Source organism: Stenotrophomonas sp. HMSC10F06 (assembly GCF_001807865.1).
Lineage (GTDB): Bacteria > Pseudomonadota > Gammaproteobacteria > Xanthomonadales > Xanthomonadaceae > Stenotrophomonas > Stenotrophomonas bentonitica_A.
Genome location: NZ_KV791257.1, coordinates 1 through 47,272, shown reverse-complemented (window position 1 = coordinate 47,272; position 47,272 = coordinate 1). Strand labels below are relative to the sequence as shown.

Below are 47,272 nucleotides of genomic sequence, written 5' to 3'. Positions count from 1 at the left end.
ACCGCGCCGCGAGGCGCGCGCGACCCGCGGCCGCAGCGCGCGGCCCCCGGCCATGCCGCGCAGCGGCGCCCACAGATCCGTGGTCAGGTACCCCGACCATGCCAGGCCCCACAAGGCGTCGTGCAGCTGCGCGGCGGTGATCTCCATGGGCGGGCTGCCGGCCCGCCCCCCGTGCGTGCCCACCGCGGTGACCAGCTGACGCGCGAAGTACGCGCCACCGTCGGCCAGCACCTGCAGCAGCGCATCCTGCAGCGGCGACAGCGCGGTTGCCACTGCAGGCGCGGGCAGCGTTTCTGCCGCGAATTCCTGCAGGTGCAGCGAGACCAGGCCGTCCTCCTCGCCGAGCCGCCCGTGCCCGGCCCACACCACGGTACCCGTGGCGAGCAGCGAATCGAGCATCGCCGGCGCGTAATCGACCACGCGCGCGGGCAGGATCTGCTGTTCCCACACCGACGCCGGCAGCGCCACGCCCGCCAGCAGTTCCACCACGCGCAGCACGCCGTCGATGCCTTCCAGCGCACCCGGCCCGCGGTGAGCGATGCCACGTGCAGCCTGTTCGGCATCGCTCAGCAGCCCATGCCTCTCCAGCAACAACAGGGCATAGGCGTCGCGCGCGACCGGCCGGGTCGCCTCGCGCGCCGCCTGCAGCGAGCGCACCCGCAACCGACGGAACACCGCCTCACCCACCCATTCGTGACGGGCCAGCGGCGCCGGCTCGGCGGCCGCGCCGACGGCCTCGGCATCGCGACGCGCCACACCGAAACGACCCTTGAGCAGCTTGCCCTGCGCTTCCAGCTGCGTGAGTGCCGCATCGGCCACGGCCACGCCCAATCCAAACGCGGCCGCCACCTCGGCCGTGGTGAACGGCGCATGGGTGCGCGCATATCGGCCCAGCAGCTCGCCCAGCGGGTCCGATGAGGCCTGCAGGAAGGGCTCGGGGATGCCGCGCGGGAGGGTGACCCCCAGCGCATCGCGCAGCCGCGCGGCATCTTCGATGGCCGCCCAGTGCAGGCGGCCGGCGATCTGGACCTGGATCGCACGCCGCTCAGCGGCGAGATCGTGCAGATGCCCGGCAGGTTCGTCATCGACCCGCCGCAGCGCCATCGCTTCATCGGTGAGCGGGCCCAGTTCCCGCAGCAGATCGGCCGCCCCTTCCTTGCCGCGCGCACGGCGGTCGGGCGCCAGGCGCTGCAACTCGTTGCCCACCTGCTCCACCACGGCCGCATCCAGCAGTTCGCCCAGATCGACCTGGCCGAGCAGATCGCCCAACAGGCCGCTGTCCAGTGACAGCACCGACGCACGGCGCTCGGCCAGCGGCACATCGGTGCCGTACATGAACTCGGCGACATAGCCGAACAGCAGGTTCGCCGCGAATGGCGACGGTACCTCGGTGGTGACATCGGCGATCGCCACGCGGCCGTCGGTGAGCCGCTGCATCAGCACGCCCAGCGCATCGAGATCGTAGACGTCCTGCAGGCACTCACGCGCGGTCTCGATCAGGATCGGGAACTCGGGATGGCCCTGCGCGATGGCCAGCAGTTCACCGGCGCGCAGGCGCTGCTGCCACAGCGGCGAGCGACGACCCGGCGTGCGCCGCGGCAGCAACAGCGCGCGTGCGGCACATTCGCGGAAGCGCGCAGCGAACAGGGCCGAGCCGACCACGGCGCGCGTGACGTCGCTGCGCAGACGCTCGGGCTCGAACAGGAACAGCTCCGCGCCCGGCAGGCGCCCCTGTGCGTCGGGCAGCCGCGCGATGATGCCGTCGTCGCTGGCGACCACTGCTGGATCCACGCCCCAGCGTTCGCGGATGCGCGCGGCCACCGCCAGCGCCCACGGATCGTGTACGCGCCGCCCATACGGCGAATGCAGCATCAGCCGCCAGTCACCGGCCTCATCGCGGCAGCGCTCCAGTACGAGCGTGCGATCGGTGGGCAGCACGCCGGTGGCCTCACGCTGTTCGGCCAGCAGGCCGGCGATGTTGGTGATCGCGTTGTCGGCCAATCCGCAGGCCTGCAGCCGCTCGCGCAGCCCGGCCGGCAGGCCCGCTTCCGCGGCACCGGCATCCAGCGCACCGATGAAGGCACCCACCGCCTCGCCCAGTTCGGCCGGGCGGCCCACGCCCTCACCGCGCCAGAACGGCAAGCGCGCCGAACGCCCCGGCGCGGGGGTCACCACGACCTGGTCATGGGTGATCTGCTCGATCCGCCACGAGGTGGCGCCCAAGGTGATCACATCGTTGACCCGTGATTCGTGGACCATCTCCTCATCGAGCTCACCGACCCGGCGCGACCCGGCACGCTCTTCGCCTTCCGGAAGCACGACACCGAACATGCCGCGGTCGGGGATGGTGCCCCCGCTGGTGACCGCCAGCTGTTTCGCGCCCGGCCGCGCGCTCAGTGCACCGGTGTCGCGGTTCCAGACCAGCCGCGGGCGGAAGCCGGCAAAATCATCGGAGGGATAACGTCCGGCCAGCATGTCCAGGGTGGCATCGAACGCGCTGCGCGGCAGCGAACGGTACGGCGCAGCGCGGCGTACGCGCGCATACCAGGCCTCCACGTCCAGTGTTTCCATCGCCGCGGCGGCCACTGTCTGCTGGGCCAGTACGTCCAGCGGGTTGCGCGGCGGATCGATCGCTTCGATCTCACCGGCCAGCATCCGCTCCACTGCCACGGACGCATCGATCAGGTCGCGCCGCGTGCGCGGGTAGACCAGGCCGGTGGAGATGCCCCCGACCTGATGGCTGGCCCGCCCCACCCGCTGCAGCGCGCTGGCGACCGAAGGCGGCGCGGCGACCTGGATCACCAGGTCGACCAGCCCCATGTCGATGCCCAGCTCCAGGCTGGAGGTCGCCACGACACAGCGCAGCTCGCCGGACTTGAGCGCCTGTTCGATCTCGCGGCGCTGTTCCTTGGAGACCGAACCATGGTGCGACCGGGCGATCAGCGCCTCCGCTCCGGCGGCCCGCCCGGCGGTGCCGCCGTTGAACGACCCGTAGTGCTCGGGGGCAGCCGCCGCCATCGAGGCACGCGCCGGGAGCTGGCCACGGGCGACACGGTCGGCATGCAGTTCATTCAACCGGGCAGTCAGCTTTTCGGCCACGCCCCGTGAGTTGGCGAACACAATCGTCGAACGTCGCGCCAGCACCTGGTCCAGGATGCTGGCCTCCACATGCGGCCAGATCGAGCCGGCCCGGCCGGCGGACGCGGGTGCATCGGCGACAGCGGGATGCGGCGGAATGTCGCCCATATCCTCGACCGGCACCACGATCCGGACCTCCAGCGCCCGCTGCGACGGCGGATGGACCACGGTGACCGGACGGTCGCCGCCGAGGAACCGCGCGACCTCCTCCACCGGGCGCACCGTGGCCGAGAGCCCGATGCGCTGCGCGGGCACCTGCAGCAGGGCATCCAGCCGCCCCAGGCTCAACGCCAGGTGGGTGCCGCGCTTGCTGCCGGCCACCGCGTGGATCTCATCGATGATCACGGTATGCACGTCGCGCAACGTCTCGCGCGCCTGTGAGGTGAGCATCAGGAACAGCGATTCGGGCGTGGTGATCAGGATGTCGGGCGGACGCCGCAGCAGTCGCGCCCGCTCTGCCGGGGTGGTGTCGCCGGTCCGGATCGCGACGGACAGGGTGACCGCCGGATCGCCACGCCGCGCACGTTCGGCGCTGACGCCCTGCAGGGGTATCTGCAGGTTGCGCTGGACATCGGCGCCGAGGGCCTTGATCGGCGAGAGATACAGCACACGGGTGCCGCGCTTCTTCGGCACCGACGCCTCCGGCTGCGCATCGCCCGGCTGCTCATCGCTGGGAGGCTCACCGCTGCGGAACAGCTGGTCGATCGCCTGCAGGAACGCGGCGAGGGTCTTGCCCGAGCCGGTCGGCGCGATGACCAGCGTGTGCTGGCCGGCGCTGATAGCCGCCCAGGCATGGTCCTGCACGGGCGTGGGCGCAGCGAAGGCTGCCGTGAACCAATCGCGCGTGGCCGGAGTGAAGGTGGCCAGTGCGCCGGGGGCGGGGTCGTTCGAGGTGGGCATGGATCCGGATGTCGTGGGACGCTCGCCCAGCGACGGCCGCGAGCGCAATGGAACCAGACTAGGGTATGCCGCGTCGGGCATCCGTCAATCGGCGCGGGACCGACGCGTCTCCGCCTGGCTCCACCCGCCCCTGAGCCCCCGCCACTCGTCCCTTCATCACCCACATCCGGCCCCAGGCCAAGGCCCGCGGGCCTCTGCGGGAACACACTCGCTGGCATCGACCACGCTGCCGCCGCAGGAACGACCCTCATGAAACGACGCGATTGCCTCAAAGCCGGGCTGACCCTCCCGCTGCTGCCGATGCTGCTCAAGGCCGGCCCTGCCTTCGCAGCGATGCGTTCGAGGGTCCGGCCGGGCGCTGCGGGGTGGCCCGCTGCCGCCGAGTGGGACCGATTGTCGCGTGCGGTCGGCGGTCGGCTGTCGGTGCCGCAGTCCCCCTTCCTCGCTGACGCCGCCACCCGGGCCGCCGCGCTGGAACAGCTGCAGAATCCATTCTTCCTCGGCGATGCGCCCGCGCTCACCCAGACCAGTGGTTACTTCGGCGCGTGGCGGTCAGTGCCCAGCGCGAAGATGGTGGCCGCCGCCAACAGCGCCGAGGTGGCCGCGGCGGTGAACTTCGCCCGCACCCACCGCCTGCGCCTGGTTGTCAAAGGAGGTGGGCACAGCTATCACGGCACCTCCTGCGCGCCGGATTCGCTGCTGGTCTGGACCCGCGCGATGAACCAGGTCGAGCTGCACGATGCCTTCCTCGCCCACAACGCCCGCCCGGGCACGGCGCCGCAGCCGGCAGTCAGCGTCGGCGCCGGGGCGATGTGGATCGATGCCTACGATGCGGTCACCACCCGCGGCGGGCGCTATGTCCAGGGCGGCGGCTGCACCTCGGTGGGCGTGACAGGCCTGGTCACCGGCGGCGGCTTCGGCAGTTTCTCCAAGGCGCATGGCACGGCCGCGGCCAGCCTGCTCGAAGCCGAGATCGTCACCGCCGACGGGCAGATCCGCACCGTCAACGCCGACAACGAGCCGGACCTGTTCTGGGCCTTGAAGGGGGGCTGCGCGGCGAGTTTCGGGATCGTCACCCGGATGACGCTGCGCACCCATGACCTGCCCGATACCTTCGGCGGCGTCTCCTGCCAGATCCAGGCCAGCGACGACGCCAGCTGGCGGGCACTGGCGGCAGAGATGCTCCGCTTCTACCGCGACACGCTCTGCAACCCGCACTGGGGTGAGCAGTTCACCTTCAAGGACACGCGGCGGCTGTCGATCTCGATGGTGTTCCAGGGCCTGTCGCGCGACGCCGCCGAAGCGACCTGGACGCCGTTCCTGGACTGGATCCGCGCCCGGCCGGCCTACACCATCACCGAACCCTTGCAGGCACTGGCGATGCCGGCCAGAGACTTCTGGGACGCGGACTTCTTCCGCCAGCACGCCCCTGCCCTCATCGCCGAGGACACCCGCGAAGGCGCCTCCTCCCGGCACATGCTGTGGAAGGGCGACCAGGGCCAGGTCGGCTGGTTCCTGCATGGCTACGCATCGGCCTGGCTGCCGTCGGGATTGTTGGACGATGCGCAGCGCGAGCAGGCGGCCGCCGCGATCTGTGCGGCCGCCGATCACATGGATGTCGGCCTGCATTGCAACAAGGGCCTGTTCGGTGCGCCGGCGGCGGCGCTGGCCGCCAGCCGCGACACGGCCACCCATCCGGCCGTGCTGGACGCCTTCGCGCTGGCGATCATCGGTAATGCCAGCGGGCCGGTGTATCCGGGCCTGGGGCGCACGGTGGATGAGCCCCGGGCACGCCGGGGCGCCTTGAACGTGGCGCGCGCCTACCGGGCCCTGAGCGTGGTGGCGCCCTCGGCCCCGGCCTATGTCTCGGAGAGCGACTACTTCCAGCAGGACTGGCAGCAGGCGTTCTGGGGGCCGAACTACCCACGGCTGCAGGCCGCCAAGCGCCGCTACGATCCGCAGGGCCTGTTCGTGATCCATCACGGCGTGGGCAGCGAGGACTGGAGCGCGGACGGCTTCGAGCGCATCGGCGGCTGACGGCGCGTCGGGCAACGTCTACGCCGCCGCTCCACCCTGGGCCTTGCCCAGCTGGGCGAGCACGCTGCGCAACGCCTGCTGCGCACGCCGGTTCTCCGCCGGCGTGCCGAGGGTGATCCGTACCCAGGTGTCATACGGGGCGAACACCCGGGCGATGCGCACGCCCTGTTGCAGCAGCCCGGCGGCGACGACTGCATGGGGGTGCCCGGTATCGACGAACACGAAATTGCCGGCCGCTTCAGTCGAGCGCAGGCGCAGCCCGCTCAGGACCTGCTGCCAGTGCTGCCGCTCCGCCGCCACGCTGCGCCGGACCTGGGCCACGTGGGCGGGATCGGCGAGTGCCGCCGATGCAGCGGCCAGCGACAACTGGTTCTGCGCGTGCGCGCCGCCGACGCCGCGCTGGCGCAGTGCCTCGGCGAGCGCCACAGGCACCAGCGCATACCCGACCTGCAGCCCGGCCAGCGCATGGATCTTGCCCAGCGTGCGGAACACCACCACGTTCTGGCCCTGCCGCAGCAGCCGCACCGCGCTCAACGTGGCGGCATCCTCGCGGTAGTCGAGGTACGCCTCGTCGACGATCACCAGCGTGCGCGCCTGCGCGGCGCTCACGAAACGATCGAACTCGGCCCCGGGGCTCAGCGTGCCGGACGGGTTGTGCGGATTGACCACGAACAGCGCGCGGGTATCCGGCGCGACCGCCGCCAGCAATGCGGGCAGATCATTTTCCAGCTGCGCGTTCAACGGCACTTCCACGGCCCGGCCGCCAAAGGGCCTGGCCGCATCCACCAGAGCGCCATATCCGGGCACGCTGTAGATGAAACCGCCCGCGCCCTGGCTCAGCGCAAGATGCTGGCCCAATGCTTCGAGCACTTCACCGACGATGACCTGTTCGGGCGCGACCCCTTCCAGCGTGGCGATCTGGCCCTGCAACGCCTGCAGCTGCGCGGCGCTGACATACCGCGGCGCCTCCGCCAGCGCACGCTGTAGCGCGGGCCCGACCCGAGGTGACGGGCCGTAGCTGCTCTCATTGAGATCCAGCCGCAGCAGGTCCGTGGTGCGGCCGGCGGCCGTCACGGCGGCCGGCGCGGGCGGCGCAGCGGATCCAGCGGCCGGCGCCAGCGCGACCGCTGCGGCACTGGTGAGCCCGGCACGCAGCCAGTGGCGGCGCTGCGGGTCGGCAGGCAGGTGGCCTGCAGTCGTAGAACGGGTCATTGGAAACGGGCCTCCAGGCGTGCGTAGTAGTAGGTGCCACTCCAACCGAACGGCGACAGCTCGCTGTACGGGAACACGCCAAAGGTATCCGCGCCGGAGACCTGCGGGGTGGTCGCGATGTTGCGCGTCGGATAGGTGTTGAACAGATTGTTCGCGCCCAGCACGACAGTGACCGTGTCGGTGGCGCGGAAGGCGATGTCCAGATCGGTGACCCAGCGCGCCTCCAGTTTCTGGATCACGTCGACATTGCCAGCACTACCCGCTTCGGTCGGCAGCGTACGGAACCGGGTCGAACCCTGCGCAAAGGCGGCGACATTGGCCGCGCTCTGGTTGGTTGCCGCCACCCCTTCGATCTCACCGTAGCGGTGCGTGCCCAGGTGGATGCCCCAGCGGCCGACATCCCAGCCCAGCGCGACGGTCAGATTGTCGCGCGGCTGGCCTTTCTCCACGCGGGTGCGCTCGGTGACATCGAACAACGGCGTGCGCACGCCGAGCGCGGTGAGCTGCGCCGGGGTCGAGGCGACATGGGTCAGCTTGGTCTTGTTGCGGTTGTAGGCGACGGTCGCGGTGAGCCTGCCATAGTCCGCCAGCTCCCAGCGGTAGCGCGCCGAGGCGTCCACGCCGGTGGTACGGGTATCGGCGGCGTTGCTGAAGTAGCGCACGCTGGTCACGCCCGGCGAGCCCAGCGCGGCCAGGTAGTCACGGATCGCGCTCGACCCGGCCGCATCAACGAAGTTGCTGGAGAGGAAGATCCGGTCGTCGATGTCGATCCGGTACACATCCACCGATGCGCTCAGCCCACCGATGCCCCAGGTGAGGCCCGCCGTGACATTGGTCGCCTGCTCCGGCTCCAGCGAGCGCGCCCCCAGGGCACGCGCTTCCACCGTATCCACCGGTGCGGTGCGCACCAGCACATACTCGGGCACCCCGGTCACCGCGTTGTTGAGCGTGCGGCTGCTGGTCGAACTGAAGTACTGCTGGGCCAAGGCCGGCGCATGGAAGCCGGTGCTGACCGAGGCCCGCACCGCCACCCCGCCGTCGAGCTGGTAGCGCAGGGCCAGCTTGCCATTGGTGGTGCTGCCGAAATCGCTGTAGTCCTCCCAGCGCCCGGCCAGCGAGACCAGGAAGCGATCGGTCACATCGGTTTCCGCTTCGGCGTAGGCCGAGACGTTGTGACGGTGATGGTTGCCGGCGTCCGCCGGCTGGATGCCCGCGAAGCCCTGCGAGCCGATCGTCGGCACCGCGCCGGCCGAGGGGCCATCAAGCACCCGCGCCGGCCCCCAAACGTATGAGTTCAGCTCACCGGGTGAAATGCCGTAGGTATCGCGGCGGAACTCTGCCCCGAGCGCCAGCCGCAGCGGTGCATGCCAGCCCAGCTCGATGCTGTTGTTGGCATCCAGATTGGTGGTCCACTGCGAGGCCTCCAGCGCACCGTTGTAGAACGCGGTGGGGCTGGCCGCACCCAGCGTGGCGTTGAGCGTGTTGCGGGTGCGGTAGACCAGCTTGTTGCGGCCGTAGACGCTGCTCAGGTCCCAGTGCCAGTCGCCGAGCAGACCTTTGATGCCTGCGCCGAGCGAGGCGTTGGTGCTCTGGGTATCGACCCACGGCAGGAACCCGTCCGGGTAGATCGCGCGCACGTTCTCGACCTGGCCGGCGCGGCGCAGGGAGGCGTTGGAACTGCCCTCGCTTACTCCGTAGCCGCCAAAGGCATACGCCTCCAATCCTTCAGCCCAGGCGAGCGGCTTGCGCAGGTTGCCGAACACGGTCTTTTCCACGGTGTCGGCCGAGTCGGCGAAGCGCCACAGGGCATCGCGGTCGATGGTGGCTTCGCGTGGGTCGGCCACGGCACCCGCCGCCGCGCCCCCGATCGGTGCCAGGCCGGTGCCGGAGCCGAAGGTGCCCGACGGCGCCACCGGCGCACCGTTGCGACCGATCCCGAAGTACTGCTGACGTGTATCGGGCAGGGCGCGGTTGGCGGCCTTGCGATCACGATAGTCCCAGGTGAGGTGCAGACCGCCGCCGTCGGCAAAGGCCACGCCGGTGTCCAGGGCGACGGCGGTGGTGCCACCGCCGCCATCGCGGGTGGTGCCGCGGCTGACCCGCCCTTCGAAGCCGGCATCCTCGCGCAGCACGATGTTGATCACCCCGGCAATGGCATCGGAACCGTACTGGGCTGACGCGCCATCACGCAGCACTTCGATCCGCTCGATCGCACTCACCGGGATCGCATTGAGATCGGTCGAGACCGCGCCTTTGCCCACCGTCCCGCCGGTATTCACCCATGCACTGGCATGCCGCCGCTTGCCGTTGACCAGCACCAGGGTCTGATCCGGCGACAGCCCGCGCAGCGTTGCCGACCGGATATGCGTGTTGCCGTCCGGTGTGGTCGGGTGCGGGAAGTTGAACGAGGGCAACAGCGACTGCAGGATCTGGCTGATATCGGTATAGCCGCTGCTGCGGATGTCCTGCGCGCCCAGCACATCGATCGGCACCGGCGATTCGAGCACGGTGCGGGCCTGGGTGCGGTTACCCAGGACGGTGAGCTGGTCGAGCTGGGTGACCGCGGGCGCACTTGCCGCGGTTTGAGCATGCACCGGAACGGCGGTGAACAGGCTGGCAAGCACGGCGACGGACAAGCGGCGACGTCGCAGTGCGGTGGTGCGAGGATTCATGACAACTCCGAAGAGATCGGGCATCACGCCCGAGGAAGACGATGGAACAGCGCAGGCGATACGTCAGCGGCGACATCGCCGTGGCAAATTCGAAGCAGGCAAGACACGTCCCCAGGTGACCCTGCCGGACATGTTGCAAACTTGTTGCAGAGCGTCAATCGGTGCGGACACGTGCATTCGCGCCGGGCTGCTCAGGTGGGTAACGAGCGCGGGGCAAGTCACTGATTTCATTCGGCGCGGCCAACGGCGTCGCACCGAGGTCCTTACTTCCGGGCATATCCAGATAGCCAACCGTGCGCGACCGGCAGTGCCTGTACCCTGCCCGCATCTGCCCGCCTGCGCAGACATGACAATCCGCAGGTGCAGCCGCACCCGTGCAGGCGTAGCCTGCCCGCAGCCTGCCGCCAACGGAGATCGCCCCGTGATTACGACCTCGCCTGCCCGCCGTGTTCCTGTCCTGCTCGCACTGGCCATCGCCGGCGCACTGCTGCTGCCGCGAGCCGACGCACATGCGCAGGCCCCGTCCACGGCGAGCACACCGGCCACCCCCTCGTTCAATGCCCTGCTCGATGCGCAGACGATGGCCGCGATCAACGCCGATCCGGAACTGCGCACGATGCTCGGCATCAGCGACGATGCAGGCGGTGATCTGTCCGGCCAGCTGACCGACGTCTCGCTGGCCCGGCGCGCAATCAACCGCCGCTTTCTTGTCGACAACCTGGCGCAGATCCGTGCCTGGAAAGGTGCACCGCTGGATCCGCAGCAACGCCTCAGCGACGGCCTGGCGCGCTGGTTCTACCAGGCCCAGATCGATCTGATGGCCGTGCCATGGGCCGCGGCCTGGTTGCCGGTCGGCGGCAGCACCTACGCGATCGACCAGTTGTTCAGCCTGCCGGTCAACCTGCCGCAGTTCATGGACAACCAGCATGCGGTGACCGACGACACCAGCGCCCGCCGCTACATTGAACGGCTCCAGGCGATGGGCACCAAGCTGGACCAGGTCCGCGCCAACGTCGACATGCAGGCCCAACAGGGCGTGGTGCCGCCGGCGGTTGCGCTGGAAGGGGCGGCCAACCAGTACCGTGCCCTGCTGAAACCGGCGCCGCAGGACAGCCTGTGGGTGCAGTCGTTGCAGCGCAAGCTGGACAAGGTCCCGTCCATCCCGGCGGCCCGGCGCGCTGAACTGATCGCGCAGGCCACCGCTGCGGTGCGAGACGCGGTGAACCCGGGGTATCAACGCCTGCTCGACAACGTGCAGGCCACGCTGGCGACCCATCCCGGCAACAACGGTGTGTGGGCACTGCCCGAGGGCAAGGCCTACTACGATGCCGCGCTGCGCTGGTATACCAGCACCGACCTGGATGCCGATGCGATCCACCAGATCGGCCTGCGCGAAGTGGCGCGGCTGGACACGGCGATGGATGACCGCCTGAAGCAGCTGGGCCTGCGCGAGGGCAGCGTGGCCGCCCGCATCGAACAGCTACGCAAGGACCCGCGCTACCTGTATGAGGACAGCGACGCCGGCCGCAGGCAGCTGATCGGCGACATCGAACAGCGCCTGCGTGATCTTGATCCGATCCTGCCGACCTACTTCGGCCATCTGCCGACGCAGGAGCTGCTGGTTCAACCGGTACCCGCGCACATGCAGGCCACTTCGCCCGGCGGCTACTATTACCCACCGGCGATGGACGGCTCGCGGCCGGGCACCTTCTTCATCAACCTGGGCGATATCACCTCCAATACGCGCTGGAGCATTCCCACCCTCACCTATCACGAGGGCTCGCCGGGGCATCATTTCCAGATCTCGATCGGCCAGACCCTGACCGCGCTGCCGATGCTCCGCCGCAGTCTCAATCCCAGCGCCTTCAGCGAAGGCTGGGCACTGTATGCCGAACAGCTGATGGCCGAGACCGGCGTGTACCGCGACGACCCCGCCGGTGATCTGGGCCGCCTGCAGGCCGAGATGTTCCGGTCGGTGCGGCTGGTGGTCGACACCGGCCTGCATCGCAAACGATGGACCCCCGAGCAGGCCATCGCCTACATGCAGGACAAGACCGGCATGACCCCGGCGGATGTGCGCATCGAGGTCTACCGCTACCTGGTGCAGCCCGGTCAGGCCGCCTCCTACAAGATGGGCCAACTGCGGCTGCTGGAACTGCGCGAGCAGGCACGCCGGGAGCTGGGCGACCGCTTCGACATCCGTGCGTTCCACGACCTGATCCTGGGCAACGGCGCCATGCCGATGACGGTGGTCAGCCAGGCCGTGGACGCCTGGATCGCCGCCGGCGGACCGGCCTCCACCCGGACACCATGACGCCCCTGCACAGGTGCCGGCCGCTGGCCGGTGCCTGCGTATAAATACCTAGCGTCTTACCGTGTAACTCCGGTTGTCCGCCGCGTGGGCGGTGCGCAGAGTGTCAGCAGGGTCGGCCCGCCGCGCGCCCCACTGACGACACTCTGGAGACTGTCATGCCGCGCACCTCATCGAGCCTGCTGTTGGCGCTGGTCCTGGCCGGCCCCCTGCTGCTGCTTCCTCCTCCGCTGGCGGCGCAGCCCGCGGCGGCCAGCGTTGATGCCCAGGCCGTACAGGCACTCACCCGCATGGGCGCAGCCCTGCGCGCGCTGCCGCACTTCACCCTCAATGCCACTACCAGCACCGAGTACGTGCTCGATGATGGCCAGAAGATCGCCCTGCCGGGCACCGTCGCGTATCGCGTGCTGGGACCGGACCACTTCTTCGTGGATATACAGAGCGAGGACCAGCACCGCCAGCTGTTCTACGACGGCAAAGCGCTGACGATCTACTCGCCGCGACTCAAGTACTACGCCACGCTGGATGGCCTGAACAAGAGCAGCCAGGCGCTGTTGACCGAATCGGCGACGACGTATGGCATCGAGTTGCCGCTGGCGGATCTGTTCCTGTGGGGCACGCCGGCGTTTCCGACCGATCAGCTGCAGTCCGCGCTGCGCATCGGCAGCGCCCGCATCGGTGGCGAGGCAACCCAGCACTACGCCTTCCGGCAACCCGGGGTGGATTGGCAGGTCTGGATTTCCGACGCGACCCACCTGCCCCGCCAGCTGGCGATCACCAGCCATAGCGACCCCGCGTTGCCGACCTACCAGGCGACGTTGAACTGGGATACGCGGCGCGCGGTGACCGCCAGGGAGTTGGCGTTCGATCCCAAGGGCGCGACGAAGATCGTGTTCGTACCGGTCGCGCTGGCCGTACAGACCACTGACGGGGAGAACTGAGCATGGACCGTTCCGCTTGCCTGCGCGCCACGCTGGCCCCGGCCCTGATGACCCTGATGCTCGGCGCCGCGCTGCTGCCTGCCGACGCCGACGCGCGCCCCGGGCTGCGCGGCTTTGCCCATCCCTCGATCGCCCATGCCGGCGGCTTCGGCGGCGGCGGTCTGCCTCATGGAGGCGGCGGGTTCGCGCCGCGCCCGCCGGGGCCTGGCCCCGCCCCGCATCCCGGTCCGGGCCCGCGCCCGGAGCCCGGCCCGCATCCTGGCCCAGGTCCCGGTCCCCACCCTGCTCCGGGGCCGGGTCCCGGCCCGGGACCTCATCCTCCAGGTCCTGGACCAGGCCCAGGCCCTGGACCTGGACCCGGTCCTGGCCCCGGGCCGCATCCGCCCGGGCCACCCCCTCCGCCGCCCCCGCCGCCGTACTGGGACCATCCGTTCTGGGACGCCGCCGCGTTCACCGCAGGCGTGGCCGTCACGTCGGCCGTGATCGGCTCGGTGGTGTACTCCTTGCCGGTGGACTGCAGCACGGTCGTCGTCAATGGCATCGGCTACCAGCAGTGCGACAACGCCTGGTATCAGCCGCGCTATGCGGGCACGACGGTGCAGTACATCGTCGTGGATGCGCCGCGATGAGGTGTCGGCGGCATCGGGCCTGGCTGGCGCTGCTCGCCCTGCTGGGTGCCGCGCCCCTCGCCGCGCAGCAGGCGCCGGCCGGATCGGCGTCCTCCGACGACATCGCACGCAAGCTGGCCGATCCCGGTGCGGCGCTGATCTCCGTGCCGTTCCAGTACAACTACCAAGGCTCGGTCGGGCCTGGCGGCGACGCGCACAACCAGCAGTTGAAGATCCAGCCGGTGATTCCGTTCGTCGGCGACAGCGGCAAGTTCATCCTGCGCCCTATCCTGCCGCTGAGCTGGAACCAGTTTCCGCAGGACAAACACGGCACCGGCGATCTGTTCGTGCAGGGGTATTACATCCCCAAGACCGCGGCGGAAGCGCATGGCACCGAATTCGGCTACGGCTTCGCCGCGCTGCTGGACACCGCTTCGCACGACAGTCTGGGCACGGGCAAGTACTCGCTCGGCCCGGCCTTCATCCTGGTCCACAAGACCAAGGCGTGGACCGTCGGCGCACTGGCCAACCATGTCTGGTCCGTTGCCGGCGATGACGACCGCGAGGATGTCAGCAGCACCAGCGTGCAGCCGTTCGTGACCCGCAACCTGCCCGATGGCTGGTCACTCAGTGTCACCTCGGAAACCAATTACAACTGGAAGGCGGCCAGCGGCGATGCCTGGACGGTACCGCTGGGTGCCACCGTCTCCAAAGTGCTCAGGCTCGGGCATACCCCGATCAGCATCGGTGTCGGCGGCTTCTACAACGTGGACCGGCCGCAGTACGCCAGTCGCTGGACCGGCCGGTTGATCGTGACGCTGGTCTTTCCCGAATGAGGCTGCTTCCCATGAACCGTTCTCTTCTTGTCGGCACCGCCCTGATCCTGCTGGGCGTGGCCCCCCTCGGCTGCAGCACCTCCACGCCCGCACGCAGTGACGCACCGCCCTCCACCGAAAAGATCGAGGCGCAGAACCAGGCGCGTACCGCCACCGCCGCGGTGCTCTCGCGGTTGTATGCCGCGCAGCCCGGTGCACGCCAGGCCGTGGAGCAATCGGCGGGTTACGCGGTCTTCCGCAGCTTCGGGGTCAAGGTATTGATTGCCGGCGGCGGCGGCGGGCATGGTGTGGCCATCGACAACCGCAGCGGCCGCGAGACCTTCATGCGCATGGTCGAGGTCCAGGCGGGCCTGGGCTTTGGCGCCAAGACCTTCGACCTGGTCTGGGTCTTCAAGACGCCCGAGGCGTACCAGGACTTCATCACCCGCGGCATCGAGATCGGCGGCCAGGCAACGTTGGCAGCGAAGGTGGACAAGGCCGGCGGTGGACTCACCGGCGCGGTGCAGATTTCCGAGAACGTCTGGGTGTACCAGATGACCGAAAGCGGCCTGGCGGCGGAGCTGACCGTCAAGGGCACCCGCTACTACCCCGACAAGACATTGAACTGAGCCGGCAGGCCAAGGAGTTCCCATGCATGGCCATCCGCTGGTCTGGATCGTCAGCCTGTTCGTGCTGCCCCTGGTGGCGGCGCTGGTGCTGAGCCTGTTCGTCCGCCACCGCGGCATCAGTGCCAATGCGGTGCTGGCCTGGTTCGTGATCGTGTGCTGGTGCGGGGCGCTCGGGGTAATTCTCTCGCAGGTGTGGTGACCCGCGCTGCCGGCCAGCGGCCGGCACTACCCAGACAGGCGAGCACCCCACGGTAGTGCCGGCCGCTGGCCGGCATCACAGCGATTGCCCCAGCTCGATGAAGAGCACGTTCTCGCCGCCTTCGCGGAATCCCATGCCGAAGATCAGCGGGCCGACCCACGAATCGAAGCCGAGGAATACGCTGCCGTTCCAGATGCCGTCGCTCAGTGACATGTCGCTGCGCCGCTGCCAGGCATTGCCGTACTCCACCGTGCCCCCGACCTGCGCCGAGCGGCCCAACAGCTTGCCCAGCTCATAGGTATAGCCGGCGAACCCGAGCGCATAGTCCTGGCCAGTCAACTGGTTGTGCTGGAACCCGGCCAGCCGCCAGCGCCCACCGAGGCGGTAGAGGTTCTGCACCGGCGCCGTGCCCGACGCGGTCACGTGATAGCGCAGCCCCAGCTGCAGCGCATGCTTGCCAAACGATCTGGCGGCCACGGCATCCAGATCGATCTGGCCGAAGCGGGCATCTGCGCCGAGGCTCGGGCTGGACTGGTACGTCCCCGCCGTGACGAGATAGCCATCGCGCGGGAAGTACACGCTGTCGATATCGTCCAGGGTCGCCTGCGCGATCCACGCGCCCTCGTCGAAGTTCACCCGCGGAATGGTGGGGTCGCCCACTTCCACCTCCGCATTGCCGGTATACCGCTGCACGCCGACCGACAGCGCCAGCACATTGGACACATTGCGGAACACGGCCAGCGTCGCACCGGTACGACGCACGCGATAGCGCGCGATCTTGTCGCCGGCATCGTCGTAGAGATTGAAGCTGCGGGTCTGGAACCCGCCGCCCGCCTGGAAGGCGTAACGATCGTGCAGATCGAACGGATGATAGTACTGGCCGGTCAGACCCGGCTCGCTGCCGATCTGCAGGGCGATACGCGCTTCGGCACCGTAGGGCGACAGCGGCGAGAACAGCAGGCCGGCGCGCAGGTTGCTTTCGTGGTTGCCTTCCAGATCGTTGCTCAGGCTGAGCCCGGCTTCCAGGTACACCGGTCCGTTGGGCTTGGCATACGCGGACACCACCACGCCGGTGCGTCCGTCACGCTCCTTGACCTCATAGTTGATGCTGGCCAGCGTTCCCATGCCGTAGGCGCGCAGTACACCGGCCTGCATCGCCTCGATATCCAGCGGCGCGCCGACGTGGACCGGGAGATAGGACAGCAGCAGCGCATCGGCATAGCCGGTGTGGTTGTCGACCTCGACAAAGTCGATGGTGGCCGGTGCCACCGGATGCGTGCGACCGGCACGCTGGGCGGCCAGTCGGGTGTACTCCTGCGGCGCCTGCGCGAACGCTTGCAGCGCCGGCGCGGCCTGGTCGGCGGCGAGCTGGCCGATCCGCAACGCCTCGCGCGCCTTGTCGAAATCGCCGGTGGCCACCTTGCCGGTCAGATCGGGCGAGATCAGCAGATCCTGCGCGCCCAGACTGTCCAGTTGTGCCTGCGCGCTGCGGGTGGTCAGGAAGCCGCTCAGCTGGCTGATCACATCCACCAGGCTGGCGTCGCGATCCAGCGCGCTCAAGGGCGTGCCGACGTCCACCGCGATGACCCGGTCGGCCCCCATCGCGCGCACCACGTCGATCGGCACCTGGTTGGACAGGCCGCCATCAAGCAGCACGTGCCCGTCGATCACCACCGGCCGGAAGATGCCCGGCAAGGACATGCTCGCGCGCATCGCCATCGGCAGGCTGCCTTCGGCCAGCACCACCGGCATGCCGGTATTGATATCGGTGGCGACCGCCCGGAACGGGATCGGCAGGTCATCGAAGCGGCCATTGACCCGGCCGCCGCCGGTGGCGCGCTCGAACAGGGCGATCAGCTTTTCGCCCTCGGAGACCCCCCCGGCCAGTGCCACCGCCTTGCCCTCGCCGCCGAGCCCGATGCCGATCGGTGCCAGCTGTGCGTAATCGTCGGCCTTGCGCCGCAGCGAGCGCTCACGGCGTGGCAGGGTGTCGGTGAACAGGCTCAGCCATTCGGTGCTCAGCACCAGCTGCTCGATCTGCTCGGGCGTGGAGCCGGACGCGTACAAGGCACCGACCAGCGCGCCAGCACTGGTACCGGCGATGCAGTCCACCGGAATATGCAGCGCCTCCAGCTGCTTGAGGATGCGCACGTGTGCGATACCGCGTGCGCCGCCGCCGCCCAGCGCCAGCCCGATCCGTGGCCGGGTGTCACCCGGGCCGCGCACGCCGCAGTGGTCTGCCTGGCCTGCGGGCGCGGCAGCGACCACCGGTTCGGCAGCCTGCAGCGGCGACAGGGCGCCACTGGCGCACAGCCACGCCACTGCGAGCGCCGAGGCGCGCGACGCCGGGTGCCCGGGGCGTTTCAGCGCCACGCGCTGCCGACCTGGATGTAGAACGTGTCGTCTTCCGGGCCCCACGCATAGTCCACGCCGACATGCATGCCCAGCTGGCGGGCGATCAGATAGCGCACGCCGGCGCCTTTCGACACCTGGCTGGCGCCGTCGCTGAAACTGTTGTGCCGGCCCCAGGTGCGCCCCGCACCAACGAAGCCGATCAGCGCCCAGCGCTGGGTCATGTTCCAGCGCAGCTCACTCTCCAGCACCGCAGCCCGCGTGTCCTGGTAACGCGCCGAGCCGATGCCGCGCAGGTCGATGTAGGGCAGTCGATAGAACGGAATGTCACCGTTGGCCCAGCGGGCATCCGCGCGCGCGCCGAGCACGAAATGCCTGCCCATCGGCCAGTAACTGTAGGCATGCCCGCGATAGCTCTGGAAACTGGCATCGCTGCCGATCCCCGGCAGATACGCGTTGCCTTCGATCATGCCAAGCCAGCCGCTGGAAGGGGTGAACGGGTTGTCGCGCGAATCGTACTCCAGCGACAGGCCCAGCCCGGAGCTGCGCTTGGACAGTTCGTGTGGCTGGAAACGATCGCGGTCGGAGGCGACATCGAAGCCGATATCCAGATCCATGTAGATCCAGGCCAGGCCGACATAGAGATTGCGGTCACCCAGGCGCCGGAAGCCCTGCTGGAAGGACATCAGGCCGTCCATGTTGTAGTCGATCTTCTGCGCGGGCAGCACCGTGCCGGGCGTATAGAAGCCCAGGTTGAACGACGCTTTGGCCACGCCGCCGCGGTAGCGCCAACGGTCATCGTCGAAGTGCAGCGAGGCGCCCACGCCATACGCTTCGCTGCCGTTGGAGGTGCGCATGGCCCCACCGCCGTAGATGTCCGGCGTAACCATCTTCGGGGCACCGTCCTCGCCCGTCGCCCCCGAGGACGGTGGGCGGTGGAAGAACGCCAGCGCCACGCCACCGCCGTTGCCGACGGCCGGATCGGTGACGATGATCGGAACCGGCAGAAAGCCGCGGTGCTCCAGCAACCAGCGCGACATGTCGAACCGGCCGTCTTCGGCGTCACGGAACAGGGACGCCCGTGGCGCCGGAGCGGCCGCGGGCGCCGGCGCAGGCGATGGAGCGGCGGGCTGCTGGGCAATCGCGGCGCAGGGCGTGAGCACGCCCAACAGCGAGAGCAGGCGTACGGCATGGCCGATCGACACGGGGGCACCTCGGGGATGGGAAGCCAAGTGCGCGGGCCCGTGCCGGTGGGAGGGAACAGCCCGGCGCGGGCCCACGCGGTTGAACGCATCTCAGGCCGTGCCGCAGTGATCAGCGTGCGGCGGTCGTGCCCGGCGGGAACGCAGCAAACAGCTTGTCCAGGCCGGCTTCCACCGCCGCGTTGACCTTGTCCGGCGAGGTCGGCACGGTGCCGCTGGCGGTGCCGCGCCAGACCGCCTGCTTGGTCTTGGCGTCGAACATATCCACGACCAGCGTGCCGACGTCATAGGTGTGCACCGTGGTGGTGGCATTACCCATGGCCATCCCGCCACCCCAGCCGCCGCCACGCCAGCCCCAGCCGCCCATGCCCGTCCCGGAGTAGAACGTATCCAGGGTCTGCTTCTGGCCGGTGGCGATATGCGCCGCCAGGGCGATGTCGCCGTTGGGCGCTTCGCGCAGGCCCTTGGCCTGCAGGCGCGCGTTGATGCCGTCGATGATGCGTTGCTGCACCAACGGCGAGCTCGCCTGGGGTTTCATCGCCCAGGTGTAGGTCTTGTAGGAGGCGAAACTGGCTGACGGATCGAAGTCGGTCTTGACGGTCGGAGTGGATGCACAGGCGACCAGAGAAGTCGCCAGGACGGCGATGGCAAAGGCTTTCATGACGCGAGTCTCCAAAGGCGGGATGGAAAGACGCGCTGCGGTCGCAGCCGTCCTGGGGCGGGCCGTGGTGGCCAGTGGTTCCAGCCCCACGGTAGTGCACTGCCGGCCACGCGTAATGCGCATAACTACGGTAGAGAGGCGGGAAAAACTACCGAGTCAACGCGGCGGATTGATCACCACGTATTGCACGGTGGTCCCGGCATAGCGCGGCTCATACCAGACATTGCCGCACTGCTGGTAGGCCATGCCGTTGATCACCGTGGTCACGCAGCTGGGCGGAACCGAATTGACGATCGAACCGATCACCGCCGAGGTCACGGCCACGCCCGCCGTCACCGCTGCAGCGGTGGCGAAGGGATGATCGTCCCAGTGGTTCCAGTGGTCGTCGTGGTAGTTCACATCCACATTGACGTTGCGGTTCACGTTGCGATTGACGGTGCGGTTGCTGTCGATGTTGCGGTTGATGTTGGCCCCGCGGTTCACGTTGCCGCCCTGCGGGCGCTGCACCGGGCGGTTGATGCTGGTATGCGCACTGGCGCGCGCGCCACCGCCATGGAAGCCGCTGCGCTGCGCGCTCGCCGATGCGGACACGGCCAGCAACACCACCAGCAGCATGCCCGCCGCCAGGGAGGAGGCCACGAAAAAGCGGTTGATCACGATACGCATGTCAGTTCTCCTGCCCAGCATCGGTGACGACCACCGCGACCGGCACCAGCTTGATGCGGGCCGCATCGGCCGGCGGCGTGAACTGGAAGGCGGTCGCGGGCACGGCGCTGCGCGTGTCCCAGCGCAGGTGGGCGCGATACTGCGGCAGCGCCGGATCATCCAGTGAGGTGATCACCAGCTTCTTCGGCAATGCGGTGGCCTTGCTGACCCACAGCTGCCAGTCCACGCCATCCTGCTTGAACGCGTACTGCTCGATCGCCTCGCCGTCCACCGTGCCACCGCCGATGTGCAGCGCGCCACGGATGGCGGTTTTGGGCGCCTTGTCGGTGCCCCACAGGAACATGTCGGCCAGCGGCATGTCGATGCCATAGCGGGCGGCGGCATCGTCCACCAGTTCGCCCAGCGTACTGGTCAGTCCGTCCACCTGGGCGTAGTACTTCAGGCGCGGCGAATACAGCGACAACGCCTTGCCGTCGTAGAACAGCTGGCGCAGCTGGCGATCGCTGCGCAGCTCCAGGAACAGCTGGTTCGGGGCGCGCACCTTGTAGGTCACCACACCATCCAGCTCCACCTTCTGGCCGTCCTCCAGCACGATCTCGGTGCTGGCATCGGAGGTCAGCGAGAACTGCTTGAGCGCACGCAGCGCAGCGCCCATGCGGTCCAGAGCGGCCAACGCCTCGGGATCGCGCTCGGGCGCGTCGGCCGGTGCAGCCGGGGGGGAGACGGGAGTGGCAACACGGGTGGCGCCGTGCGCGACGGGCGCCAGCGCCGCCAGCATCAGGCAGGCCGACCACGCAACCGGGGGAATGGCAGAGGACATGACCGTTACTCCATGGCACGGTAAACAGGTGGCCGCCGTCAGGCGACCGGGATCAGAAGCCGCCGCTGATCGACAGACTCCACGGGTCGCCTTCGAAGCGGTTCTTGACGCTGAATTCGCCGACATAGCGGAACGACACATCCACATGCTCGCCGCCGGACCATTTCTTGCCGTAGGTCAGCACCGGGCCGATACCAAACGAGCGGCCTTTGAAGCCCCCCAGGCGGTCGGCGGTGTCGCCCTTGTCGTCCTGCAACTGCTGGATCCAGCCACCGGCCGCCCCGAACCCCCAGCCACTGGCGGTGCGCTTGACCAGCAGCGCATCGGCCCGTGCGACCACGCCGTTCTTGTAGTCGGTATCGTCGTTGCGGGTGTACCAGTCGGTGGCGCCCAGCACACTGAATTCCAGCGTGCCCTTCTGGAACAGGTGCGTGTAGCCCACGCTGGGCGAGAACGTCCAGATGTTCATGCCTGGATTGGCCAGCCGGTTCGGGTCGTACTTGGCGGTGGGCGCATATACGTATACGCCGAAGGAAAGGTGCTGCACCTCGCTGATGTGGAACCCGGCGATCACCGGGGCGAAGTACACGTCGAACAGATTGGAGGCATGGTCCTTGGTCTGGAAACGGTTGCCCAGTGGGCCTGCCAGGTTGGCGGTGACCTCGGCATCGATGTACGGCACGGTCAGCATCGAGGCGAAATTCCAACGCCCGGCCTGGGTCGGCCATACGTACACCACGGTGGCAGCGGTCAGGTTCACGTCGGCCTCCAGGCCCAACGAGATCTGCCCGGCGATGGGCGCGGGGCGGTCGCCGCTGATCTTGCCGTTGTAGCGGATGTAGCTCAGCGACCACTGCATGCCCGGCTCGGGCGGGATGACGCCGGCGTAGGAGGTGATCTGCATGCCGGTGATCGAGCGACCCAGCGCGCCTTCAGTGGCTGCGACGGGAGCGCTGCCCAGCGCCAGCAGTCCGCCCAGGCACAGGGCCAGCGGGCCGCGCGGCCGGGGCCGGGGCGTGGTGGGTGCAGGGGTGTTCATGGCATCGGCCTCCGGGGCGGAAGGGGAATCGCAGTGCGCGGGATCAGGACGGGTCCGGCGTGGGCCGCGGTGCGTGCTGCCGCTCGCGCACCTCCTCGATGTCGCGCTCCAGGAAATAGTTCAGGAAGGTCCGGATCACCGCGATCACGGCCAGTTGACCAATCGCATCCCAGTCGGTGTAGATCGAGGATTCGATGATGTCCGCCGCCAGCTGCATGGTCAGCCCGGCCACCAGCCAGCGGCCATACGCCAGCCACACCGCGCGCCGCTCCACGTTGGTCGGGTGGCCGCGCAGCGCCAGCCGCAGCGCCTGCACGAACACCACCGCCGTGGCCAGCGCGATCAGCACCAGTGCCATCGCATCGATGATGACCACGACCGGCTCGGTGACGGCAATCAGCCATGCCTTCAGAGGCGTCATGCGGGATGCTCCGGTATCGCACCTGGCGGTGGCAGAGGCGGCTCATCCCCGCTCCACGCAACGAAAGCCAAGGTGACAGGTGGAGGTGTCGATCGGCTGCGCCATCCGGGCCGCCGGCCGGTAGCGCCGGCAGTAGTTGGGCGCACACAGGTGCGAGCCGCCCTTCATGACCCGGCGCGGGATCGCACTGCGGTCGCGCGGGTCGTGGCTGCCTTCGCGCGCGCCGCCACGGGGGTTGTCGATCGCGCAGCACGGCCTGCTCTGCAGCTGGTCGTGCTGCTGGTACCAGTCGCGGGTCCATTCCCAGACGTTGCCGATCATGTCGTACAGCCCGTATCCGTTGGGCGGATAGCTGCCGACCGGTGACGTCCAGCGGTGGCCGTCCTCATCCAGGCTCTGCCAGGGAAATTCGCCCTGCCAGGTATTGGCCTGGTGGCGGCCGCCGGGAATGAGGGTGTCGCCCCAGGCGAACTCACCCCTCTCCTGGCCGCCACGCGCTGCGAATTCCCACTCGGCCTCGGTCGGCAGGTCCTTCTCCATCCACCGGGCATAGGCCAGCGCATCGGCGAAGGTGACGTGGACCACCGGGTGATCCTCCAGGCCTTGCAGGCTGGACAGCGGACCCCGCGGATGCCGCCAGTCTGCCCCGGGAATGTAGTGCCACCAGTTGTGTGTGTTGCCCATGTCCACCGGGTGCGGAGGCTGCACGAACACCACCGAGGCCGGCTGCAGCAGCGCCGGGTCCGCACCGGGATAGTCGCGCGGATCGGCTGACTGCTCGGCTGCGGTGACGTGGCCAGTGGCCTGGATGAAGCGGGCGAACTCCCGGTTGGTCACCGGGTAGCGATCGATCCGGAACCGCCCTACCCGCGCCTTGTGCGCCGGGCGTTCTTCAGGATAGTGATCGTTGGAGCCCATGCTGAAGACCCCGCCAGCCAGCTCGATCATGCTATCGGCCACGACGCTCATGCGAACGGCGCCACGTTGAAGGTCATGCTGACGATCGCCAGCAGGCCAAGCAGCCACAGCAGGCCGGCGGTGATCAGGGTCAGCGAGATCGGGTAGTGACTCTCCCCGTGGATCAGGCCTTCGCGGATCATCTCCTCGCGCTCGGCACGCAGGCCCTGCATGTAGCGGATGTGGTAGAGGATGCCGAGGGTCAGCAGCACCATGCCGAGGCCGACCAGCGCGATGCCGAAGTTGCGTGGCGCATGCGGACGCAGGCCGACGCCGGGCACCTCCAGCATGTGGCCGAAGAACTGATAGATGGTGAAACCGAAGCCGATCAGCGACAGCGCCGTGCGGATGATCGACATCAGCGTGCGCTCCGCGCTCATGCGCGTGCGCTGGAATGACATCCCGGTGCGCCGCGAGGAGAGCTCCATCGAGGTGGCATCGGCACCCCCCAGCAGCGTTTTGGCCTGCTCGATGGTGAGCGCACGCTCGGTCAGCTGCTCGCGAGGGTCCTGGGCACTCATCGGCTGGTCGTCTCGTGAGGGGGTCATTTGCGGTGCAGGAAGTAGCTGGCGATGCGGGTAATCGGTCCGCGCAGGATCAGATACGGCAGGAAGCCGAGCACGACCGCGATGACGAAGGCTTCCACCGGATACTTGAACGCGCCGAACATGCGGAACTGGTAGATCACATCCATGCCGACCCCCAGCAGAAGAATGCGGGCGGTTGCGGTGACCCCTTCGCGCCAGGCGACCAGCCGGTCACCAGCAGAGCTGTGCGCCATCAGCCAGGCATAGGGCGCCTTGCCCGCCTTGGCATCCTTGATGCCATCGATCAACGCCGCGATCAGCGCCATCGTCGGCTGCAGGAAGAAGCGGAAGGTCATGGGGCCATCCGCGCGATCGATCATGTCGGTCCAGAAGCGCGTCAGAATATCGATCACCAGGAGCATGGGCGGGATCCTTGCGTCAGGCCTCCAGCTTGGGCGCCGCCCGGTAGCCACACAATCGAGTTGTTACTGCAACCTCTCCAGTATTTTTACTGCGTCCAACGCGTGGAAAGGCAGCGCTATGCTCAGCGATATCGCGTCCGCTGCCCGCTGCAGCCGCGCCTTCTCTTTCTTCGCCACGGGCCCCCCATGCACTTGGACCAGCACCACTACTCCCTGATGCGCGGCGGACTGGTGCATCGGCTGCTGCAGGCCGCCGGCATGCTGCGCGGCACCGCCCGCCTCTCGCTGTGGATGGCCGCGGCATTGGTGGTGATCTCGCTGGCGCCGTTGGTGGTGCTGACCGCGCGCGCGGGCACCCTGTGGACGCTCCCCCCGGGCATGCCGTTGCTGGGGGACTACGCCACCCTCGCCCGCGTGCTGCTGGCGATGCCTCTGCTGGTGATTGCCGCACCGCGCTCGGACACCTTGCTGCGCAATGCGTTTCGCCAACTGACCCGCGCCGGCCTGGTGCCACCGCAGCGACAGGGCAGATTGACCGCGCTGCTGGCGAAGGTGCGCCGCTGGCGCGATGGCTGGCTGCCTGAAGCGCTCTGTGTGGTGATCGCATGGCTGCCGCTGTTGTTCGGCACGGACAGCGTGAGCCTGCTGCCGGGCGTCGCCGACTGGCGCCTGGAGCACGGTGCATTGACGGCCGCCGGACGCTGGTACGAATGGGTCGCCGTGCCGCTGTTCCGGCTGGTGGCGTTGCTCTGGCTATGGCGCTTCGTGCTGTGGACCGGCCTGCTCTGGCGCCTGCCGCGTGTAGGGCTGGCACTGCACGCAGAGCACCCGGATGGCGCTGGCGGTCTGGCCTTCCTGGGCATGGCGCAGGAACGCTTCGCGGTGCTCGCCCTGACCGGCGGCATCCTGGTCGCCGGTGCGTGTGTCAATCATGTTCACTATCTGGGCGAGAGTCTGTATGACCTGCGCCACCTGCTGGCCGGCTATGTCATCGGTGCCACGCTCCTGCTGGTGGCGCCGCTGCTGGTCATGATGCCGAGCATGATGCGGGCCAAGCGCCATGCGCTGTACCGCTTCGATGCGCTGGGCAACCGCGCCGCGGCGCTGTTCGACCAGCGCTGGCGATCAGGGTCACGACAGGAGGCCGACACGGACTCCCTGCTGGACCATGGTGATGCATCCGCGTTCGCTGATTTCAGCGGCGTCTACAAGGGCCTGGCCAGCATGTCGGTGCTGCCGTTGAACCGCTGGAATCTGCTCTGGATCGCCCTGCACGCCGTCGTGCCTCTGCTGCCGCTGGTGCTGCTGGCAATGTCGGTGGATGAGCTGGCCCGCAAGCTGCTCGGCATCCTGGTCTGACGGCCCTCGCCATTAGCGGGATCAGCCCTTGCGCAGGCCGCGCAGCGAGCGCGACACGAACGATTCACCCTTCAGGGCGGCCGCCACCGCCGGCAGCAGGTCATCGCCTGCGTCGGATTTGAGCACATAACTGCACGCACCCAGGGCCATCGCCTGCGACACCATCTGGGGCTCGGCATGCACCGTGATGAACACCACGCCCAGCACGGGGCGTTGCAGGCGCAGCCGACGTGCGGCTTCCAATCCATTCATTTCCGGCATCGCGATATCGGTGACCACCACATCCGGCAACATGCTCTGCGCCGCCTGCACCAGCGAGGCGCCATCCTGGACCAGGCCAATCACCTGGAACTGCTGGGACAGCAAGCCACGCAGCTGCCGCCCCATCGCGCATCCATCTTCGGCCAGCAACACACGGACAGCATTCATCGCACTCGCCCGCTCGATGCCTGCCACGATGGTGTGGCCGGACACGGTTCGGTAACAAGGGAAAAACAACCGGTGGCGGGCAAGTAAATCTACTTGCCCATCCGCAGGCGGGCGGCCTAGTGACGGATCAGACCTTCCAACTCGGCCTTGCGCACCAGTTCCAGCGTGCCGTGCACGCCCAGCTCCTGCATGATCGCGTACTTGTGCGATTCGATCGTCCGCACCGATACCCCAAGCTCGTAAGCGATCTGCTTGGAGCGCAGGCCGCGCGCCACGTATTCCAGGATGCGCAGCTGCTTGTCGGTCAGTACATACTGGCTGCGACCCGATGCCACGATCGCGTTGGCCGCCAGTGTCGGGGTCACATAGGTCTGGCCGTCCATCACCCCATTGATCGCGCGGACCAGTTCATCGCCGGCCGCGCTTTTGAGGATGTAGCCCCGCGCACCGGCCCGGATGGCCTCGGCCGCCATGCTCGATTCGTCGTGCATGGTGAGGAACACGAAGGGCGTCAGGCAGCCCTCGCTGCGGGCCTGACGCATCACGTCGATGCCGCTGATACCGGGCATGCTGATGTCAGAGACCACCACGTCCGGCGATTCGCGGCGTAGCGAGTCCAGCAGTTCCTCGCCGGAGGACACCAGTACGATCGATTCGAAACAGTCCATCAGCAATCTCTCGATACCCTGCGCCACCAGCATGTGGTCATCGGCGACGACCACCTTGCGGAACGGTACGGACATCGACTGCGCGCACGAAACGCCCATTGCATTGTCTCCATTGGTTTCAATCTTCCCCTGATTGACCTGCAGGTGCGGCCGCCATCGCCCACTACGCCGGGCGTACTGTCATCCCGTTCTGTCGTCCCGGTGCATCTGCAGCCAGCCGAACATGCGAGCCTCGCCGTGATGGGATCGTGATGCGATGCACGCCATCACGGCGCTCGACCCGCAGCGTGTTCAGGCCGGCATTCAGCGTCTCAGCGTGTCTCGTGGACATTCCCCGAAGACATTCCGGTACGTCACCGAGAAGCGTCTGAGATGCCCGAAGCCCAACCGCAGGGCGATGTCCGTCACGCTGTCGTGCGCGTCAGCCTGCAGCAATGCGCTGCGCGCGCGGTTCAAGCGGGCCAGCTGGTGCCAATGGCAGGGCCCATGTCCGTAGGCATCACGAAACAGACGTTCGAGTTGGCGTTCGCCCACGCCCAGCGCGAGCGACAGGGCGGCACTGTCGAAGGGCCGGTCCAGATGGGCTTTCAGATAGTCCTCGGCCCGCTGCACCACGGCGGCGCGGTGGCGTTCGATCCAGCTGCCATCGGCACGTCGTTGCGGCCCGGCATCGGCGGCACTGACGGCATCCACGAACACGCCCAGCAGCACCGCCGACTGCGCCGCCAGCTGCTCCGGCGTGATCAGGCCCTGCCAACGGGCGGCCGTGTCCAGTGCGGAAAAGACGCCGTAACGCAGTGCCTGCGCGTGCGCAGGGGTGGCCGGTCGGCTGCACCAGCCACGGCGTGGCAGGCGCAGTTCGCGGCCTACCCGCGCCACGGCCTCGCGCTGCAGGACCTCGCGTGGAATCAGCAGCACGGCCCACTGCCAGCCCCCGGGCTGCGGACGCACATTAAGCTCGCTGTCCTCGGCGAACACCATCACCTGGCCCGCGGGCACCCAGCGTCCGTTGGCCCACATCGGCTGCTGGCAGGACACGGCCATCGCCAGTGCGATCAATCCTTCGCCGAAACTGCCGCTGGCGAAAATCGGCAGCGTATAGGCGCCACTGTCCAGGCTGAACTCCGGAAAGACCAGCCGCTGCAGGCACGCGCGAAAGTGTCCGGCGGCGAGCAGACGCTGTTCGAAGCGGGTGTCGCGCACTACCCCCAGCAACGCATCGGCGTCGAAGCCATCGACGACGAAGCGGCTGTACGGGGCCATCGGTTCGTCCATGCCAGTTCCTCGAACAGGTCGGAAATCGGATAGCGCGACGGAGCACAAGCTGTTTACATCGGCGCGATTGTGGGGCGGAAACGACATCGCTACAAGCGGTGACACGCTGACCCGCAAGCGTGAAACGCATCACATTAAGACCTGTCCGGGGGAGGCGTTGCGCGCCTCGGGGACGGGCCTCGATCCGAAGCTTCCTCACGCACCCACCGAGGTCCACGTGCGCGTCAACGCGTCTGTTACGCACATCGCTCCTGTCGACAGCACCCGTGCAGCAGCATCGGACGATTCGGTCAGCCCCACCACCTCCACACACCCATCACCCGCGCTTCGCATCGCATTCACGCACGTCCTGCCGCTGCTGGTCGGCTGCCTGCTCGGCCAGTTGTTGCCAACGCTGGCGCAGATGCCCGGGTTTCGCCTGCACGTGCTGTGGATTCCAGGACCGCTCTTGATGGGCTGGTTGCTGTTCACCCCGCGCCCGCAGTGGCGCACCTGCCTGCTGGCGGCCGCGGCCGGTACCGTGCTGGCGTCCGTGCTGGTGCCGTTCGTCGGGCTGAGTGGGCTGGTGGCCAGTGCCGGTGAACTCGTCCTCGTGGCCGCCGCGGCCTGGCTGCTGCTGCGCTGGCGCGGCACGGGTTCGCCGCTGGAGGGATATCGCGATATCGCGTTGTTCGTCGTGCTCGGGGGCATCGCGCTTCCCGTATGCGTGGCGTGGTGGCAGATGCTCGTCTTTCCCGATGCACCCCGCGGGCTGGCACCGGGCGTGCTGCTCACACGGCTGCTCTGCAGCAGCGTGAGCTACCTGCTGATCGTGCCGGCGGTGGTCAACATCGCGCGGGTGCTGCAGACACCGGAACGTCGGGCCGGCTGGCGTTGGCGTACCGTCGCCGTCGCCGTGCTGCTGCTGGGCGTGCTCGGCGTGATCTGGGGCATGGACTGGCCCGAAGGGGTCATGACCCCGCTGCTGGTGCTGGCCCCCATTCCGCTGCTGATCTGGGCGTTGATCGTGTTCGGGGTCAGCGGCGCGGCGGTGTGCATGCTGGTCGTGGCGGTGCTGGCGATGCAGTTGAGCATGGCCGGTATAGGACCGTTTGCCTTCTGGACACCCGAGCGCAACCTGATCACCGCCCAGGTGTGGACCTTGGGCACCAGCTGCGCCCTGCTGTTCCTTGGCGCGCTGTCCGAACAGAAGCTGTCCAATCACCTGAAGCTGCAGCAGGCCTATCGTCGACTGGGGGAGGTGACCGGGCGGATGCTGGTGGTGCAGGAAGAAGAGCGCACACGCATCGCGCGCGACCTGCATGACGACGTCAACCAGTCGCTGGCGGCGATCTCGATCTGCCTGAGTACGCTGCGCAACCAGATTCCCGACGCCGAACGCCACAGCGTGGTCGAGCTCCAGGACCAGCTGTTGACGGTGTCCAATGACATCCGGTCGATCTCCCACGAACTGCATCCGAGCATCCTGCGTTTCACCGGCCTGGCCAGTGCCCTCGATGCGTTCTGCATCAAGCGCAATGCACGTGGCGCGCTGCGCGTGCGATGCCGGATCGAAAACCCGCCCCGGCTCGGTGACGACCGCGAGCTGAGTCTGTTCCGGATCGTGCAGGAAGCGGTGAACAACGTGGACAAACACGCGCATGCCAGTACCGCCCATGTGCTGGTGACGGTGCGCGGCGAGCAACTGCTGCTGCGGGTCGACGACGATGGCATCGGCATGCCGGTAGCGGGCAGCACGCCGGCGGCGCCGGGGCTGGGCATGATCAGCATGGAAGAGCGCGCACGGCTGCTGGGTGGCAGCCTGCAGATCGGTTCCAGCCCGCTGGGCGGCACCCGTGTCGAAGTGCGCTTTCCGTTGGGTGATGCGGCGACCGGGCTGCCGCCGGTGCGCGTGGTCGCGCACCCGTAAAGATACTGAGGCCGGACGCGTAGAAAGGCGGTTGTACGTGCCGCATCGGCCGGACACAGTGAACCGACACTTGCCCGTGGAGCGCCCCATGCACTGGAATGCCCTGCCCTCCCGCTGCCGCCATGGCGCGGCCCTGCTCGCGCTGACCTGCGCATTGACGGCGTGCACGTCGTCTCCGCCCCGGTCGACCGCGGCACCGCCGACCGCTGCACCCGCCGCCGTGCCTGCCCCCGCCCCGGTGCCGGAGCTGCGCCCCGGCATTCCGGCCGGCTACCTCGGGCGCGCACTGCCGGACAGTCTGGCCCTGTTGCCGGCGCCCCCGGCCAAGGGCTCGGCGGCATTCGCCAACGATCAGGCCGTCCATCGGGCGGCGCAGCAGCTGCGAGGCACGCCCCGGTACGCGCTGGCGACCACGGATTCGGACCTGCACTTCCCGCAGGTGGCCAACACGTTCTCTTGCGCGCTCGGGGTGCCGATCAGCCAGCAGACATCGCCGGCGCTGTACCTGCTGCTGCAGCGCACGCTGGTCGATGCCGGGCTGGCCACCTACGCCGCCAAGGACCATTACAAGCGCACACGCCCCTTCGTGTTCTACAAGGAAGGCACCTGTGCGCCCGCCGATGAGGCCTCCCTGCGGAACGACGGCTCCTATCCGTCCGGGCATACCGCCATCAGCTGGAGCTGGGCCCTGCTGCTGACCGAGCTGAGCCCGGACCGCGCCGACGCCCTGCTCGCACGTGGCCGCGCGTTCGGTGAAAACCGCCTGATCTGCAACGCGCACTGGCAGAGCGACGTGCTCGAAGGGCGTGCGGTCGCTGCCGGCGCGGTGGCGGCCCTGCATGCCAATGCTGATTTCAACCGCGACATGACGCTGGCGCGGGCGGAGATCCAGTCGCTGCGCAGCAACAGTGTGCAGCCCAGCAACTGCGAGGCGGAGAAAACAGCGCTGGCCATCCCGATTCCCGGGGTCCTCTAGCGCACGGCCGTGCGTGACCCGCCGACCCGTGCCATCCTGCGCCGATCTCCCCCGAAGGCGCAGCGCATGGCACAAGTCCAGATTGTTTCCGATGGCGTGAACTACGTCATCAGATCCGCAGTAGCGAACAGGGCCGCTGAACCTCGCACCCGGGCGCCGCCATCGCACCGTGCAGACACCATCCTCACCTGCGCCTGACAGTTGAAAAATAGTGTGCTCCGCGTGCATCCGCCCCGCCACTCCCGCCGTAGCTAAGGGTGCGTCATACCGGCGCATCCATTTGGGAGTTTGGTCATGAAGATCCAGTTCGCAGGCCTTGTACTGATCGGCTGTCTCGCCGCCGCCGCTTCCCCGCTCGTCTTCGCGCAGGCCCCTGCCCCCATGATGGGTGCGCAGCACAGCAATCCGAAGGTGGGCGGCGCGGCGATGTATGCCAACAAGGACATCATCGACAACGCCGTCAATTCCAAGGATCACACCACGCTGGTCGCGGCGGTCAAAGCGGCTGGCTTGGTCGATACGCTGAAGGGCCCCGGCCCGTTCACCGTGTTCGCGCCGACCAATGCGGCCTTCTCCGCGCTGCCCAAGGGCACCGTGGAGGGACTGCTGAAGCCGGAAAAGAAGGCCGACCTGACCAGGATCCTGACCTACCACGTCGTCCCCGGCGCGGTCACCAGCACCGATCTGATGGCCAAGATCAAGCAGGGCGGTGGCAAGGCGAGCCTGACGACGGTGGAAGGTGAAGCGCTGACCGCCCGTGTCGCCGGCAAGGGCATCACCCTGACGGACAGCAAGGGCCAGGTCGCGCAGGTGACCATTGCCGATGTGAAGCAGAGCAACGGCGTGATCCATGTGATCGATAAGGTCCTGATGCCGTAGCCGGAAAAGGCGGCTGCAGATCGCCTGCAGCCGCCCCGGAGCGGGAGGAAGATGACCTGGCGCGCCGTCTTCAGGACGATGACGGGGGAGACATCACGCTGTGCGGACGACGCGCCAGGTCAAGACGGTCCCTCGCCGGCGCATGCGTGCGCCGGCCGGGTATGCACACGGGGAAAGAGGACGCGGTCCGCCGGCGCTCAGCGCGGCAGTGCCTTGCCGGACAGTTCGACGCGTCGGTTCGGCGCCAGGCAGACGATCAGCGCGTTGCGCTGCGCCTGATCGCACTGCACCAGCGGGTCGGCCTTGCCCCGCCCTTCGGCGACGATGGCCGCCGCCGGTACGCCGCCGGCCACCAGCGCGTCGCGCACGGCCTCGGCACGCCGTTGCGACAGCACCAGGTTGTAGCGGTCGCTGCCGATCCGGTCGGTGTAGCCGATCACCTGGATGGTCTGCACCCGGCTGGCATCCCGGACCTGATGCAGCAGGGCGTCCACGTTCCGGCGCCCCTCGGGGGTGAGCACGGCGCTGTCGAAGGCAAACATCGCGTCGGCTGCCAGCCGCAGCGGCTCGCTCGGCATCGGCGCGGGTGCGGGGGGCGTCGGGGGGCGCGGCGGATCAAGCACGGCCGCACAGGCCTGCGGCTTCCAGTGCGCCGCCTGGGCGATCCCCTTTCCATCGAAGTCGACCTTGAACTGGCAGGTGAAATAGTCCCCGCCCGGGCTGCTGCGGAAGTTGAACAGGTAGTTCCATTCGCGCACGCCCCACATGCCCTCGCCGAAATGCGGGGTGCCCAGCAGGGCGTACAGTTGGCGCTTGCTCATGCCACGGGCGAACAGGCGCAGAGTGTCGACATCCACGAACAGGCCCTCCTTCAACGTGGCTTTGCGGGGATCCGGGAAGTTCGCCGCATCGGTGTCGGCGGTGTCGGCGGTCGCGGTGGACGGTGTGGTGCGTTGTTCGCCGTGGCTGGCGCAGGCGCCCAGCAGCAGCGCCGCCAGGCTCAGGCCCAGTGACCGCAACAGCGGCACCTGGGTGGTGGATGTGGACTGCATGGACATGGTGTTCCCCCTGTATGCGTTGAATGCGGACCGCAGGTCCGGTGCCGGCAGCGCGCCGGCACCGGAGGCGGTCACCACTGGATGCCGGCACCTACCGCGACACCACCATCGCCGCGGCTGTTGGTCGAACCGCTGAACTTGTAGATCCAGCGCCCGCCTTCGGAGACCCCCGAGATGCCCACCGCCACGCCGGATTCACCGTTGAAGCTGCCGGCGGCGAGCGAGGCCATGCTGCGGCCGGCCTCATAGGGCTGCGGCAGGGCGGCCACCGCCATCGCCGAGGCGACACCGGCCGAGGCACGGTTGTCGGTCTTCTGCAGGTTGCGGTCGAACGAGTCCATGCGCTCGTCGGTGTAGGCCTTGGACCAGTCCAGGGTCTGGGCCATGCCGCTGCGCAGCTGGTCCACGTTGACGGCATCGGTCCCGGCGGTACCCGGGGCGACGTTGCGCACCGTGGTCGGCCCGGTAGCCGTGCTGCCCAGGGTCACGCTGTTGAGGTTGGTGGTGCCGTTGACGTTGGTGTCGTAACGGATCGTGCCCTGCTGGGAGGCCTGCAGCTGGCGGACGTTGACCGCGTCGGTGACGTCGCTGCCATCAGCCACGTTGGCGATCTGCCGCTCCGCACCACTGCTGCCTACCGAGACCGTGTTGGCCCGATTGGCCACCGAACCGGCGCCCAGCGCGACGCTGTTGCTGCCCTGTGCGCTGGCTCCGTTGCCCAGCGCCGTGGCGTTGTTGCCCGCGGCGGCAGCCCCGGCACCGCCGGCCACCGCGTTGTCGCCGGTCGCGGCCGGCGCGGCGAGGTTCTGCGTGTTGTTGACCTGGAACATCCCGGAGGTGCCGTTGTTGATGTTGTTGATCTGCGTGTCGGTGTAGGCCTTGGACTCGGTGATCGCGTAGTTCACGCCGTTCTGCAGCTGGCCGACATTGACCGCGTCATAGCGCTCCGACCCATCGGCCACGTGGGTGACCTTGCGCTCGGCACCGGTGCTGCCGACGGCCACCTCGCCCACCGAGTTGCTGGCACCGGCCTGGCCGTAGGCACCGGTGTACCCGGCCTGTGCGCCCACACTGGCCACCGAGCCGGCGCCGAGGGCGACGCTGTTGTCCGCGCTGGCGCTGGCGCCATCGCCGATCGCCGCGCTGCCGCTGCCCGCCGCACTCGCCAGCGGCCCGATCGCGATGCTGTCGGCACCGCCCGCGGTGGCCGCGCCCTTGGTCGAGTTGACCTGCACGTACTGGCTGTTGCCGCCCGGCTGGATCTGGTCGATGCGGGTATTGAGGTTGGTCAGCGAGGTATCCACCGCCGAGAAGGCCACGGTGACGTCGCTGTAGTCGTTGGCGATGACGCTGCCATCGGTGGCGATCGAGGAGATGCGGAAGGTCGGCGCGGTCCAGATGCCGGTGTTGCCATCGAAGTTGGTGGTGCCGCCGAAATACCCGACCAGGGCAGCGTTGGTCTGGAACAGCTGGTTGCCGTTGACCGCATCCAGGCTGCCGGCCAGCACACGTCCGGCGGCCAGGTTGGTCAGTGCCACCGCCGCGCCGCTGGCATCGCCGGCCAGGGTGATGGTGTTGGTCGCGTTGCCATTGGCATCGGCGTCGTACTTCACGGCCAGGCGGTCCACGGTGTCGGTCTGGTCGGCGACGTTGGCCAGCGAGGTGCTGACCGCATCGAAGGCGCTGCCGACGTTGTCATAGGTGCCCGCGGTGACATGGCCATCGCTGGCCACGTTGTTGATGGTGTAGCTCGGCGCGGTGACCATGCCGTTGGCATCCAGCGCAGCGCCGCCACCGAGGTGGGTGGCCACGGCCTGGTTGGCAGCGAACAGCTGCGCGCCGTTGATCGCTTCGCTGCTGCTGGCGGTGACACTGCCAGCGGCCAGGTTGCTGAGCGTGGTAGCACCGCCACCGTTGCCCAGTGTGGCACTGGCGTAGTTCACGCTGCCATCGGGATTGAGGTCGTAGCGCAGCGCGCCCTGTTCGGACGCCTCCAGCTGGCCCAGGTTGACTGCATCGGTGGCCTCGGTGCCCGCGGCCACGTTCGCCACCTGGCGTTCTGCACCGACCGCACCGACGGACACCGTGTTCTCGCGGTCGGCCAGTGCACCGGCACCCACCGCGACGCTGTTGGCGGCCGTGGCCGAGGCACCCGTGCCGACCGCGATGCTGTCCAGGCCCGCGGCGGCGGCTTCTGCCCCGGTCGAGTTGATCTTCAGATAGCGGCTGCCAACACCGTTGCGGATATCGGTGATCTGCGTGTTGAGGTTGACCAGCGAACCATCCACCGCGGAGAAGGCATCGCTGGCGTTGTCGTACACCCCCTGCGCGACTGCCCCGCCGGTGGAGATCGTGGAGATCTGGAAGCTCGGTGCGGTCCACGCGCCGGTGACCGGATCGTAGGCAGTGACGCCGCCGAAGTAGTCGACAATCGCACTGTTGGTGTCGAACAGCTGGGCGCCGTTGATGGCCTCGGTGCTGGTTGCGTTGACCGCGCCGTTGGCGAGGTTGGCGATCGTGGTGGTGCCGGTGCCGCCGCCGAGGGTGACCCGGCGGAAGTCGGCGCCGCCCGCGCCATCGTCGTCATAGGTCACCGCGAGCGTGCCGACCGCATCGATCTGCGAGATCGCGCCCTGCAGCTGGGCCACGTTGACCGCGTCGGTGGCGGCGCTGCCGGCAGCCACGTTGCTGATCTGACGCTCACCACCGGCGAAGCCGACCGAAACTTCACCGGCCGACACCTGCTGCCCGTTCAACCCGTAAGCACTGTAGCCGGCCTGCGCGCCGCGGTTGGCGGCCGATCGGTACCCCAGCGCCACGCTGTTGGCCTGGTTGGAGGTGGCTTCCGCACCGAGGATGGTCTGGCCGTTGGCGGTGCCCGTCGCACTATCGCCGACGACCACGGAATGGCCCATGCGCGCGGCGTAGTCGGCGGTCGGGACGCCGGTGGGGTCGGTCGGATCGTTGAGCCCGGCGCCGGGGAACGCGATGCTGGCGTCCTGCCGCGGCAGCTCATGACGTGCGTTGGCGCCGATCACCACTTCCTTGGAGCCGTTGGCAAACGCCCCATCGCCGACCAGCACCTGGTAATCCTGCGCGGCATTGACCGCCCAGCAGTCCACGCTGGCCACCAGCAGGTTGAGGCACTTGTTCGACCATGCCGGCGACCCGTCCGGCAACACCAGGCCGAGCAGGCCGTTGGGATCGCCGTTGTTGATGTTGTAGATGTAGCTGTCGGAAGTGACGCCGCCGATCAGGGTCAGGTGCGAGCTGCCACCGGTGCTGGCGTTTCCCAGTCCATCGAGCAGCGTGCCGACCGGGCTCAGGTTGACCACCGGCAGGCCCAGCACGTTGGTGACCGAGTAGGTCTGCATCACGTTGGCGCTGCTGACTGCCAGGTTGCCATTGCGCACGTAGCCGTCGCCGCCCAGCAACCCCTGCGCGGTGGGTCCGACCAGCTGCGAGAGCGAGCCGACCAGGCCACCGGTACCGATGATCAGCCCGGCGTTCGGATCGGCCGGCGCCGGTCCCTTCGGGCTGCCCGGCGGAAGCGCCGTCGGTGCCGGGAACACGGTACCCAGTATCGGCGTGGTGACCGCGCCAACCGCGCCGAGCACGGGAGTCGTGATCGCACCCACCGTCGTGCCGACGCCATCGAGCAGGCCGCCGACCGCACCGCCCACACCGTTCAACAACCCACCGAGCGCGTTGCCCAATCCGTTCGGCGCCAGCGCCATCGAGCTGGTCTGCACGGCGCTGACGCCGGCATCGACGAGCTTGGGATTGCGGTCGGCCGCATCGACCACGTGGCCCAGTGCATCCACGCGCACACCACCGGCGACATTGCTGGCCAGCGACACCTGGACCGCGTCCGGGGCATCAGGCGTGACCGTGGCCTCGGCGATCAATGCCGCCTTGGCCTGCACCTCGGCGGCCGCAAGGCGCGCCTCGGCAGCCGCATCGACCTTGGTTTCCAGCGCCGCCTTGAGCGGGGCCGGCGCAGCCGCAACGGCCACGTTCGCTGTCGCGTTCGCATCGGCCCTCACGGCCAACCTGCCATCGGCGGTGGCAGCCAGTCGCGCATCCGCCTTGACCGGGGCCTGCACCGCTGCTGCCGACGGTACCAGCGTGGCCACGGCGTCGACGGCGGCGTGTGCATTCAGTGCTGCTCCGTTGCCGGTGCCGCCTGCAAGACCCAGGTCGGCCAACACCGCCACCTGTGCGGTTGGTGCGGCGACGCGCCGGGGCAGCTCCGCGCTCAACTGCGCGGCGGTCTGCACCTGCAGTGCCGGCCGACCGTGGGCTGCCTGTGCACCCAGGTTGAGGTTGACGTTGGCATCCACGCTCAACAGTGGCGTGGTGCCACGATCACGCGCGGCCGCCGCCAGCGCCACTTCTGCATCGAGCTTCACCGGCAACGGCGCGGTGTACTTGGCAGCCAGTGCCTGCAGGTCGGTGAGTGTCTGGTTCTCGCCTGCCCATGCACTGCCCGTGCACAGCGCCAGCGACAGACCCAGCGAGAGCACCGACATCGGCACCTTCAGGTGCACCACCACCGGTCCGGCGGCCAGGCTGCCGCGCGCAGTGGCGATTTCGGACACAACCACCAGGGCATTCAGCCGGTGGCTCCACACCAATCGAAAGATACGGTTCATCAGGTATTCCCCCGTGTACGGACGCGTTGAACATCACCGGTGCCTGACGGCACGTGGATGTCATTACAGTCGAGGGGTCAAACCGCGAGCACTTCATTCCGGCAGCGCAAGCGTGCGTTCCGGCAAGAAGACGGGGAAAACCGGCAGCGGCATGGACAATTTCGGCAGCTTGCCGAATATGTGCAGGGCAGACGGACGGATCGCGTTTCCGGTCAGGCCGGACTGCCCATCTGCGCCGGTGCGCGCATCAGCGTATCGCGGGGGAGCTCGCCGAATACCCGGCGATAATTATCGGCAAACCGCGACAGATCCCATAGCCCGCAACTCAATGCGATCGCCTTGACCGACTTGCGGCTGGCATCGGCCATCGACAGGCCGCGGCAGGCCGCGCACAGGCGCAGCATCGAGAGATAACGGTTGGGCGAAGTACCGAACAGGTCTTCGAAGGCATACCGCAACGCGCGCTCGCTGACCCCGGCCGCGTCACAGATTTCATTCATATAGATATAACGACGCAGATTGAGCCGCATGAAATTCTCGGCGCGCTGGGCGATCAGATAATGCGTGCGCCGGCCCCGGCTGCAGGTGGGATGGTCATCGCTGCCGGCGCCCAACAGCGCCTGGATATGGTCGTGCAGCAAGGTGTCCACGGCGTCGGCCGGCAGCGCCCCGCCCTGTCCAAGAAGTGTTTGCTGGACCTCACCGTAGCGTTGCACCAGTCGCGCTGCGTTGCTGCCCGCGCCGGCCTGGAACAGGGAAAGGGCCTGGCCCGAGGGCAAGGTGCTGCGCAGGCTCAGCTCGGTCAGCTTGCGCTGCACGCGCTGCATCGGCGCGAGCAGCAACGTCAGGTGGGTGCCGGCGCTGAGCGTGAACTCGCTGATGCCCTCCGGCAGCACGGTCAACGCCATCCCGGCGGCCAGCGGCATGCCATGGCACCAGCTGACGTTCTCATCGGTGGCGTGGATCAAGCCGAGCAGGCACCAGTCCTGGGGCAGCATGAAACGACCGCGGAAATGAAACCCGCTCACCGCGGTGCAGAACAATGCCTCGTCGTGCACCTGCGATTCGATCGCAGCACGCGGGCCGTTGCCATCGAGCAGCACCATCTCCAGATCGCACACGCGCAGCACACCGCTGAGCGAGGCCAGGTCGAATGCCCGCAGCCCGCTGTCGATCTGGTCTTCCACCACACCATCTACCATGACAGTGATGCCCCCTTTGGCCTGGTTACCCGGTGCCTGCGCCGCATGGCCACCGGGTGCGCACTCCTGCGTTTGCTGCTGCGCATTCTGTTACGGCCAACCCGCCGTGGCGATGCCCGCCAGCCCGCCCAACCCATCGTTCGTGACTGCAGCTAAATCGTTCACTGATCGCAGCTAAATCATTCAGCCGATGCGGCAGCGATTGTCGGCGAAGCTTTCGATGCGCATTTTTGGCAAGTATGCCCGAACTGGACGCCAGGTAAACAGAATCATAATCGCCGTCACAAATGTGTCCGGATCCGTTGAAACCCAACGTTCAAGCGCGCTCGCATACTGTCAAATAATTGACATCACGCCGACCTCACATAATCTCTACCCGCACTTCACTTTGTCGCCATTACATCAGGCTCATGCACGGCGGTCATGCAGTGCGAAGTTTCTAAAGTTGAAACCGCGCCTGCCGATTTTGTGTATTGGATCCCACGTGATTCGTCGAGCATCGTATTCAGGACGCGCGGCGATACCGTCGCGGCGATTGAAAGACAAGGGGAACGCCATGGACAGCAATCTTCGTACGCACTGCCCTCATTGCCGATGCCGCGCTTCGGCGGCAATGACCGCACTGTCCAGCGCGATCCGCCTCCAATGACGTCGCCGGGCTCCGCCCGGTCGATAGCGCAGGCCTGCAAGGGCCGCACCGCGCAGGACGCGCGGTCGTGATGGAGGTCCTGGCGGAGCCAGGCAACACCATCGGTACCAGGGGCTGTATCCGCCCGTTCGGGCTCTGATTGGGAAATGGAGAAACCGTCATGAATGCATCCGTTCGCAAGTTCCTCGTTGAAGAAGATGGCGTGACCGCGCTCGAGTACGGCCTGCTGGCTGCCGTGATCGCGGGCATCCTGGTGGCGGTAGGTAAGGACCAGATCACCGGATTCTTCGAGAATCTGTTCACCAAGCTGGGTGAAGTGGTCGACGACGCAACCGCAGCGGCGGCCTGATCGACTGTCGTTGACTGCCTGCGCTGTCGCCCGGCTCTCCCGCGGCGACGGCATGGCACGCAAGTGTGTCGTACGACCGATTCGGGGGACATAACGCATATGGAACTCCTTCCCCTGGTGGCATTGCTGCTCGGCGTACAGGTCGCCATCCATGACCTGTACGCCCGACGGGTGTCCAATCGCGGGTTGCTGTTGGCCACGGGCGTGGCGCTGGTCGCGCTGGCGTGGCAGTGGTGGATGGCCGGCCGCGGATTTCCGGGCACGCACCTGCTCGGCTTCGTACTGGGATTGCTGTCGCTGCTGCCGTTCTATGCCATCGGCTGGATGGGTGCCGGTGATGTGAAGTATTTCGCCGTGCTCGGCCTGCTGCTCGGCGCGGCGCCATTGCTTCCGATCTGGATCATCGCCAGCCTGCTCGCCGGTGCACATGCCACATGCGTGATCGTCGCGCGGCGCATCGCGCCTGCGTTGTCCCATTCCGGTCCGCGTCCCGAGACGGACAATGCGGTCTCGCGCCGCCTGCAGCCGGTGATCGCGCAGTGGCGGCAGGCGCGCCAGGGCCGGGTCGGCATTCCCTATGCGGCCTACCTGGCCTTCGCCAGTATGTGGTGGGTCCTGCAACAGCCATCCGGAGGTGCCGCATGAGCATCGCCGCCGGCCACCTCGGCCGCCCGACGCGCCAACGCGGCATCGCGACCCTCGAATTCGCGCTCATGCTGCTGTTCGGCCTGTTGCCGCTGCTGCTGGTCACCTATTCGGGCGTGATGATCATGGCCGCGCAGCAGACGCTGTCGGCAGCGTCTGCGGAAGGCGCACGTGCTGCGTTCCGCCATGCCACCCAGACCGAACGCCGTACCGCCGCCTGCGTGGCCGCGCGACGCTCCATGCAGTGGCTGCTCACGTACGCCAGGCAGACGCCCGATTGCGCCGCGGCTGGCGCGCCCCCGATCACCGTCTCCACGCCCGCGCCCTGCGCCGACCTGCCGGCCGCGCAATGCATCCGCGTGGAGGTGAGCTACGACTACCGCGCCCACCCCTTCCTGCCCGGCACGGGGCGCGTGTATGGCTGGGTAATGCCAAGGGCGCTGCGCAGCACCGCGGTCGCCCAACTCGACCTCGGCGGCAACTGATGACCCTCCGGAGAACCGCATGCTCAAGTTGACCCGCATCGCCGCGATCCTGTTGATCGGCCTGGCGGTGATCCTGGCCATTGTCGCCTTCAGCGTGAGCCGCCGCGCCAGCGAGGCGCCGCCGGGCACGCCGGCGACCGCCACTGCTCCCGCACAACCTGCCACCTGGCCGGTGGTCGAGGCGGCCGGCGCCTTGCCGGCCGGGCGACCGATCACGGCCGAGGACCTGCGCATCGCCGGCCATCCGCAACGCCCGGTGGGCGCCTACACCTCGATCAACGCACTGGTCGGCGCGGTACCTACCCAGGACATCCCGGCCGGCACCCAGATCCAGACCGCGCAGATCGCACAGGGCTTTTCGCTGCGCCTGAATCCCGGCGAGCGCGCACTCGCGGTGCCGGTGGACGAACTGGTGGCTGCAGGCAATCGCATCCAGCCGGGCGATTTCGTCGATGTGTTCCTCAACCTGCGCGCGTCGGGCGGGTTGCGCGACGACGGTGACGCGCAGACACGGCTGCTGTTGTCGCGGCTGCGCGTGCTCAGTTATGGCGCCGATGACCTGCAGAGTGTGGCCAGCGTGCCCGCCGATGGCAGCGCGCCTGCGCCCGCCGACAGCCGCGCACAGGACATCACTGGCGCAAACGCGTCGGCCGGCGCATCACGCAATGATGGAACCACGCCACCGGCACGCAGCGCGGTGCTGGCGGTGCCGGTCGCCGAGGCGAACCGGCTGCTGCTCGGCGCCCAACAGGGGAAGCTGTTCCTGGCGTTGCGCAACCCGGCCGACATCGCGCTGCCGGACCAGGCCTTGTTCCCCACGCCCGGCCGTGTGCTCAGCCCGCGCCGCGAGCTGTCCGCCGAGGAGCGCCTCGCCCTGCAGCGCCCGGAAAACGATGCCTACGCCGGCATCGACACCGACGCCCTGGCCGGACGCGGGCGCAGTTCCACCGCGGCACTGCCCGTTCCCGGCAGCGCACCGCGGCGCGCGGCACCGCGCCCGGACCGCGGGATTGAAATCATCCGTGGCGACATTTCCTCCCACAGCGGGTCGCGTTAAGCCCATGCCGAGACAGCCCATGACCGAACGCCCCACCCTCGCGCGCCGCCTTTGCCACGCCCTGCCACGCTGCCTGCTGGCTGGCGTGCTGATCGGCAGCCCGTTGCTGGCCAGTGCCGACGCAGAGCTGGTCCTGCAGACGCGTGAGCAGCGACCGTGGTCGTTGCCGGCGAACCTGGAGCGGGTCGCCATCGCCGACCCCAGCGTAGCCGACGTGGTGATGCTTCGTGGCCGCGAGGCACTGCTGGTCGGCAAGGCACCCGGCAACACGACGCTGCTGCTGTGGCGCAACGGCAATCGCGAGCCGGAACGGCTGCAGGTGGAGGTGCGCAGTGCCGTGCAGGGTGCGTTGACCGCCCAGGGCGGTGGCACCGGGCTGGTCGTGCAGGACGGCCAGGGCCTGCTGCAGGGCCTGAGTCCTTCGTTGCTGGACCACCAGAACAGTGTCAAGGCCGCGGCGATGGCCGTGGGCAAAGAGGGCCAGCTGGCCGATATCTCCACCATCGCCACGGGTGGCGTGGTCCAGGTCGAGGTGAAGATCGTCGAGTTCAACAAGTCGGTGCTGCGCCAGATCGGCATGAGCTTCGGCAACAAGAACTTCAACCGCAACAACGGCTTCTATTACGGCATCACGCGCCCCGGCGCGACCCTGCCCGGCGTGCTGCCGGCGGGCGAATCGGCGGGCCCCGACGACGTCATCATCACCAACCCGCTGTCGTCGGCCTTCGGGCTGGTGTTCAAATCCCTCACCCATGGCTGGGACGCCAACATCGACCTGCTGCAGAGCAACGGCATGGCCCGCGTCCTGGCCGAACCGACCCTGGTTGCGTTGTCCGGACAGAGCGCCAGCTTCCTTGCCGGCGGTGAGCTGCCGATCCTGGAACCACAAGGGCTGGGCACCACGACGGTCACCTTCAAGCCGTTCGGCATCGGCCTGACCGTCACCCCCACCGTGCTCGGCCCGAACCGCATCGCACTCAAGGTGGCGCCGGAAGCGAGCGACCTGAACTATGCCGCCGGCATCACCTACAACGATGTGCAGGTGCCGTCGATCACCACCCGCCGCGCCGACACCACGGTCGAGCTGGGTGACGGGGAAACCTTCGTGATCGGCGGGCTGGTCAGCAACAACGTCAGCTCCAACGTGGACAAGGTGCCCCTGCTCGGCGATCTGCCGATCATCGGGTCGTTCTTCCGCACCCTCAATTACAAGAAGGAAGAAAAGGAGCTGGTCATCATCGTCACCCCGCGGCTGGTGCAGCCGTTGGCCCAGGGCACCGAGGTGCCGCTGCCGGGCCAGCGCGAGGCATCGCCGAACCTGCCGGTCTGGGGCGCCTGGCTGTTGAGCCCGGCATCGTCGGACCAACTGCCCGGATTCTCGCGCTGAGCCCAATGCCAGGAACCTTCCCGCCATGTCCGCCACCCTGCAGCTGGTCCAGCCACGGGATGCTTCAATGAAGCTCGTGCTGTTTGCGCCGGACCGCGAACTGGCCACCCTGCTGTCGGCCTTGTTGCCGTCGCTGGGCACGGTGCAGTGGCTGGACAGCGCAGCGCCGGCCTCGGCGCTGGAACCGCTGCGCGACACCGGCTGCGTGGTGCTGCTGGACTACAGGCACGAGAACGCCGCCTTCTCCGCGGCCCTGACCCGGCAGCTGCAAGCCCAGGCCCCGGAGCTGCCGCTGGTGGCGATCGGCTCCACCCACGCCGATCACATGGACGGCGTGGTCGCCGCGTTGCGCGCCGGCCTGCGCGATCTGCTCGACCTGGACAGCGCACCACAGGACATGGAAGCAGTGCTCCGTCGCGCTGCCGCGCTCGCCGCGCAGGGCCGCAGCAGCGTTGCGGTGGCGCCACCGGCGCGCGTACGCATGGTGCTGCTGCTGGGCGTCCGCCCCGGCGTGGGCAGCAGTACCCTGGCCGCGCATCTGGGCGTCCTCGCCGGCCAGGCCGCGCTGTCCAACCCGTCAGCGGCCGGCGATGCCGCACCGGCCGATGCCGGTACGCTGCTGCTGGACCTGGGCCAACCCACCGGCGACCTGTCGCTCTACCTCAACGTCGACCCCAGCTTCCATTTCGACGATGCGCTGCGCAATGCCGCCCGCATCGATGCCACGCTGGCGCGCACCGCGATGGCCCACCATCCAGCCGGCGTCACCCTGCTCGGCCAGCCACCCGGCATGGAAGGCACCGCATTGCCCGACCCTGGCATGTTGATGCAGCGCCTGCGCAGCGTCTTCCACACCGTCCTGTGCGACCTGGGCGGCGTGCCGCTGCGCCAATTGCCGTTGTCCCTGCTCAACAGTGCCGACGAACTCTGGGTGATCGCCGATCAGTCCATCGGCACCCTGGTCTCGCTGGACCAGATGCTTCGCCACCTGGCCCAGGTGGGCGCGCGCGATGCCCGGCTGCAGCTGATCATCAACCGCCATGACGATGCCAGCGGCTTGAGCCCGGCGCAGATCGCGGCACGCTTCGAACTGCCCCTGTTGGCAGTGCTGCCCGATCGGCCCACACTGCGTTCCAGTGCCAGCCATGGCCGCCTGCTGCTGCAGGACGCGCCGCGTGATCCGTATGTGCGTGCCCTTGCCCCGCTGTTGTCGCACCTGGATCCGACGGCCCCCGCGCCGGCCAGGGGCTGGCGGGAACACCTCGCCCTTCGCCTGAGTGGTTCCCCATGGAAGACAAAGTGACTCCGTTTCCGTCCACCACCGCCCGCGCCGAACCCGGTGCCGACGCCGAGCACGGCGTGCAGCCGTTCGAGCAGACCGAGCAGTACCAGAAGGTGCTGATCGCCGCGCACGAGCACCTGCTCAACAGCATCGAGGACGAGCGCATCGATATCGACGCGTGGGCACCGGACACCGTGTCGCGCTACGTGCACGCGCAGACCGCCGGCTTCGTGCACGAGTGGCGGATTCCGATCAACGAGGCCGAGAAGGACATCGTCGCCAATGCACTGGTGAAAGAGCTGACCGGCTTCGGCCCTCTTGACGATCTGCTGCATGACCCGGAGATCGAGGACATCCTGATCAACGGCTACAAGGACATCCACGTCTCCCAGGGCGGCATGCTCAAGCGGGCGCCGCAGCGCTTCAGCGATGACAGCCATCTGCTGCGCATCCTGCGCCGGATCCTGGCCCCGCTCGGCCGCCGCCTGGATGAATCCAACCCGATGGTGGATGCGCGGCTGCCCAACGGCGGGCGCCTCAACGCCATCATCTCGCCGTTGGCCGTGGATGGGCCGATGGTCTCGATCCGGAAGTTCCGCAAGGATCCGTTCACCCCGGACGAGCTGCTGCGCATGGGCACGTTCGATCGGCCGATGCAGGCGCTGCTGCATGCGATGGTGCTGGGCCGCTGCAACATCCTGGTCTCCGGCGGCACCAGCTCGGGCAAGACCTCGCTGCTCAATGCCCTGGCCAACTACATTCCCGCCAACGAGCGCGTGATCACCGTCGAAGACACCGCCGAGCTCTCGCTCAACCACCCGCATGTCGTGCGTCTGGAAAGCCGTATCGGCGGTGCGGACGGCAACGGCGCGATCAGCATCCGCGACCTGGTCCGCAACAGCCTGCGCATGCGCCCGGACCGCATCGTGGTTGGCGAAGTACGTGGCGCCGAAGTGCTGGAAATGCTGCAGGCGATGAACACCGGCCATGACGGCTCGATGGCCACCATCCACGCCAACTCGCCGCGCGATTGCCTGTACCGCATCGAGATGCTGGCAGGTTTTGCCGGGTTCCAGGGCAGCGAAGACAGCCTGCGCCGGCAGATCGCCAGCGCCATCGACTTCATCGTGCAGATCTCGCGGCTGGGCAGCGGCCGTCGCGTGCTGGTCTCGATCACGGAAATCACCGGCGTCACCGACAACATGATCGCCACCCAGGAGATGTTCCGCCACGAGGTGCAGATCGATGGCGACGGCAAGGAGTACGACCGCTGGGTCGGGCTCGGCTTCCAGCCCCATTCGCACAAGCTCGAACCGTTCCGGCGGCAGCTGCGCGAAGCACTGGGCGGAGGCTTCTGAGGATGGCCTTCGTCCTGCTCCTGTGCAGTGCGGCGCTGATACTGGTGGCGCTGGCCGTAGAGCTGTGGGGCGGCGCGGCCGCGCGCGAGCAGCGCCGGCTGTCACTGCAGCACGCCGAACAGCGGCTGTCGCGACCGGACACCGCCCCGCGCCTGGCCGGCATCAGCGACGCCCCGCCCCCGCCGATGCCGGTCACCAGCACCCCGGCCGGCCTGCCCTGGGACGCGCTGATGCGGCGCGCCGCGCTTCCCACCGGCTGGCGGGTGCCACTGCTGATCGTCGCCGCTGCGGCACTGCTGGCCTGGATCGCCAGTGCGCGGCTTGGCACGGTGTGGGCCGCGCCGATCGTACTGGTGCTCAGTGCGCTGGCAGCCTGGTTCTGGGTATCACGGCGGATCACCCGGCTGCAGACCAAGCTGCTGCGCCAACTGCCGGACTTCCTCGACAATCTGGTGCGCCTGGCCGGCCTCGGCAACAGCCTGCAGATGGCCTTCCAGACCTCGGCCGCGCAGATGCCGATGCCGCTGCGGGGCCTGCTCGACGCCACCGTGTCCTATACCCGCAGCGGCCTGGACCTGGACCGCGCCCTGGCACAGGCCGCCCAGCCCTATCGGCTGGAAGCCCTGAACGTGCTGTCGGTGGTGCTCGGCGTGAGTGTCCGCATCGGCGGCCGCGCCGACCAGATCCTGCAGCGCATGGCCGACTTCATGCGCGACCTGGACCAGGCGCAGCAGGAGCTGATGGCCACCACCTCCGAGACCCGCATGTCGGCCTGGGTGCTCGGCCTGCTGCCGCCGATCAGCGCGGTGCTGATGGCGATCACCAGCCCGGACTTCTTCCAGCCGATCATCCAGGAGCCGCTCGGCCACAAGCTGCTGCTGTGGGCGCTGGGGCTGGAACTGATCGGTGGCTTCCTGCTGTACCGGCTGGCCAAGTCGATATGAGCGCCCGCCCTTCTTCCACCGGGAGTCTGCATGAGCACTAACGGCTGGTGGATCGCCACGTTGTTGGTCCTCGCCGCCGGCGTGGGCCTGCTCGGGCTGCGCGGCTGGGTGCTGAGCGGCCGCGAGCAACGCCACCGGGACGCCCTGCAGGCCGCCCTGCGGCCGCGCGATGCCGCC

General features: G+C 68.3%; 37 protein-coding genes and 1 pseudogene. 19 read left to right on the top strand and 19 right to left on the bottom strand.

Going from position 1 to position 47,272, the window contains the following annotated elements:
• Positions 1-4,038, bottom strand: a 4,038-nt coding sequence (locus HMPREF3113_RS03265) for an ATP-dependent helicase (RefSeq protein WP_070470753.1), incomplete at its 3' end; no start/stop codon positions are given.
• 249 nt (positions 4,039-4,287) lie between these two features.
• Between HMPREF3113_RS03265 and HMPREF3113_RS03260 the strand changes: the two genes are divergently transcribed.
• A complete protein-coding gene (locus HMPREF3113_RS03260; protein ID WP_070470751.1) occupies positions 4,288-6,075 on the top strand; it encodes an FAD-binding oxidoreductase in 1,788 nt (595 codons plus the stop codon).
• Positions 6,076-6,093: 18 nt separating this feature from the next.
• Here the strand turns inward: HMPREF3113_RS03260 and HMPREF3113_RS03255 are convergent, their stop codons facing one another.
• The gene (locus tag HMPREF3113_RS03255) at positions 6,094-7,287 is read right to left on the bottom strand and encodes a pyridoxal phosphate-dependent aminotransferase (RefSeq protein ID WP_083298706.1); all 1,194 of its coding nucleotides are present in this window, start codon (positions 7,285-7,287) and stop codon (positions 6,094-6,096) included.
• Entirely contained in the window at positions 7,284-9,959 is a 2,676-nt protein-coding gene (locus HMPREF3113_RS03250) for a TonB-dependent receptor plug domain-containing protein (protein ID WP_070470749.1), read from the bottom strand. The genes HMPREF3113_RS03255 and HMPREF3113_RS03250 overlap by 4 nt, the downstream gene beginning before the upstream one ends.
• Before the next feature lie 421 nt (positions 9,960-10,380).
• On the opposite strand from HMPREF3113_RS03250, the gene HMPREF3113_RS03245 reads away from it, so the two are divergent.
• From HMPREF3113_RS03245 to HMPREF3113_RS18725, 6 genes are all read left to right on the top strand, one after another.
• On the top strand, positions 10,381-12,273 hold the full coding sequence (locus HMPREF3113_RS03245; RefSeq protein ID WP_070470746.1) for a DUF885 domain-containing protein: 1,893 nt from the start codon (positions 10,381-10,383) through the stop codon (positions 12,271-12,273).
• A 155-nt stretch (positions 12,274-12,428) separates the two neighbouring features.
• Entirely contained in the window at positions 12,429-13,211 is a 783-nt protein-coding gene (locus HMPREF3113_RS03240; RefSeq protein ID WP_083298704.1) for a DUF2092 domain-containing protein, read from the top strand.
• Between the two features lie 461 nt (positions 13,212-13,672).
• Positions 13,673-13,840, top strand: a complete 168-nt coding sequence (locus HMPREF3113_RS18855; RefSeq protein ID WP_217350029.1) for a DUF6515 family protein — start codon at positions 13,673-13,675, stop codon at positions 13,838-13,840.
• Entirely contained in the window at positions 13,837-14,655 is an 819-nt protein-coding gene (locus HMPREF3113_RS03230; protein ID WP_070470742.1) for a hypothetical protein, read from the top strand. Before HMPREF3113_RS18855 ends, HMPREF3113_RS03230 begins: the two co-directional genes overlap by 4 nt.
• An 11-nt stretch (positions 14,656-14,666) precedes the next feature.
• A complete protein-coding gene (locus HMPREF3113_RS03225) occupies positions 14,667-15,263 on the top strand; it encodes a lipid-binding SYLF domain-containing protein (RefSeq protein ID WP_070470740.1) in 597 nt (198 codons plus the stop codon).
• Between the two features lie 22 nt (positions 15,264-15,285).
• Entirely contained in the window at positions 15,286-15,462 is a 177-nt protein-coding gene (locus HMPREF3113_RS18725) for a hypothetical protein (protein WP_167390385.1), read from the top strand.
• Between the two features lie 75 nt (positions 15,463-15,537).
• Here HMPREF3113_RS18725 and HMPREF3113_RS03220 read toward each other — a convergent pair whose 3' ends face one another.
• From HMPREF3113_RS03220 to HMPREF3113_RS03175, 10 genes are all read right to left on the bottom strand, one after another.
• A complete protein-coding gene (locus HMPREF3113_RS03220; protein ID WP_070470738.1) occupies positions 15,538-17,835 on the bottom strand; it encodes a patatin-like phospholipase family protein in 2,298 nt (765 codons plus the stop codon).
• Complete coding sequence (locus HMPREF3113_RS03215; RefSeq protein WP_070470737.1) at positions 17,826-19,019, bottom strand: BamA/TamA family outer membrane protein; 1,194 nt, start codon at positions 19,017-19,019, stop codon at positions 17,826-17,828. The genes HMPREF3113_RS03220 and HMPREF3113_RS03215 overlap by 10 nt, the downstream gene beginning before the upstream one ends.
• 109 nt (positions 19,020-19,128) lie before the next feature.
• Positions 19,129-19,677, bottom strand: coding sequence for a DUF4136 domain-containing protein (locus HMPREF3113_RS03210; RefSeq protein WP_070470735.1), 549 nt, complete (start codon positions 19,675-19,677; stop codon positions 19,129-19,131).
• 156 nt (positions 19,678-19,833) lie between these two features.
• The gene (locus tag HMPREF3113_RS18895; protein ID WP_070470733.1) at positions 19,834-20,343 is read right to left on the bottom strand and encodes a hypothetical protein; all 510 of its coding nucleotides are present in this window, start codon (positions 20,341-20,343) and stop codon (positions 19,834-19,836) included.
• Between the two features lies 1 nt (position 20,344).
• Entirely contained in the window at positions 20,345-21,163 is an 819-nt protein-coding gene (locus tag HMPREF3113_RS03200) for a DUF2092 domain-containing protein (RefSeq protein ID WP_070470732.1), read from the bottom strand.
• A gap of 52 nt (positions 21,164-21,215) precedes the next feature.
• Positions 21,216-22,202, bottom strand: coding sequence for a SphA family protein (locus tag HMPREF3113_RS03195; protein ID WP_070470730.1), 987 nt, complete (start codon positions 22,200-22,202; stop codon positions 21,216-21,218).
• 43 nt (positions 22,203-22,245) lie between these two features.
• Positions 22,246-22,623 carry a DUF1622 domain-containing protein gene (locus HMPREF3113_RS03190; RefSeq protein ID WP_070470728.1) on the bottom strand — a complete coding sequence of 126 codons (378 nt, stop codon included), beginning with the start codon at positions 22,621-22,623 and terminating at the stop codon, positions 22,246-22,248.
• 42 nt (positions 22,624-22,665) lie between these two features.
• Positions 22,666-23,592, bottom strand: a complete 927-nt coding sequence (locus tag HMPREF3113_RS03185) for a formylglycine-generating enzyme family protein (protein ID WP_070470726.1) — start codon at positions 23,590-23,592, stop codon at positions 22,666-22,668.
• Entirely contained in the window at positions 23,589-24,128 is a 540-nt protein-coding gene (locus HMPREF3113_RS03180) for a YidH family protein (protein ID WP_254665231.1), read from the bottom strand. Before HMPREF3113_RS03180 ends, HMPREF3113_RS03185 begins: the two co-directional genes overlap by 4 nt.
• Entirely contained in the window at positions 24,125-24,529 is a 405-nt protein-coding gene (locus tag HMPREF3113_RS03175; RefSeq protein WP_083298698.1) for a hypothetical protein, read from the bottom strand. Before HMPREF3113_RS03175 ends, HMPREF3113_RS03180 begins: the two co-directional genes overlap by 4 nt.
• Positions 24,530-24,715: 186 nt before the next feature.
• On the opposite strand from HMPREF3113_RS03175, the gene HMPREF3113_RS03170 reads away from it, so the two are divergent.
• Positions 24,716-25,888, top strand: coding sequence for a hypothetical protein (locus HMPREF3113_RS03170; RefSeq protein ID WP_139146286.1), 1,173 nt, complete (start codon positions 24,716-24,718; stop codon positions 25,886-25,888).
• Positions 25,889-25,909: 21 nt separating this feature from the next.
• On the opposite strand, the gene HMPREF3113_RS03165 is transcribed toward HMPREF3113_RS03170, so the two are convergent.
• The 3 genes from HMPREF3113_RS03165 to HMPREF3113_RS03155 all read right to left on the bottom strand — a co-directional run bounded on the left by HMPREF3113_RS03165 (position 25,910) and on the right by HMPREF3113_RS03155 (position 28,260).
• Positions 25,910-26,317 (bottom strand): response regulator, encoded by a 408-nt coding sequence (locus tag HMPREF3113_RS03165; protein WP_070470723.1) that lies wholly within the window; start codon positions 26,315-26,317, stop codon positions 25,910-25,912.
• 116 nt (positions 26,318-26,433) lie between these two features.
• Positions 26,434-27,084 (bottom strand): response regulator transcription factor, encoded by a 651-nt coding sequence (locus tag HMPREF3113_RS03160; protein WP_070470721.1) that lies wholly within the window; start codon positions 27,082-27,084, stop codon positions 26,434-26,436.
• 204 nt (positions 27,085-27,288) lie between these two features.
• The gene (locus tag HMPREF3113_RS03155; RefSeq protein WP_070470719.1) at positions 27,289-28,260 is read right to left on the bottom strand and encodes an AraC family transcriptional regulator; all 972 of its coding nucleotides are present in this window, start codon (positions 28,258-28,260) and stop codon (positions 27,289-27,291) included.
• Positions 28,261-28,477: 217 nt separating this feature from the next.
• Between HMPREF3113_RS03155 and HMPREF3113_RS03150 the strand changes: the two genes are divergently transcribed.
• The 3 genes and pseudogenes from HMPREF3113_RS03150 to HMPREF3113_RS03140 all read left to right on the top strand — a co-directional run.
• Entirely contained in the window at positions 28,478-30,169 is a 1,692-nt protein-coding gene (locus HMPREF3113_RS03150) for a sensor histidine kinase (protein WP_175440327.1), read from the top strand.
• A gap of 220 nt (positions 30,170-30,389) precedes the next feature.
• The gene (locus HMPREF3113_RS03145) at positions 30,390-31,145 is read left to right on the top strand and encodes an acid phosphatase (protein ID WP_254665230.1); all 756 of its coding nucleotides are present in this window, start codon (positions 30,390-30,392) and stop codon (positions 31,143-31,145) included.
• A gap of 399 nt (positions 31,146-31,544) precedes the next feature.
• Positions 31,545-32,024 (top strand): annotated as a pseudogene (locus tag HMPREF3113_RS03140) (fasciclin domain-containing protein); the annotation flags it as partial.
• A gap of 197 nt (positions 32,025-32,221) precedes the next feature.
• Here the strand turns inward: HMPREF3113_RS03140 and HMPREF3113_RS03135 are convergent.
• The 3 genes from HMPREF3113_RS03135 to HMPREF3113_RS03125 all read right to left on the bottom strand — a co-directional run bounded on the left by HMPREF3113_RS03135 (position 32,222) and on the right by HMPREF3113_RS03125 (position 38,939).
• Positions 32,222-33,076 carry an OmpA family protein gene (locus HMPREF3113_RS03135; protein WP_070470757.1) on the bottom strand — a complete coding sequence of 285 codons (855 nt, stop codon included), beginning with the start codon at positions 33,074-33,076 and terminating at the stop codon, positions 32,222-32,224.
• 77 nt (positions 33,077-33,153) lie between these two features.
• A complete protein-coding gene (locus tag HMPREF3113_RS03130) occupies positions 33,154-37,737 on the bottom strand; it encodes a YadA-like family protein (protein WP_070470710.1) in 4,584 nt (1,527 codons plus the stop codon).
• 212 nt (positions 37,738-37,949) lie between these two features.
• Complete coding sequence (locus HMPREF3113_RS03125) at positions 37,950-38,939, bottom strand: helix-turn-helix domain-containing protein (protein ID WP_070470709.1); 990 nt, start codon at positions 38,937-38,939, stop codon at positions 37,950-37,952.
• A gap of 809 nt (positions 38,940-39,748) precedes the next feature.
• Between HMPREF3113_RS03125 and HMPREF3113_RS03120 the strand changes: the two genes are divergently transcribed.
• From HMPREF3113_RS03120 to HMPREF3113_RS03085, 8 genes are all read left to right on the top strand, one after another.
• Complete coding sequence (locus tag HMPREF3113_RS03120; protein WP_019184693.1) at positions 39,749-39,937, top strand: Flp family type IVb pilin; 189 nt, start codon at positions 39,749-39,751, stop codon at positions 39,935-39,937.
• 99 nt (positions 39,938-40,036) lie between these two features.
• Positions 40,037-40,582, top strand: coding sequence for an A24 family peptidase (locus HMPREF3113_RS03115; protein ID WP_019184694.1), 546 nt, complete (start codon positions 40,037-40,039; stop codon positions 40,580-40,582).
• Positions 40,579-41,067, top strand: a complete 489-nt coding sequence (locus HMPREF3113_RS03110) for a pilus assembly protein TadE (RefSeq protein WP_070470707.1) — start codon at positions 40,579-40,581, stop codon at positions 41,065-41,067. Before HMPREF3113_RS03115 ends, HMPREF3113_RS03110 begins: the two co-directional genes overlap by 4 nt.
• 19 nt (positions 41,068-41,086) lie before the next feature.
• Positions 41,087-42,124, top strand: coding sequence for a Flp pilus assembly protein CpaB (cpaB, locus tag HMPREF3113_RS03105; RefSeq protein ID WP_046273549.1), 1,038 nt, complete (start codon positions 41,087-41,089; stop codon positions 42,122-42,124).
• A 19-nt stretch (positions 42,125-42,143) separates the two neighbouring features.
• Complete coding sequence (locus HMPREF3113_RS03100) at positions 42,144-43,511, top strand: type II and III secretion system protein family protein (protein ID WP_070470706.1); 1,368 nt, start codon at positions 42,144-42,146, stop codon at positions 43,509-43,511.
• A gap of 25 nt (positions 43,512-43,536) precedes the next feature.
• A complete protein-coding gene (locus HMPREF3113_RS03095; RefSeq protein ID WP_254665229.1) occupies positions 43,537-44,814 on the top strand; it encodes a CpaE/TadZ family protein in 1,278 nt (425 codons plus the stop codon).
• Entirely contained in the window at positions 44,799-46,151 is a 1,353-nt protein-coding gene (locus HMPREF3113_RS03090) for a TadA family conjugal transfer-associated ATPase (RefSeq protein ID WP_070425289.1), read from the top strand. The genes HMPREF3113_RS03095 and HMPREF3113_RS03090 overlap by 16 nt, the downstream gene beginning before the upstream one ends.
• A gap of 2 nt (positions 46,152-46,153) precedes the next feature.
• Positions 46,154-47,095, top strand: a complete 942-nt coding sequence (locus tag HMPREF3113_RS03085; protein WP_070470705.1) for a type II secretion system F family protein — start codon at positions 46,154-46,156, stop codon at positions 47,093-47,095.
• Positions 47,096-47,272 lie beyond the last annotated feature (177 nt).

Excerpts from the sequence above, each read along its gene's own strand:
- HMPREF3113_RS03120 (WP_019184693.1), top strand. The coding sequence starts at position 39,749 with ATGAATGCATCCGTTCGCAAGTTCCTCGTTGAAGAAGATGGCGTGACC.
- HMPREF3113_RS18895 (WP_070470733.1), bottom strand. The coding sequence starts at position 20,343 with ATGCGTATCGTGATCAACCGCTTTTTCGTGGCCTCCTCCCTGGCGGCG.
- HMPREF3113_RS03100 (WP_070470706.1), top strand. The coding sequence starts at position 42,144 with ATGACCGAACGCCCCACCCTCGCGCGCCGCCTTTGCCACGCCCTGCCA.
- HMPREF3113_RS03115 (WP_019184694.1), top strand. The coding sequence starts at position 40,037 with ATGGAACTCCTTCCCCTGGTGGCATTGCTGCTCGGCGTACAGGTCGCC.
- HMPREF3113_RS03155 (WP_070470719.1), bottom strand. The coding sequence starts at position 28,260 with ATGGACGAACCGATGGCCCCGTACAGCCGCTTCGTCGTCGATGGCTTC.
- HMPREF3113_RS03135 (WP_070470757.1), bottom strand. The coding sequence starts at position 33,076 with ATGCAGTCCACATCCACCACCCAGGTGCCGCTGTTGCGGTCACTGGGC.
- HMPREF3113_RS03250 (WP_070470749.1), bottom strand. The coding sequence starts at position 9,959 with ATGAATCCTCGCACCACCGCACTGCGACGTCGCCGCTTGTCCGTCGCC.
- HMPREF3113_RS03175 (WP_083298698.1), bottom strand. The coding sequence starts at position 24,529 with ATGCTCCTGGTGATCGATATTCTGACGCGCTTCTGGACCGACATGATC.
- HMPREF3113_RS18725 (WP_167390385.1), top strand. The coding sequence starts at position 15,286 with ATGCATGGCCATCCGCTGGTCTGGATCGTCAGCCTGTTCGTGCTGCCC.
- HMPREF3113_RS03130 (WP_070470710.1), bottom strand. The coding sequence starts at position 37,737 with ATGAACCGTATCTTTCGATTGGTGTGGAGCCACCGGCTGAATGCCCTG.
- HMPREF3113_RS03200 (WP_070470732.1), bottom strand. The coding sequence starts at position 21,163 with ATGTCCTCTGCCATTCCCCCGGTTGCGTGGTCGGCCTGCCTGATGCTG.
- HMPREF3113_RS03095 (WP_254665229.1), top strand. The coding sequence starts at position 43,537 with ATGTCCGCCACCCTGCAGCTGGTCCAGCCACGGGATGCTTCAATGAAG.
- HMPREF3113_RS03160 (WP_070470721.1), bottom strand. The coding sequence starts at position 27,084 with ATGGGCGTTTCGTGCGCGCAGTCGATGTCCGTACCGTTCCGCAAGGTG.
- HMPREF3113_RS03255 (WP_083298706.1), bottom strand. The coding sequence starts at position 7,287 with ATGACCCGTTCTACGACTGCAGGCCACCTGCCTGCCGACCCGCAGCGC.
- HMPREF3113_RS03210 (WP_070470735.1), bottom strand. The coding sequence starts at position 19,677 with ATGAAAGCCTTTGCCATCGCCGTCCTGGCGACTTCTCTGGTCGCCTGT.
- HMPREF3113_RS03225 (WP_070470740.1), top strand. The coding sequence starts at position 14,667 with ATGAACCGTTCTCTTCTTGTCGGCACCGCCCTGATCCTGCTGGGCGTG.
- HMPREF3113_RS03185 (WP_070470726.1), bottom strand. The coding sequence starts at position 23,592 with ATGAGCGTCGTGGCCGATAGCATGATCGAGCTGGCTGGCGGGGTCTTC.
- HMPREF3113_RS03190 (WP_070470728.1), bottom strand. The coding sequence starts at position 22,623 with ATGACGCCTCTGAAGGCATGGCTGATTGCCGTCACCGAGCCGGTCGTG.
- HMPREF3113_RS03195 (WP_070470730.1), bottom strand. The coding sequence starts at position 22,202 with ATGAACACCCCTGCACCCACCACGCCCCGGCCCCGGCCGCGCGGCCCG.
- HMPREF3113_RS03230 (WP_070470742.1), top strand. The coding sequence starts at position 13,837 with ATGAGGTGTCGGCGGCATCGGGCCTGGCTGGCGCTGCTCGCCCTGCTG.
- HMPREF3113_RS03090 (WP_070425289.1), top strand. The coding sequence starts at position 44,799 with ATGGAAGACAAAGTGACTCCGTTTCCGTCCACCACCGCCCGCGCCGAA.
- HMPREF3113_RS03085 (WP_070470705.1), top strand. The coding sequence starts at position 46,154 with ATGGCCTTCGTCCTGCTCCTGTGCAGTGCGGCGCTGATACTGGTGGCG.
- HMPREF3113_RS03125 (WP_070470709.1), bottom strand. The coding sequence starts at position 38,939 with ATGGTAGATGGTGTGGTGGAAGACCAGATCGACAGCGGGCTGCGGGCA.
- HMPREF3113_RS03110 (WP_070470707.1), top strand. The coding sequence starts at position 40,579 with ATGAGCATCGCCGCCGGCCACCTCGGCCGCCCGACGCGCCAACGCGGC.
- HMPREF3113_RS03165 (WP_070470723.1), bottom strand. The coding sequence starts at position 26,317 with ATGAATGCTGTCCGTGTGTTGCTGGCCGAAGATGGATGCGCGATGGGG.
- cpaB (WP_046273549.1), top strand. The coding sequence starts at position 41,087 with ATGCTCAAGTTGACCCGCATCGCCGCGATCCTGTTGATCGGCCTGGCG.
- HMPREF3113_RS03260 (WP_070470751.1), top strand. The coding sequence starts at position 4,288 with ATGAAACGACGCGATTGCCTCAAAGCCGGGCTGACCCTCCCGCTGCTG.
- HMPREF3113_RS03180 (WP_254665231.1), bottom strand. The coding sequence starts at position 24,128 with ATGACCCCCTCACGAGACGACCAGCCGATGAGTGCCCAGGACCCTCGC.
- HMPREF3113_RS03240 (WP_083298704.1), top strand. The coding sequence starts at position 12,429 with ATGCCGCGCACCTCATCGAGCCTGCTGTTGGCGCTGGTCCTGGCCGGC.
- HMPREF3113_RS03170 (WP_139146286.1), top strand. The coding sequence starts at position 24,716 with ATGCACTTGGACCAGCACCACTACTCCCTGATGCGCGGCGGACTGGTG.